Source organism: Pseudohaliea rubra DSM 19751, from assembly GCF_000764025.1.
GTDB classification, from domain to species: domain Bacteria; phylum Pseudomonadota; class Gammaproteobacteria; order Pseudomonadales; family Halieaceae; genus Pseudohaliea; species Pseudohaliea rubra.
Map to the genome: position 1 here is coordinate 57,672 of NZ_KN234752.1, position 44,169 is coordinate 101,840.

Sequence of the window (44,169 nt, forward strand, 5' to 3'; positions counted from 1 at the left end):
TCTGGCGTAAAAGACTGCGGCGCCACCTTTTAGCAGCCGATAGACACTCTGCGCTCACTGTGAATCAGCAGGTCGAGCGGCGCGGTCCCATCGTCCTCCGGGACGGCCATCCCATTGAGTTCGAGCAAGTCGGGGACGATTTCAAGAAGTTTCTGGGTAACCCCCTCAATCGTCTCTGCTTCCGTGACAAGGCCCGGAATATCGTCACTGGAGACCAACCATACGCCGGCCTCATCATCCCACTCTGCTTGGATTTGGAACGTGCGTCTTGACTCTGGCTGTGCGGCGAGAGATTTGCTGTCCATAAGGGAGGCTCCTTTGCGCCCGATCGGACACATCCCGGTATTTTGCTATATTTTACCGGTTTTTGAATCCAAAGTTTAAAGCAATCTTGTAGAAAAAGCCGCCCGGTCGCTTATGTAGCGCATGGCTACATATCCGGACGGACGAAACTTTGGCGCATGCGCCCAGGGTTAATGGGGTAGAGCCTTTTACTGAGTAGATGGCGGAGGGGGTGTCTGCTTGCATCTTGTGCCATCCAGTATCATCCGGTGTCACCGAGTCGATTTTATTCGTTATTTATCAAATCTTTACAATCATAACCCACTAACACCCGATGCCAATTAGTGCTATCCTCTCTCATCCAATGCCAACTTTAATGGCGGGATGGATGTGGGGAGCTTGTCATGCCAAAGGTGGCGAAGGAGTTGAAAGCTCTTGAGGTGTCGCGCCTCAACGAACCGGGTATGCACGCCGTCGGTGGCGTCGCTGGACTGCATTTGAACGTCGCTCCGTCAGGTGCGCGCAGCTGGATTCTGCGCGTGATGGTGGGCGCAAAGCGGCGCGAGGTGGGATTGGGAGGCTACCCCACGGTCACGCTAGCAACCGCCAGAGAAGCAGCCAGAGCAATGCGTCAGCAGATCGCCGAGGGTGAAGACCCAGTCCTTGTTAAGACGCTGGCGCGGCAACGACTCATAGACCAGCAGAACCGCAGCATCACCTTTGAAGAAGCCGCCAGGCGCTTCCTCGCCGCCAAACAGGGGGAATGGCGCAACGCCAAGCACGCCGCGCAGTGGGGCTCCACGCTGAAGACCTACGCCCACCCGATCCTCGGTAAAAAGCACGTATCTACCATTGAGCTAACGGATGTGCTGCAGGTACTTGAGCCGATCTGGCAGGAGAAAAACGAAACAGCCTCCCGCCTGCGTGGCCGCATAGAGTCCGTGCTCGACTGGGCGAAGGTGCACGGCTACGCCGAGGGTGAAAACGCCGCTCGCTGGAAAGGCAATCTGGACAAAGTGTTACCACGCCCCAGCAAGGTCAAGCGGGTGAAGCATCACGAAGCACTCCCCTACGCGCAGATCGGAGACTTCCTATCGAAGCTGGCGAAACGCAGTGGGTCGGCGGCAGCGGCACTGGAGTTCCTGATCCTCACAGCAGCGCGATCCGGCGAGGTTAGGCGCATGACCTGGGGGGAACTGGCGTCGGATGACAACTTGTGGATTGTGCCTTCAGAACGCATGAAGGCGGGTAAGGAGCACCGAGTACCGCTTTCGGAGGGAGTTCTTGCGGTTCTAGAGCGACAGCGCAAGCTGACCGACTCCGATGATCCGGCAGCGCTGGTATTCCCATCCCCCAATGCAAAGAAACACCTGAGCGATGTGGCATTCAAGCAATTGCTCAAGCGCCTCGGATACGGACATGTCACCGCGCACGGCTTCCGATCCACGTTCAGAGACTGGGCCGGCGAGCAAACACAACACCCGCGGGAAGTCATGGAGCACGCACTGGCGCACCAACTCAAGGATAAAGCTGAAGCTGCCTACGCGCGTGGCACGCTGCTGCAGAAGCGCCGCAAGCTGATGAACGACTGGGCGGCATACTGCAGCGGGACGACTGAGAGAGAGGAGCAGACAAATGACTCTACAGGAACGCCAGAACCGACTGCGCAAAATAGCGGAGGACCTTCGAGACTGCGTATTGTCTCAGGAGGATGAGCAGTTCCTTGCAGACGCGCTGGAGAAAATCGCCGACGGCGAAAGCGCCGAGGAAGTACTGGACGTTAAGGCCAGGCGAGGCGAACGGAAAAGCGCGGCCATCCAGAAGGCAAACAAGAAATCAAGCCTTCGAAGACAGCATGCACTTGCCTGGATGCAAGCGGCCAAAACTCCAGAGGATGAAGGTGGGTTGGGCATGGCTTTAGAAGAGGCTGCCCACGAGGTATCAAAGTACTTCCCATTTTCTGCGGAAACTTTGCTCCAGTACTTCAGAGTCAAGCATCGCGTAGAAGCGGTCAACCCGTACCGCCTGAACTGAAATCACGATTTGAGTTACTGGCGCGCTGAGACGTGGAGACTCATGCTGGACTCGCGTAAAGCAAATGAGGACTCCAGACATGGCCGTAACTCGCCTACTCGAACTGAAAGAAATTCTCGGTGATCCGAGATCAAACCCACCAGCGCCCCCAATCCTTCCTGTTTCGCGCTCCACCTTCTATCGAGAGATACGCGCGGGCCGGTTCCCGCGCGGTGTGGAGGTTTCACCGGGGCGCGTCGCCTGGCGTGAGGACGACATTCAGCGATTGATTGCAAGACTGTCGAACACTGGAAGAAAGTCGGAACACGAGGAAAACACGCGGAGGGCAGATTAATGAGCAGATACAACAGAAAACCCAATATACCAGCAGACATCGAGGCCATTATTGAAATACTGCCGCCGGGTGCAATCGAGGAAGCGCAATTCGAGTTTTTATTTGGTTTGGGCGACGAGATAGAACTTCTCACAAAAGACCACTCGCAGGATGCCATGCGCGGATATTTAGTGAGAAGCGCAGAAAAATTCGCAGAGATCATCTGCAGAAAAGAGCGAAAGTTGCGTGAAAGTGAGTAGCAATAAGTCAAATTATCAACAGTACCTGCGCCACGGTATACAACGAGAAAATATTCCGCTCATCCTGCAGCGTATCAATCGATGGGTCGTCTGGAAGGCACTCACATTCAAGCCCTGCGGCAAATTCGACAAGGTTCCGGTAAACACCTACAACGGTAGAAAAATTAACTCTCTAGACCCTGATAACTGGTTGAGTTTTGAGGAGGCGTACGAGGCATACGCTAAAAATTTATGCGATGGTATAGGGTTGGTGCTATCCGGCGATCCGGTAACGACTGATGAGCACGGTCGCCCCCTACACCTCGTCGGAGTAGATCTGGACCAAATAGATAGGAATATGTCGGAGGCCAAGGCTATCAGGGACTCGATCGGTTCCTATAGCGAACTCAGCCCCAGCTTAAAGGGCGCCCGAGTTTTTGCTCTAACTCGAGAGCATATCCGTGGCGGCAACGCAGGCGATGGACGTGAACTCTATGGCAGCAAGCGGTTTTTGACGGTAACTGGCATCAGAGGCAAGGGTAAAATCATAGATGCGACCGAAATTTTGGTTCAGCTTGAAAAAGAGTGGTTTCACGGTAAGCATCACGAGTCTAACGTTGTGAGCCTCAAACCCAGCTTGATGGATCGTTGTGCAGCCAAGCATGGTGGAACCGTCAATAACCGGCTGATGGGACGAGACTGGAGCGAGACAAAGGAGAACATCGCACGAATTAAGCAGGCGCTTGCGGTAGTGCCACCTGACCTGCCCTATGACGGTTGGCGAGATATCCTCTGGTCAGTCTCATCCTTAGACTGGGAATGTGGAAGGAAACTGCTTCTAGACTGGAGCAAGGGAAGCGACAAGCACTGGGAGAGTGAGGGGGGTGCCGAAGAAGCAGAGACAGCACTACAGCACGTCCTCTCCAGCTTCGACCCGAGCCGCGGAATCTCCATAGGCACACTGTTTCACCATGCCAGAGAGAACGGCTGGCAGCCACCTGGCTCAGCTGAATCACAACCCATGCTGGCAACCCAAACGCAGAGAGAAGAAAAACCGTCGGAGCGCTTCCAGCTCCTGACTCCGGAGCAGCTCAGGGCGCTGCCGCCCATGGACTGGCTCGTGAAGGGCCTGCTGCCCTCTCAGGGCGTTGCGGCGATTTACGGAGCCCCCGGGTCGGGTAAGACGTTTGTCGCGCTGGACCTAGCTCTCACGCTGTCTGAGGGGGTAGGTAACTGGTTTGAGCTGAAGTGCAAGCAGGCCTTTGTCACCTACATTGCTTTGGAAGGGCATGCCGGTATTGCCAAGCGCGTGGCTGCTTGGGCCTCGCATAATAACAATGCGCCAGTCGAGGCTCGGTTTGTGCTCTCCGCTCTTGATCTACGTCGCCCAGAGCATGTTTCCGCATTGGTTGACGCGATTCCTCAAAGCGAAGGCGTGCCCGCAGCCATCTTCATCGACACGCTGAATCAAGCGGCACCCGGCGCTGACGAAAACTCGTCATCAGATATGGGGCTTTTGATGGCAGCGGCTAACCGCATTAGCCGTGACATAGGTGCGCTGGTGATATTAGTACATCACACCGGCAAGGATGCGGATAGGGGGTTGAGGGGGCATTCGTCGATGAACGCCGCGGTAGATACGGCCATTCTTGTGGAGAAGAAGAATGCCGTTCGCAGGTGGCGTGTCACGAAATCGAAAGACGGCGATGGCGATATTGAGCACTGGTTCGACCTGAAAGTCTGTAGCGTAGGCTCCGATAGCGACGGCCTGCCCGAAACTAGCTGCGTCGTGCAGTCGATTTCGGCGGCGGAGACTGTCAAAAAGCCAAAGGGGACAAATCAGCTGAAAATATGGGAGGCGATCAAGGCCGAACTCGTGTTGGTTGACCGACTGCCCTGCGACCGGGCGCTTGAGATAGCTAAATGTTCGCTTCATAACATCGAGTCCCGGCAGCGAAGCGGTCGGGCGAAGCAGACACTCGACGGGCTTGTTGCTGGGGGGCACCTGAAGAGGAATGACGGGCGTGTCTATTTGCCATGAGCATTGAATCATCATTGAACATCGACCCCTATAGGGGGATCGATGTTTTCAATGCAGTGTGATTGGCCCCCTTACATTGATTAAATGCTTTTCAATGCTCTCGATACTGCGAGCCATTTGCATCGTTTCAATGCAGTTCGATGATTTCAATGCTGCCTACCCAACCCGTCAACCTGGCTGCTTGGAAAGGTGATTCCTGAAAATGCCGCTCCCCACCATCAAGAAACGCTGCACTGCCATCTCAAGGCGCACTGGCTACAGATGCCAAAATCCCGCCGCCTGGGGATGCAAAACCTGCCGCTATCATGGGGCGCGACGCCCGGAGAGCATCAAGTCCGGAGATGCCCATCCGAGGTACCGCTCCGGCAGATACACCAAAGCGGCGAAGCGCGAGTATCGAAAGGCCGCCAACCGTCTGCTAGAGTTGGAGCAACTGGCAGCTGACACAGGCATCCTGACAGGCCCACGCAGCAAGGGACGCAAGCCGCGGGCCGAAACCGAATAAGATCATGTGGACCCGCTTCATCAGAAAACTCAGGCAGTTTCGGGGATCGCAGGACGCACCGTCTCAGCGTAAGCCGCTAATCCTTGATGATCTGCCGGGTGTCGGTGACCTTATCTGCGAAGACTGCGAACACGTTCAGCGCATACATTGCTTCATGCATGGCATCGGCCCAACAAACGATTGCAGCATAGGCGCACAGTGCCAAGACTGCGGTGGCCTTCAAACCTTCGAGAGCCGAGGGACAGGACAACGCGGCATGCAGATCATTGCACAAAAGATCAATGAAGAAAGGTGCTCTTGTGGCGGCAAGCTATCAAATACAGAGCCTCTTTTCTGTAAGCGCTGCCGGTCACGCAACTGCAGCTACTATTGCGTTCTAATAACCTAGTCGAACCAAGGGGTAAGAGACTTGAAAAAAAACACCATATTACAAGCGCAGTATCCAACAACATGGGCAGGCATAACCGTTATTGCCGCTTGCCTTCTATTTCAAACACCCTCACATGCATCGAACGACGAAACACAGACTCAGCCCTACACCTATCAGCCTGACGGCTGCGCTTTTTCAATAACGTTCCCTTCGATGCCAGAGTTCCAAACAATAACGTCGCCCAACAAGAAATATGAACGAGAGCAAGCCGTGTACTTCGATACAGAAGTTGGAGCAATCGCACAAGCAGGATGCGCAAATTATGAAAGCCCAATTGAAGACACAGCAAAACACGCTAAGCGGAACTTTTGGCTCGGAGACGAATACCCTCCCAAACCGCATAAGCTTGCATGCTCCAATCTACCCCAGACAGTAGATATTTATGTGGCGAGTAAGAATAGAGTGATCGAGGACGGACTAACAGAGAGAACGTTGTATCGGTTTTATACCAACGAAAGCATGCTAGAGATTGCGGTAGGGGAATTCATAAAATGGGGCAGCTCGGAGAAAATTAAAGAGGCGCTTTGCACCATTGAATTAAGACAACAAGCATCTTAAAAACTGACCTGATGAATCCGATAATGACGACTCATTAAAAAAAAGCAAAGCATATACCGACCCCAGCGGCTCAGCTGCTCAAATTCCGATCAAGGACGCACTGCAACGAGGCCAAAAATGTGAGAATCCCTACCAGGTGAAATGACGACTCCGTCAACCCCAGCTGTATGCCAACAACCCAAACCTAAACCGAATCGAACGCGCCCAGAAGCCAAAAAACACCTATAGAAACGGAGGCTACAACAAAAGCTCGCTTGAAGTTCTCAAAAAAAGGCCGATCTGTAATCGTACTCAACTGAAAAATGCAGGAATACAAAAATGCCAATATAACCGGAGACGTAGCAACACGAAACACAGCGCCGACGTTATAGCCTGCAGGAAGTTCAGAATCCCAAACCACCAAAGCGAATCCGGCGACGCTAACGATTGCCAGAGCCGAGAAAAATTTATCGCTTCTTTCGCGTGGCGTGGCCACGGGCTCGATTTTGGCTCGCTCGCCCTGACTATAGTCTATCCCAAAGTCGCCGGGAGAAGCCGACTGCACTCTAAGCATCACATACTCGTATTTCGCTTTTTCCTTGTCACCATAATGAAGAGTTAAAGCCTTAGCCCAAGTCTCTTCATCTACCATGCCTGACTCGACCTCACTCAGCGAAGCCTGGTATAGGTCTTGTGCTCGGTCGCCCCCCTTTGGCGAATTATTCACAATATCCTCCCCAGCGAAGAAACGCCTCGCCCCTGTCTGAGGAGTCGAGCTTTTGTACGAGAGGTCCTTTTCATGCTTTTTGGTTCCGCTGGCAAAGTAGAAGACCGAAGCAACCCCAACGGCCACAAGCACCTCCAAAGCCAACAGCATTACATCGACGGTTCCGCGAAACGGTGCATCAAAAAGAAACGCGTACTCAGTGCTTTTGTAAATGTATTCACTCCCGCTTAAGTCAACCTCAAATGGGGGGTAAAGAAAAAGCCCAAAGACCAAAATCACAGAGAAAAGAAGAATCTTCTTTTGAACCGAGCTCATTTAGCTACTGTACCGAGAAAAACTAAAGCGCCATTAATGATAGCCACAATCGAAAATGCTCGCCTATAGAGTTCGGCGAAATTTTGACGAGATAGCTTCAGAAGGTACCATATACCTGCAAAAAAAAGTGCAAATACAGCCACCAAGAGTACTATGCCAAAAGAAGCCCCGAAGTTAAATCCTGTTGACGCGTCTCGATTCCAGACTGCATGAACAATTGCAATAACCCCGACAAGCGCAAAAGCGTGCAACACCCAGTCATTTGACGATTCCACGGTAAGAGGGGCAACCTCAACCCGATCAGAATCCCGCGAACTGATTGATTCCACGCGTAGCTTTACATACTCATACTTTGCCTTTTCTGTGTCACCGTAATGCAGAGTTAATGCCTTCACCCATAGGTCTTGATCAACATTTCCCGTTTCCGCTTCAGTCAGTGCTGATTGATAAGATTCGCCTTTCATTGCGCTCGACCTATTGATCTGAGAAACTCATAAACCCCAGGCTGAGGGAAAGTACTTGCAGTCCCCCCAACGTAGAAAATCGCTATTGATTGTTGCCCGTAATAGATGAAAAGCTGAAGAATTGACCTTATCCCGTCTACTACTTTGTATCCATGGATTTTCGCAACCGGGCCGTACTTTGAAACAGAGTATTCATATTCCGGTGCAACAAGACCATTCATAACGGCATACTGCTCCGCTACCGCCAGAACGGATTCTCGACTCGGCCCAACAAATTCTTTCACTGCTAATGGCGCGCACTCAAACCGAAAAAAGGCTGAATTTGTGTAAAAATTATACTGAAAAAGCTGGGCTCCGGCGCCAAAGCTTATCTGTTTTCTCTCGGGCTTTGCCGGGAATGTAGCAGTGAACTCACAGCCTGAATGAGCGACTACATATGCTCCCTCTGCGACTGCGCGTGACGCGCCTGTGGCTATTAGCGAAAATATTAAAAGTAGTTGAGGGAGCAATTTCATAGTATTGCCAAGCATGAAGAGAACCCCGGCACATGCTCATACATGGCCTCGACCGAGATTAGAAAGGGAGCCGATCCATTCGAGCCGATGACATCCCCCTTCTCGGCGTCGGTATCTAGCCAATGAGTGCGGCACGCTGGCGCAGCACGTGTTACCTCAACTGGGCAAAGCGTCTGGCCGAAGAAAAACAGCGACTGGGGCCGAGCCGCAATGCCATCGCTACGCTCGAGAGGCATAGGGAGCACGTGGTTCAACGCTGGACCTCAACGTACACCAACGCTCGCCTTGAGGGTTTCAATGGGCTGTTCCACGCGGCTCGGGCGAGAGCACGGGGGTACCGGAACGATGTCACGTATATGACCATGATCTACCTGATCGGTAGCCCCGCGGGCTCGGTCTTGAAATCCACTTGAAATGAGGAAGAGCCTTTTAATCTAAATCAGAAATAAATCGTTCAGAATATTCGGCCTGTTGAATATGAGCCTCAGCGTCACACCATCTCGCAATAAGATGTGTATTCCCTTGGGATCCCCAAGCGACACCCAGTAGATGCTCCCAATAGCATATGTCACCAGTTACACGTTCTTGGCTGCGTGCCTAACCAAACCACAAGAATCCCCTGTGTGCAACCCGTTTGAGCATAATAGAACTAACTAGTGAGACAGGAGTCCCAGCAAACAATCGGCCCCCTCCCTGGGGGGTACGACCCCCAGCCCCCCCCATCAGGCACTTGCCCCCTTCATTGTCTGGCGATTGGTAGGGTGCGAGCAGCTTTGGATTGGCAAGACGTTAGCCGAGACGACTAACTAGAGAAGAGCCAAGGGGCGGAGCTTTTGTGGGGTCTGATGGCGGGAAAGAGCGTTTATACACCCTAACCCATTGATTTTATTGGCCAGATGGCGGAGGGGGTGGGATTTGAACCCACGGTACGCTTGCGCGTACTCCTGATTTCGAGTCAGACCCGTTCGACCACTCCGGCACCCCTCCGTGAGATCCCGCGACGGGGCCACGATTCTATCAGCCCCTCGGGACCCTTGCCTACGCCTGGCGCAGCAATGCGCGGCAGATGATCACCACGGCAAAGGACAGCGCGAGCGACGCGAGCACCTGGCTCGGCCAGCGCCCACTCCGCCGCGGGGGTCAGAGCCTGGAGAGCCCCGGTAAGGGCGACATCGCCGGGTAGCGGGCCCTGAGCCCGCACGCTGGCGCCAGCGACGATTGTCGCCAGCACCAGGAGTGCCATCGTGCTGAGGCGCCAGCGGTTGATCATGGTACGAGTGGCGCCTCAACGTGCGGCACGGCCTGCGCCCGGGCCCATTCATTGACGGGCACCAGGTACTCGCTTTCGATCCGGGCGAGCTCCGCACGCAGCGCCGTCCACTGGGCTTCCAGATCGCCCAGCCGCTCCCTGGCCCCCACCGTAACCGGCGCACCGCCGGCCTCCACCACATCAAGAAGGTGGCGTAGCTGGCCGTCGAACTTCATGGCCCAGGCGTCTTCGTCCTCGAAGGTTTCATGGCGCAGCTCGACGATCTCCGGTTCCCAGGCGTCAAGGGCCGCGATGGCGGCTGCAGCGGGGCCGGCCAGGGCAGCATCGTCATGAGCGGCGAGCAGCGCCTGCAGCTGGCCTCGCACCTCGCGGGCGCCTTCAAGGGCGCCGAGGACACCCTCCAGCATCGCGGCAATGCGCGTCTGCAGCGCCACCCAGGCGGCGATTTCCTCATCGTCCGCGGCTGAACGGGGGTCCGGCAGCACCTCCACGGGCGCCGTTGCCACGGCATCACCGGCCGTCACCCGGACGGTGTAGCGCCCGGGGGCTACCGGCGGGCCGCCATAGCCTTCAAAAAGGATGTGGTCGTCAATACAGCGCACATCGTCGCGATGCAGGTCCCAGGTCCAGCGCTGCAGACCGGCGTCCGTCACCGGGTAGTCGAGGGTCAGCGGGCGGCGCGGGTCCTGGTTATCGAGGCGACAGCGATCCTGGGCCGTTTCCTCGCTGCGGTAGCTGCGCAGCACGACGCCGTCGGCATCCAGTACCTCGATGGCAAACGACTCATCCGCCGCGAGGTCCTCAGCGAGGTAATAGTAAATCGGCAGATCCGGCGACGGGTTGGCACCCTCAAAGTCGCCGGCGCTGCTGCCCGGCCGACCCATGGCGAGCGCCGGCGGCGCGTAGACGTGTACCGCTGCCTCCGCGTCAGCGGCGGCGGCCTGGCGCACCACGAAGAGGTCGTCGAGCACCCAGAAGGCGCGGCCCTGCGTGGCGACGGCCAGCGCATCCTCGCGCACGCGCAGGTCCGTGATCGGCACGGCCGGCAGGTTGAGGTCCAGCGACTGCCAGTCCTCGCCGTCATTGTAGGAGACAAACAGGCCCTTCTCGGTGCCGGCATACAAAAGGCCGGGCACCGTCGGGTCCTCGCGCACGACGCGGACGAAAGCGCCGTCGGGGATGTTGCTCTCAATGCGCTGCCAGCGCTTGCCGTAATTCGTGGTCTTGTAGATGTAGGGCGCGAAATCATCAAGCTTGTAGCCCGTGACGGCCACGTAGGCGGTGCCCTCCGCGTGCGGCGACAGTTCAATGGCGTTGATCATGGCCTCGCCCCGGTGCGGCGGAGAGCTATCCGTCCAGCTTTCGCCGCCATCGCGGGTCAGGTGAAGGAGACCATCATCGGCCCCTACCCAGATCGTGCCCTGCTCCTGCGCCGACTCCACGATGTAGAAAATATTATGGTAGAACTCAGCGCCCACATTCTCAGGCGTCAGCGGCCCGCCGTTGCGGCCGAGGTGCTCGGGGTTGTTGCGCGTCAGATCGGGGCTGACCTGCTCCCAGCTCATACCACGGTCGGTGCTCTTCAGCAGGTACTGGGTGCCGTAGTAGATCACCGAGCGATCGTGCGGCGACGTGATCACCGGCGCATTCCAGTTTGTGCGGTACTTGAGGTCTTTGGCATCCTGGCCATAGACCCGCTCCGGGTAAGGCACGATATAGCGCTTCTTCCGGTTCGCCTCGTTGAACTCGGTAAGCGTGCCGTTGATGGTCGTCGCGTAGATGAGCGACGGGTCGTCCGGGTCGAAGGCGATATGCGCGCTCTCGCCGCCGCCGACCGCGTGGTAGTCGTCGCGGCCGATGGCGCCGTCCCAGGCCCAGGCGGCGATGGACACAGTGGAATTGTCCTGCTGACCGCCGTAAAGGCGCCAGGGGGTCTGGTTATCGGTGATCAGCCGGTAGAACTGCGCCGTCGGCTGGTTGTCGATAGGCGACCAGGTCTCACCGCCATCGAAGGTGACCGTCGCGCCACCGTCGTTGCCGTTGATCATGTTGCGGCTGTCGTCAGGGTTGATCCAGTGGTCGTGGTGGTCGCCGTGCGGCGTGGACACGGTGCTGAAGGTCTCGCCGCCGTCGATAGACTTCATCAGCGGCACGTTCAGTACCCACACCGTGTCCGGATCATTCGGGTCCGCGGTGAGGTGAATGTAGTACCAGGCCCGGGTATGCAGCACCCGGTGCGGGTTGATGTGCTGCCAGCTCTCGCCATAGTTGTCGCTGCGCCAGAGGCCGCCCTCCCCCGGCTCTGCCTCTAGCACCGCGTAGATGCGCGAAGGCTGACTCGCGGACACATCGAGGCCTACCTTGCCGATCAGCCCCGGCAGACCGCCCTCGAGCTTCTCCCAGCTGTCGCCGCCGTCGGTGGACTTGTAGATGCCGCCGCCCTCACCGCCGGACTCGATGTACCAGGGCTTGCGGCCGTGGTGCCAGAGACCGGCGTAGAGGATCCGCGGATTGGTCGGGTCCAGGGAGAGATCCGTGGCGCCGGTGCTCGCATTGACCTTGAGCACCTGCTCCCAGCTCTCCCCACCGTCGCGGGTGCGGTAGACGCCCCGCTCGTCATTGGGCGCCCAGATCTGCCCCTGCACGGCCACCCAGGCCGTGTCCGGGTCTGTCGGGTGCACCTCGATCTTCGCGATCTGCCCGGCGTCTGGCAGCCCCATGAACGTGAAGCTCCGGCCAGCGTCTGTGGATTTCCAGAGTCCCTCTCCCTGGCTCGTGGTGACACCGCGGATCGGCGCTTCGCCAGTACCCACGTAGATCACGTTGGCATCTGAGGGGGCTACCGCGATGGCACCGATGGTACCCACAGGGATCTCACCGTCGGAGATATTCTCCCAGCTGACGCCGGCATTGTCCGTCTTCCAGACGCCACCGCCGGCAGCACCCATGTAATAGCGCTGAGGATTGCCGGGCACGCCGGTGACGGCCGTCACGCGGCCGCCGCGCCAGGGGCCGATGAGGCGATACTCGAGGCCGTCGAGCAGGGACGCCTCAACCGCAGACGCCTGCGCGACGGGGAAAGCCACACCGGCCAGAAGCAGGGCCAGGGCCCGCGCGCATGCACGACAAGCACGACAAAGAGAAGGCAACATAAAAAGGTCTCCAGCAGGCTGGCCCGGAAGCAGGCCGCAGGGCGCCAAAGCTACCGGCTGCCTCGTCGCGACTCAAGGCCCGGGTCGCCCGGCACGGCCGAGGTCACTACAATAGCGCCCTTTCCGTCGTCAACGGAGCGTGACCATGCCAAGCCGACCCATGTTCGCCCTGCTCGTGCTGGCTGCCCTGGCGCAGCCGGCCAGGGGGGAGGAACGCACCATCGCCCGCAACCCCATCGATGTCGATCCGGCCACCCGCCTCAGCGACATCCGGCTGCGCCCGGGCTTTGAGGTCAGCCGCATCCTGCGCTACGACGATATCACCGGACAGCTGGACGATCCGCCGGCGCCGGGCCTCCACTTCGGCTTTCCGCACCGCTACGGGGAGGAGCTCGTCGATGACGATTACCCCACAGACAAGCCGGCGGCCGCCTTCACGGCGTCGACAACGGCCTATCCGTAGGCCCCGCGCCCCGGCAAGGCCGGGGTGACATTGCTACCCACAACGGCAGCACAGACGACAAACCATGCCTTTCCGCTTCTTTGAACAGCTGGTCGACCCCTTCCCGCCCACCACGCCGGACCGGTCGCCGCGTTCCGTTTACCGCTTCTGCCGGCACTACGCCCGCGGGCTGGAGCCCTGGTTGCTTCTCCTGGCGGTCTTCAGCACCGCCATTGCCATCGTCGAAGTCTCGCTGTTCAGCGTCCTCGCCGACGTCATAGACCTGCTCGGGAACTCCAGCCCCGATGACGTACGCACCGGCGAAGGGCGGGAACTGCTCTGGCTTGCGCTCGGCATCCTCGCCGCCTACCCCACGCTCATCGGCCTGCAGTCGCTGCTGCTGCACCAGACGCTCATGGGCAACCTTCCCATGATCGTGCGCTGGCTCGCACACCGCTATCTGCTGCGCCAGAGCCTGTCGTTCTTCCACGACGAGTTCGCCGGCCGCATCGCCACCCGGGTCATGCAGACGGCGCTAGCGGTGCGCCAGACGGTGATCAAGCTGCTCGACATCATGGTCTACGTGGTGGTGTATTTCGTGTCGGTGCTGGTGCTTTTCGCGGGGATTGATCTGCGCCTGGCGCTGCCCATGGCCGTCTGGCTGGTGCTCTACGTGGCCATCCTGTCGGTGGTGCTGCCGCGACTGCAGCGCGTCTCGGAGCGCCAGGCCGACGCCCGGGCCCTGATGACCGGCCGGGTGGCGGATTCCTATACCAACATCGCCACGGTGAAGCTCTTCTCCCACGCCCGCCGCGAGTCCAGCTACGCCCGGGAGGGGATGGAGGAATTCCTCGGCACCGTGCACCCGCAGATGCGGCTGGTGACGATCATGGACACCGCGGTGATCCTCAATAACGCCCTCATGGTGCTCGCGGTGGGCGCCACGGCGCTGTATTTATGGCTGAATGGGGCGATCACACCGGGCGCCATTGCCGCGGCCATCGGCCTCTGCCTGCGGGTAACCGGCATCAGCGAGTGGATCATGTGGGAGGTCTCAGACCTGTTCGAAAACCTGGGTACCGTGCAGGACGGCATGGCCACCCTGTCCAGCCCCATCGCCGTACAGGATGCACCGGGGGCGACGCCCCTTGCCGTGCGCGCCGGACACCTTGCGTTCCGCAACGTCGACTTTTCCTACGGCGAAGGCAAAACCGTTTTCGAGGGGCTCGACCTCGACATCCCCGCCGGCAGCAAGCTCGGTCTCATCGGCCGCTCCGGCGCGGGCAAGTCCACGCTGGTGAACCTGCTGCTGCGCTTCTACGACGTAAACAGCGGCGCTATCGAGATCGACGGGCAGGACGTGCGCAGCGTCACCCAGGAGAGCCTGCGCGCCAGCATCGGCATGGTCACCCAGGATACCTCGCTCCTGCACCGTACCGTGCGCGAGAACATTCTCTACGGCCGTGAGGACGCCACGGAAGACGAGCTGATGAGCGCTATCCAGCGGGCGAAGGCCTGGGACTTCATCCAGTCGCTCGAAGACGCGAAGGGCAACCGCGGCCTCGACGCCATGGTGGGCGAACGCGGCGTGAAGCTCTCCGGCGGCCAGCGCCAGCGCATAGCCATCGCCCGGGTCATCTTGAAAGACGCGCCGATCCTCATCCTCGACGAGGCCACCTCGGCACTGGACTCAGAGGTGGAAGTGGCGATCCAGGAAAGCCTTTACGAGCTCATGGAAGGCAAGACGGTACTGGCCATCGCCCATCGCCTGTCGACCATCGCCGCCCTCGACAAGCTCGTAGTGCTGGAACAGGGACGCGTGGTCGAGACCGGCAGCCACGACGAGCTGCTGGCGCAGGAAGGCATCTACAAGCGGCTTTGGGATTATCAGTCGGGCGGGTTCCTGGCGCCGGATTGAAGGGCAGAGCCGATGCCGCCGGGCCCCCACAGGCTGGGCCGCGGCAGGTACGTCGACCCACCGCCTTGTTAAACTAAGCAGCCGACCGACGAGACATCCGACACACCTGGAGCTGTCATGAGCGATAACGGACTGGAAGTTTTCGATCGCGACGCCCTCAATCACGCGCGTCGTCAGGCACTGCTTCGTGAGGCAGGGCGCCAGTTTGCGGAAAAGGGCTTTCACGGCACATCGCTCAACAGTATCGCCAGCGGCGTGAAACTCACTAAATCAGGTCTTTTTCACTATGTGCGCAACAAGGAAGAACTGCTCTTCGCCTGTTACCGCGATGCGCTGCTTTCGGCAGAAGAGTGCCTGACGGCCGCCGAAGATGCCGGCGGTGACGCGCCGGCGAAGATCGGTCACTACCTGCGCAACCATCTCTCGCGTATTGGCAAGCCGGGTGGCTACTTCACAATACTGAGCGAACTTTATGTGCTTGATGCCGAGCAGCAGAAGGAACTGCGCGCCACGGCGCGCCGCATCGACGCTCGACTTCGTGCTCTGATCGAGGCGGGCATCAAAGAGGGCAGCATCGGCTACGACAACCCACGCATGGCGGTTTACGCGATCGATGGCGCCCTGAACTGGCTGCCCAAGTGGTATTCCACCGATGGCGCCGAGAGCATTGAGGAGATTGCGGAGGACTTTATTCGCTTCTTCCTCGACGGCCTGCGCAAACGCTGACGATCAGCAGATTTTCGGCCAGGAGGCCATCAGCCGCCGGCTCAGCCGGCCCACGCCATCGCTGCCGCGCGCCAGCGCGAAAGCTCGGAGCAGTTCAGCGCGCGTCTCGGCGGGATCGATGACCTTGTCGATGAGATTCAGGGCAGCCGGTTCCCAGCACTCGCTCCCCAAAGCCAGTTCCTCACGGTAGGCAGCCGCCATAGCCTCCGGATCTTCCGCTGCGTCCAGTTGCCTACCGTACATCACGTTTACCGCCACTTCCGGAGCCATAAAGGACACCTCCGCCGTCGGCCAGGCAAGCAACTGGTCGCTCAGCATGTTCCCTCCGGACATCGTAAAGTGCGCCATGCCGTAGGACTTGCGCAGGATCAAACTGACCCTGGGCACCGTGCAGTGATGAAGCGCCTCGATAAACCGCATGATCTGGATGGGCATCTTGTGCTCCTCCGCTTCGCGGCAGAGCATGAAGCCCGGCGTGTCGTGGAGGAACAAAAGCGGAATATGAAAGGAGTCGCAAAGCGTAAGAAAACTGGTCGCTTTCTCGCAGGCGCCATGGCCCATGGCGCCTGCCGTGACCTGTGGGTTGTTCGCGAGGATTCCGATCACATATCCGTCGAGTCTCGCCAGCGCAGTCACCAGGCTGCCGTCGTACTCGGGCTTGAGTTCGAGCACGCTGCCGGGATCGCAGAGCGCGTCGAGGAACACACGCATATCATAGCTCTGCCGGGTATCTGCAGGGACCAACCCGCACAGACGCTCGCCATCGTGCAGCTCACGCTCCGGCGCTGGCGCTACCGGTGGCAGAAGGCCCGCGTGGCTTGGAAGGTAACTCAGAGCGCGACGGATCAGCTCCAGGCACTCCTGATCATCGTCCGCGAAAAGGTCGACGGCTCCCGTGGTACGGGCATGAAGCTCCCAACCGCCGAGTTCCTCATCCGTGACCTTCTCACCGGTAGCAATCTCGATAATAGAAGCTCCGCCTACTGCGTAGACCGTGCCCCGCACCTGAATGACGAGATCGGACATTGCTGCGTTCCAAGACGGCAGACCGAAACATTCGCCCATGATCGCCGAGACGAGAGGCACGCGTCGGTCCCGCGGCGCATGGTCAATCGGCCAGGCAGTGCTCATCAAACCCCGGGAGCCCAGAATATCCGGCATGCGAGCCCCGCCGGCATCACCCAGATTGATAAGCGGCAGACCCCGTTCCACCGCATACGCCTTGGCTTTCCAGGTCTTACTCATACCGATGGAACCGCCCGCGCCTGCAAGTACCGTGACATCATCGGCGGTGACAAAGGCAGGACGGCCAAGGATAGATGCGAAGCCGGTGAGCTTGCCGTCGGCCGGCGTCCGTTCTCGCATCTCAGGGCGCTCACTCGCGGCAAGCAGTCCGAATTCATCGAAGGTTCCCGGATCGACAAGCGCGGCCACCCGCTCGCGGGCGGTGAGCCGGCCTTTCGCGTGCTGTCGCGCGACGCGTTCAGCGCCGCCCATCGCCAGGGCATGCTCTCGCCGGGCAGCGAGCTTGTTCCTTCCCTTTGGGTCGTTCGTCATTGTCATTAGTTGGCCGACTCCATCGTGACCAGCAGCTGACCCTTGCTCACACTGTCACCCACCGAGACGGCGACGCCCGTGACCCGTGCCGACTCCCTTGCGCAGACGGCATGTTCCATCTTCATGGACTCGAGGACGCACAGGCAGTCGCCCTCATTCATGACGCTTCCTCCTCGGGCCGCCACAGCAATGATCCGACCCGGCATGGGAGCCAAGTAAGTGCCGGGCTCGTTGTTTGGCGTGAGGTCCAGTCCGGCTGATGACTCCCGGGCCACCATTACGGGGCCGTTCGCTGCGCAGAAATAATGCTCGCCCGCGATGCTACAGAAATGCCATGGCCGGGCATGGCCATCTAGGTCGATGTGTAGCGCGCCATCGTCTGCGATGTGGAGCAGCGAGACGTCGAGGCTCCGTCCGTCCAGCTCCATCCGGGCGCTTCCCTCGCCACGGTCCGCCACGTGCACCTCAGCGCTCTGCACGGCATCAGACTGTTGGTAGCGATAGACGGCCTTTGTCCTGCCAAGCGCGCGATGGCGCGCGCGCTCTCGGGACCATTGCCAGAAGGCAAGCGGCGGCAGCGCTGCACGCCATGCTTCAGCGGATGGGCGACACGCCAGCTCCGGGCGCTCATCGAGAAAGGCCGTTGTGGCTCTGCCTGCAAGATAGTCTTCGTCATCGAGTACAGCACACAGCAGCTCCCGATTGGTGGGTAAACCGAGGGCGATCGAGCGGCCCAGGGACCAGCGCAAAAGGCGGCAGGCCTCGGCCCGGGTCGGTGCTGCGACAATGAACTTGGCGAGCATCGGATCGTAGCGGGAGGAAAGCTCCATGCCCTGAATAACGCTGCTCATAAGCTGACCACCGGGAGGCACAACAGGCACCCAGCGTGCCAGCTTACCAGCGGCGGGGAGAAAACCGTGGGCCGGGTCCTCGGCATAAAGACGCGCTTCCACGGCGTGCCCACGCAGGACGAGATCATCCAGGGCGCTGCCGATCGCCTCCCCCTCGGCCAACCGCAGCTGCCAGTCTACCAGGTCCAGCCCGGTGACCTGCTCAGTAACGGCGTGTTCGACCTGCAGCCTCGTGTTCATTTCGAGAAAATAGAAGGTCTCGTTACCCGGCTGGACGATGAACTCCACGGTACCCAGACCGCAGTAGTCCACCGCTGAGGCGATCTTCACTGCGGCCTCACACAGTCGGCTGCGCAGTGCGGGCGAGAGATTCGGAGACGGCGCCTCCTCGATAACTTTCTGCCGGCGCCGCTGCACGGAACATTCCCGGTCGAAGGCATGGGCAACGGTACCGTACCGGTCTGCCAGCAGCTGCACCTCGACGTGATGGACCCCCGCGACAAAACGCTCCAGCAATACCCGGTCATCGCCAAAGGCGGCGGCGGCCTCGCGGCGAACAGCGGCAAGCCCGGCAGCGAAAGCGTCTGGCTGCGGGACAACGCGCATACCCATACCACCGCCGCCCGCAACAGCCTTGATGAGCAGGGGAAAGCCAACGCGCCCGGCAGCTTCCCTGAGACAGTCGTCAGCCTGGGTAGCGGGATTCTCGCCGGGGATGACCGGCAGGCCCAGGCCATCGACCAGTGCGCGCGCGCGCTGCTTATCTGCCATGGTTTCGATGACGTCGGGGGCGGGGCCGATGAAGACGAGACCTGCAGCGCGCACGGCGCGCGCGAAAGCGGCACTTTCGGCCAGAAAACCATAGCCCGGGTGCACCGCATCGGCACCGGCCCTGGCGGCGACGGCAAGCAGCCGGTCGATGGCCAGATAAGTCTCCGTCGCCTCACTTCCCGGGAGCCGGAAGGCCTGCTCCGCCGCCAGACGGTGGGGACTGTTGGCGTCCGCATCAGAGTACACCGCCACGGTCTCGATACCGCGCCGGCGGCAGGCCTCGGCGACACGGAGCGCAACCTCCCCGCGGTTCGCGATGAGGACGCGGCGCAGGCGGCGCTCGTTCATGCGCGCGACATCGCTGCTATCGGCGGGCCCGAGGGCTCTCTCTCCGCTGGCCGGAGGGCCGGGTCGGCGGCAGCAACGAGGGCCTCGGGGCCGGCACCGATCATCTCGCGAAGCGCTACCACTCGCGGGAAGATACGCGCAAAGTAAAACGTTGCAGTCGCCAGCTTGCTTTCATGATGAACATCACCGCACCCGGCAGCTATCGCGCCGGCGGCGGCATCTGCCGCCCGCAGCCACCCATGCCCAAGCAGCAGGTAACCGGAATACATAAGGTAATCCGTCGCCGCCGCGGGGACCACCAACGGGTCATCGCCGGCGTCGCTTACAAGCGACTCGCTCATCGCGACCCAGCGAAAAAGCTCATCGCGCAGGGTCCGCGCCGCATCCGCCAGCTGCGGATGCCTCCCGGCCCGTTCACAACTCCCGGCTATGGTCTGCGCTTCCCGCTGCACAGCCTGGGCTCCGTCCCGAACAACCTTCCGACCCAGCAGGTCCAGGGCCTGGATCCCCGTAGTGCCCTCATAAATCGTCGCGATCCGCGCATCACGTAGGTTCTGTTCCAGTCCCCACTCACGAATATAGCCATGGCCACCGAGGCACTGCAGGGCAAGGTCTGCCGCCTCGATGCCCAGCTCGGTCAGGAAACCCTTGATGATCGGCGTCAGGAAGGCCAGTCGATCCCGGGCAGCCGTACCTCGGGCCTCGTCCCTGCCGAACGCAGCGGTATCAAGCAGACACGCCGCCTCGAGGACAAGCAACCGCCCGCCTTCGGCGATAGCGCGTTGCAGCAGCAGCATCCTCCGCACATCAGCATGGAGGATGATCGGCGCAGGGCCGCTATTGCCCCCGGGAGCCCGCATAGCCAAGCGCTCGTGGGTATAGGCAAGAGCATTCTGGTAGCCGAGTTCAGCGTGAACCACGCCCTGCTGCCCGGCCCCAATGCGCGCCGCATTCATGAAAACAAACATGCACTCGAGACCGCGGTGAGGCTCTCCAAGGAGTTCCGCTTCCGCGTCGTCAAAATGCAGGGTACAGGTGGCCGAGGCTTTCAGGCCCATCTTCTCTTCAAGGCCTCCGCAGCGCACGCCGTTTCGACGCCCAAGGCTGCCATCGACGTTCGGCAGATGCTTCGGTACGACAAACAACGAGAGCCCGCGCGTGCCGGCAGGCCCATCGGGCAGGCGCGCAAGCACGATATGCACGATGTTCTCAGCTAGGTCGTGGTCTCCCGCGGTGATGAAAATCTTGCTGCCGTTGAGCCGATAGTGCCCCGCCGGATCCGGCGTCGCCTGCATCCGCACCTGGGCAAGGTCTGAACCGCATTGTGGCTCAGTCAGGCACATGGTTGCTGTCCACTGTCCGCTGACCAGCGGCGGCAGGTAGCGCGCCTGCTGCGCGGCAGTACCGAAGGCTTCCAGCGTATCCATAGCCCCCGACGCTAGCCCTGGGTACATGCTCCAGGACCAGTTGGCCGTGGCGAACACTTCGGTGACGGCAACGCCCAGAGAAGCGGGCAAGCCGGAGCCTCCCCACTCCGGCGCTCGCGAGAGCCCCGTCCAGCCGCCGTCCCGATATTGCGCATAGGCTTCCCGGAAGCCCGCCGGCGTCTGCACGTGATCATCGAGGAGACGACAGCCTTCCGCATCACCGGATTGATTGATCGGCACCAGGCGCTTTTCTGCAAACGCCGCCGCCGCCTCGAGGATCGCGCGTGCGTCAGCGCGCTCAGGGGTGACCGGCCCCTGTAGCGTCGCCAGATGCTGCTCGTACCCGAGAACCTCGTAAAGCGCGAACTCGAAGTCGCGCAGCGGACAGCGATATTGAATCATGGCGGGTGCCCGGCAAAAGCTTCAGATGACTGGGAAAAGAGGACGCCGGAGCGCCCTCACGGGGTTCGTGCTCAGAAGCGATACTGCAGCTCGACCCCCACGGTCCGAGGCGGGCCGAGTACGCTGAAGTACTGGCTCACGAAGGGGTTCGAAAACAGGTCGAAGGTGTTGACCAGGTAGGTCTCGTCCGACAGGTTGTAGCCCCAAACCGCGGCGTACCAGTTTTCCGCATTGAGCGTTATCCGTGCGTTGTAGAGGCTGTAGCCCGGCTGCTCGTTGAACGGATCAATGGACGCGGGACGCGGATCGAGATACATATCTCCCTGGCGGCGCCACTCGCCGCGCAGCACCAGATCGAGGTTCGCCGGCAGCGGGATCGTATACTCAATGTCCGCCGAGGCAGTGTAGTCCGGTACCCGCGTGAAATGGTCTAGGGGGACGCCCTGGCCCACACCCGTGGGCAGCTCGCCCTCGTCGTAGCCGGCATCCATGTAATTGCCCATAAAACTTACCGTCAGCTGATCGGAAAGCAGAGCCTTGATCTCAAGCTCGACGCCATTGGAGTGTGCTTCGCCGGCATTATCAATGCGCGGATCGAAAGACTGAGGGGTCGCCGGATCGTCGGCCCTAATATGGATATCCTCCCACTCCATCGCATAAATCGAGGCATTGACGAGCAGGCGCTGGTTGAACCAGGTGGATTTTAGGCCAAGCTCATAGTTATCGAGGAACTCCGGATCGAAACCCTCAGCCTGCTGGGACGGTACGCCTGAGTCGACATTGTAGCCACCGCTCTTGAAGCCACGGCTGTAGGTCGCGTAGAGCATGACATCATCGCTGGGACGATAGCGCAGGGTGACCGTCGGCGTCGTTTCATCCCAGGAGTCATTGGCCTCCGCGGCCCCGGTGCCACCGAGGATCGGTGCGCCGAAGATCGACTCCAGATCATTCTGAACCCAGGAGAAATCCTTCTCCTCCCAGGTATGCCGTGCACCGATGGTAAGCTCGAACTGTTCATTGAAGCGATAATCGAAGCTGGCAAAAATGGCGTAGGTCTCCGCCCTGTGGTCACCCCGGGATCCGCCTTCGACTTCACCGAGAAAACCGGCGCCGAGAAGCGTGAGCAGATCATTCTGGATCAGGATCCCGCCATCGTTAACGGACTCGAGCTCTGAATAATACACACCGGCGAGCCACTGGAAGGGACTGTCCGTCTGTGAGGCGATGCGCAGTTCACCGGTAAAGAGATCAAGCTCCTCCGGATCGAAGTTGCGGCCAATGCCAAAGGGGAGCAGGTCGGACTCACCATCGACGAAGTACTTATAGGTCCGATAGCCTCCAACGCCCACCACCTCGTAGCCCTCACCGCTATAGACCCCTCGCAGCGATACGCCGTAAGCATCCTCCAGCGTCTCTTCGCCCGCAAAATCACCGAAGGTGACCCGATCCTCGGGATCCCGGTTGACGAGGAGCCCCAGGGAGCCGAGCAGAGAGTTATCGTCGTTCGCCAGCGTCTCAAAAGTCTGGGCCTTCTGGTCGACCTCCCGAACATCGGCGCTGAGCAGGAACTCGAGCCTGTCCGTCGGCGTGAACAGGAGAGAACCGCGCAAACCCCACTGGTTGCGGTCATTGGTGTCGGTATTGAGAAACTGATTGTCCAGATAGCCCTCACGCTCGTGATACAGCGCCGTGACAAGCCCGCTCAGCTTGCCGGGGACCAGCGGCCCCGAGACGGTGCCGAAATAGCGCTGCATGTTGTAGTTGCCGAGTTGCGCAGTGAACTTCCCGGAGAACTCATTGGTAGGGCGCTTCGAGGTGATGTTGATCACGCCGCCGATTGTATTGCGTCCGTAGAGTGTGCCCTGCGGCCCACGAAGTACCTCGATCCGTTGTGCATCATAGAGGTCGATCACGCTGCCCACGGTGTTGCCGAGATAGACGTCGTCGATGTAGTAGCCAACCGAAGGGTCAGCGCCGGCAGAGCCCGATACGGCGGCAATGCCTCGAATGGTCGTGGACGACGATTTCATCCGTTCGCCCTCCTGGAAGTAGAGGCCCGGCGTAACACGGGCGACGTTTTCCATGCTTATGGCGCCAAGCTTCTCCAGATCCTCCTCAGAAAAGGCAGATACGGCGATGGCCACATCCTGAATGCTTTCCTCGCGCCGCTGCGCGGTCACAATCACCTCTTCAAGCCGAAGGCGGGTTTCCTGTGCCTCGGCAACTGCACCATGACCCACCGAGACGGCGACCACCACCGCGCTGAGCGTTATCTGTCTGTTCATCTGCCCGACTCCCCTGGGTGGACGCCATGCGCCCATCTGTTAGGTCTTTTTACCAACCGTTTGGTCTTTTTTGGCAGAAGGCTGACTAACTGTCAAGTTTTATTCTAATAGTCAGCTTTTGTCGCTCGCCTATGCACCACCCAACCTGTGAAGAGAAAGCCAGCGGCAACGGCGGCCTTGTCGGGGCTCATGGCGGCCACAAGCCCTCCTGCCGCCACCGACACGCTCACCAGCAACCAGGCGAAGCACCGCAGCAGCACAGGGTGCAGGCGCAAGCCGGTGTGCTGGAGCCTTTCCGGTGCACTGCCTGCAAGGCGGACGAGCGCCAGGCCAAGAAGCACCTGCACGAAAAGGATGCCGAGGACCGCCTGCGTCGCAAGCGCAGCGATATCGGCGCTGCTCAAGACAGCCAGCAGCGCGAGCATCGTCATGGGAACAACTCCGGCTGCGCTTTCAGCCATCGAGGATGCGTGAAGGAGCAGCACCCGCGGCAGAAGCCGGCGCTCCACGAGCGCGCTCAAGTCCCGCGAGTAGCCGAGAAGGATGCCGTTGATGGAACTGGCGCCTGCGGCAACCGCCGTGAGCGCGAGCACCAGCACCAGCGTATCGGGCAGAACGGTGCGTGCAGCCGTCAGCACGGGCGCTGGGTCCGCCGCGAGTGTATCCCAGGGCGCGAGCCCTACCAGCGTCAGCGTCACTGCAAGATAGGTGACCAGGACGAGCGAGAAGCTTATGGTCATGGCCCGCGGGATGGTGCGGGCCGGGTCTTTCAACTCACCGGCAAGCTCGATAATCACAAAGAAGCCCGCATAGGAAAAGTATGCCGGCACCACCGCTGCAAGCACCGGGCCGGCACCACGAGGGAAAAAAGGCCTCAGCTTCGCCGTGTCAATCGCCGGCAGCCCTGCGCCCACGAACAACAGCAACGCCGCCAGGAAGACAAGCACCAGTACCATTTGCAGGCCGGCACCGGCGCGAGCGCCGAACAGATTAACGAGGCCCGATAGCAGCACAGCGCCCACAGCGATACTAGTCACATTTATAGTCACAACAGAGCCGAGATAGTTCGCCAGCCCATGGGCGAGCAACCCGACACCCACGGCGCTGGCGCCCACGATCATCCAGACCAGCAGGAAACCCCAGCGATCGCCCAGCAGGTCCGCTACTGCGACGAAACCTGCGGCGCTGCAAGGATAGGCACAACCAAGCTGAGCACCGACCACACAGGCCAGCAGCCCGAGCAACGATGCCAGTGCGTAGCTGACAAGGACGGCCGGCCCGGCACTGGCGGCCAGCGTTCCAGGCAGCACGAAGACCGAAACACCGATGACGAAGCCGACAATAATGGCCGTGGCACCGGGAACGCCAACGTTCCTCGGCCGGGGCTGCGTCACGGGTCTACCGGAACCGATGGCCACGACGGCCTAGCCGCCATCCTCGCAGATCGCGGCTACCAGCGCTTCCGCCTCCCGGTCCAGGGTGGCGTCCAGGGTCAGTGTCATAGCTTCGTGGGCCGCCCTCTTCCAACGCGCCACGGCGGAACCGGGCAGCATAAGCAAACGCTGAGCGATCGCCAGCGCTTCCTCGAAGACTCGCTCGTCAGACACCACGCGTCCCGCAAGGCCCAAGGCATGAAGGGTATCGGCGTCGTACTTTTCTCCCAGCAGAAACATCTCCCTCGCACGGGCCAGACCTACGGTTCGGGGCAGCAGAGAAAGCACGCCACCGGTCGGGAACAACCCAAGGGCGAGTTCAGGGAAAAAGGCCCGCGTACTCTGCCCCCAGACTGTCAAATCGCAGTTCAAGGCCCATTCAAAACCGGCACCAACCGCCCAGCCGTGAATCGCACCAACGACAGGTTTGTCGCCCAGCATGAGCCCGCGAGAAATCTCCTGCAGTGCAGCGGCATGCGCCTCCACAGCGCCACGATCGATACCGGGAGCAGCCTGCTCCTCACTCGCCTCCAGATCGTTGCCTGCGCAAAACGCGCGGCCTTCACCGCGCAGGAGAATTACTTTGTCGTCCGGGCACGCCAGCGCCGAAGCGAGTGCGGCCCCAAACTCCTGAACAAGCCGCGCATTAATAGCATTCAGCTTCTCCGGCCGGTTGAGGGTCAGGATACAGACCCCGCTGTGATTTTCCCGAGTGACTGCTTGCTTCAATGATCAGCTCCTTAGCTCTGCTGGCACTTGCAATAGCTCGACGGCACGCCGTCGAAGCATCGCTTTGTCAATTTTTCCCACCGGCAGCAGCGGCAGCTCAACGGCAAAGTAAAAATGCTTGGGCACCTTGTAGTTGGCGAGCCGTTGCCGGCAGGCATTCCGCAGCGCAGCTTCCGAAAGCTGGTGACCGGGCTCCGTCACGATCCATGCGCAGCCAACCTCCTGGTAGAGCAAGTCGGGTACGCCGACGACGGCGGCGGCGGAGACACCCGGGATCTCTTCGAGAGCCATCTCCAGCTCCCGCGGATAGACGTTATAACCGCCGGACTTGAACATTTCTGAGAGACGCCCTTTTAAACGGATCCTGCCGTCGGCATCCAGCGTGCCGATATCACCGCTGCGGAACCAGCCATCAGCCGTCCACGCGTTGCTGGTTGCCTCCTCCCGCTTCCAATAGCCTAGAAAGAAGAAATCCGCCCTGAACTGGAGCTCGCCGACCGCTCCGGGTGGACAGGGTCGGCCCTGGTCATCCACCACGCGGCAGCCGACGGCCGGGTCCGGCTTGCCAACACTTTCGCAGAGCGCCTCAAGACCGTCGCGGCTATCGCCGAAAGCAATATTCGCGGCAGTCTCCGTAAGCCCGTAGAGAGTCATGAGGCGTGGAGCAAGTCGTTGCAAGCGCCCGAGATACTCGAAAGGCATGGCTGCACCGCCCCATGCGATCAGCTCGAGTGCAGAAAGGTCGACCTCGGTCATGGCGGGGTCCTCGAGCAGCAGCTGCAGCATGGTCGGCACGCCACCGAGCATGTTGCATCGCTCTTCCGCCGTTACCCGCAGTAACGATGCCGCCTCAAAGCGCTCCTGAAACACTACTTTGCCTCCGCTCAGCAGCGTTGTCGCGCAAGTGTCCGCCAAGTAGGCAACATGATTGATGGGGAAACAGACAACCATGGACTGAGGTGAAACATCGAGCTGTGCCACCTGCATGGCCGCACCGCTCACAAGGCCGTGATGGCTCAGCAATGCGCCCTTTGGGCGCCCGCTGCTGCCCGAAGTGTAAACCAGCGCAGCCGGCGCCACCGGGGATCGGCCGGCCCGGTACCGATCTCGCTCGACTACTCCGACCGCAGACCTCTCCGCGGTCGACGGAGAAACCAGCTCCTCAAGCGCCAAAAGTTCGTACCCTCGCACCGATGAGGCCCTGAGCTGATCGAGCTCTGCGAGGTAGTCGCGCCCCTCGAAGGCCGAGATCGAAAGCACCAGCTTTGGGCGGCTGTCGTCAAGAAGATACTGCAGCTCAGCAAGCCGGTAGCGTGGATTCAGGCCCATCCAGATTGCCCCAAGACGCATAACGGCGAGGGCACTGCACCAGGCTTCGAGCCCCGGGCACGCCAGCACCGCAACCCGGTCCCCCGGTGCAAGACCGGCGGCTGCCAGGGCCGCCGCACACGCGTCGACGTGACGCTCCAGCTGCAAATAGCTCACGCGCCTGCCCCGACAGACCACGGCGGTCTCCTCCGGCTTCGAGGCTGCGTGATGACTTAGCCAGTCATCCAGGAAGGTGTTCGCAGACATGGCGCACACGCCCGGCTACACCGGACTTCCTTAGCAAGGGATATAGACTATAGTTTTATTTTTGACACGTCGTCAATTTTTAGCCATATTTGCTAAGCCGGCATCCACCGCCAGCAGGTAAACGCAGATGACGTAGATGGAGCCCCGAGATGGCAAAGGAAAAACCCGTCGCGAAAAGCAAGAGCCGCCGCGGCGGCAGTCCGACCTTTACAGAACAGGCGCGCAGGACACAGATCGTAACGGCGGCCGCGGCGCTTTTCATGGAACAGGGCTTTGCCAATACTTCGATGGACCAGATCGCCAGCCGGGTGGGGGTCAGCCGCGGTGTGCTTTTTTACTACTTTGATGGCAAAGCCGAAATCGGCGAGCACACCCTCAGATTGGCAGTTCGTGCCTACAGTGATTATGTCCGCGACAGGGTCGAGCGCCGGCGCACCGCCCGCGGCAAGCTACGAGAGTTTTCCGATGCCTGTCTCGATTACCAGGCGGAGCATCCGGACTTGTATATCGCCTTCGTCGAACTGATTGGCTGCCTGGGAGAAAACGAAGAAAAATTCCGCCTGACCCAGTCCCTCAACCAGCGAACACGCAGTCAGCTGGTAGCGATAATCCAGGGCGGCATCAACAGCGGCGAACTTGCCAACGTAGACGCCAGTGCCCTCGCTGACATTCTGCAGGGCTTCGTCGACGGCATGATGGAAATGATCGCCATGGAGCCCGGTGCCGTCTCGTTACCAACCACCAAGCGTCTCTGGCACCGCATGCTCGACAGCGTGCTCTAGAGCTGGACAGACGCCGATGATAAAGACCCCCGTAAAGGCCTGCCTTTCTGTATTGCTTGCGGTTCTCCTGGCCCCTGCCCAGGCAAGCGAGGCGCTGCGGGCACGGGATCTTGGCATCCCCTTCGACGGCGAGCCCGGCCCCCTTAACGCTATTACCGATGTGACGGGCGTGCTGGTCGGGCACAGCACGCTTATCAAAGGCACAGGGAAGCGCGTAGTCGGCGAGGGGCCTGTCCGCACCGGTGTGACTGCCGTTCTGCCGCGGGGCAGGGATTTGTCACGCATGGTGGCGGCGGGCCGTGCCGTCATCAACGGTACAGGAGAAATGACCGGAAGCTGGCTTATCGATGAAACCGGCTACTTCGGCGGACCAGTCATGCTGACAGGCACGACAAGCGTCGGCATGGTGCACCATGCCACGGCCCGATGGCTGCGCGACCGGCTGCCTCCATCCCAGTGGATCGCCGGGCTCATCCCCGTCGTGACTGAAACCCTCGACAGCCACCTCAACGATGTCTGGGGCTTCCACGTCCAGGCAGAACATGTGTTCCATGCCCTCGACAGCGCGCAGGGCGGCACTGTAGCGGAGGGCAATGTCGGTGGTGGCACCGGCATGATCGCCTTCGCCTTCAAGGGGGGCATCGGTACCGCGTCGCGGCGAGTGCCTATCGGCGAAAGCAGCTATACAGTCGGCGTGCTGCTCCAGGCCAACCACGGCAAACGCGAGGACTTGCTTATTGCCGGTGTGCCTGTGGGCCGCGAGATAGGCGACCTTATGCCCACGCGGGCGCAGGCCGCAGCCGACAAGAATTCGCTCGTGATCATCCTGGCCACAGACGCCCCCCTAACGGCCACCCAGCTTCGCCGCCTTGCACGTCGAGCGGCGCTGGGTGTCGGCCGCGGCGGCAGCATCGGCGGATACATGTCTGGCGAGCTGGCACTTGCCTTCTCCACGGGCAACACCGTCGCTATCGGCCAGCAGCAGCAAACGCTCACGTCCCCTACCGCCTGGCATGGCGAGGCTCTGAACGGGCTATTCAAGGCGGCCGTGCAGGCCACGGAGGAAGCGCTGGTCAACAGCCTCGTCGCCGCAGAAACCATGACCGGCGCCGATGGCCTAACCGTCTTCGAGCTTCCGGAGGCGCGACTGCAATCGGTATTGAAGCGCTACAACCGACTGAGCAGGGCCCCCGCGCGCACGCCAGGGAATTGAATAGAAAAGTCCGGCCACTCGACAGCCACTTCTGAGAGAGGGTACCACCATGTACAGGCAGCTCGGCATCGTCACCATGCTACTCCTCGCGCTAGTGACCCCCGGACGGGCCAGCGAGGCGCTCACGGCAACGCAGACGGCAGCCATCGACAAGCTACTCGAAGCTGTCTACGAGGGCGCAAAGCTGCCGTCGCTGGTAGCCATGATCGACCGGGGCGGCGCAACACTCTATGCCCGCGCCCTGGGTCACGCGAACCTGTCCCACGCAGTGCCCGCGACCGTACAGACCGCCTATGCAATCGGCTCCATCAGCAAGACTTTCACGGGCCTGGCGATCGCCCAGCTCGTGCATGCCGGCAGTATCGACCTCGAGGCAACGGTGGCCGACTACCTGCCTGACTACAGCGGCCCGGGACGGGTAGCGACCGTGGCTAACCTGCTTACCCACAGCTCGGGTATCCCCAGCTATAACACGGAAATCCCCGGTGTCCGCGAGGCTCTGAGCAGAAACGCCTATACACGCCAGGAACTCGTAGCGCTTTTCGAAGGTTTGCCGCTGAATTTCGCACCCGGAACCCGCTTCAGCTATAGCAACTCGGGCTATTACCTCCTTGGCCTAATTATTGAGGCCGTCGCAGGTAAAGACTATTACAGCCACATCGAGGCAGAAATCTTCGAACCGCTGGAGATGAATCGCAGCTCCGCCGGTGACCTGTCCGTGGTTGTGGAAGACATGGCCCGGGGTTATGACCTGCGCAAGGGAGCCTACGTTCACGCGCCCGTCTGGCACCAGCTGGTGCCTTTCTCCGCCGGCTCACTGGTATCCACTGCCGCGGACGTTATCGCCTACCGACGCGGCGTCTTTCATTCGCCGGCCATCCCTGATCCAGTACGCGAGCAGCTGCTCAGCACTACCAGTCTTGCGGGCGGTGAAGAAAACAACTATAGCCTTGGCGGGCTCGTTCTATCGGAGTTCCATGGCCATAACAAAGTCTCACACGCCGGTGACATCTGGGGTTACGCATCGAACCATGCCTACTACCCGGAAGAAGACCTCACCATTGTGCTGCTTGCGAACCGGTCGCTCAGCAGACCAGCCCCCGCGTCCCTGGAGGCCAAGCTGGCGCGTATTGTCCTGGGCATCCCACAGCCCGAAATCCGGAAGCTCGCCCTTACGCAGCCGGAGCTGGCGCGCTATGCAGGCGACTTTGACGTTAAACCATTTCTGATCGGCTTCGACAAGCTCGGCTTCCTGGCCGGTGAAAACGGGCAGCTGCTCCTGCGTTTCGGTGGCACGGAGGCTTCGGCGCCTGCCATACCCCTCCTGGCGCAGGGCGACGGGGTGTTTCGCGCACCCTTCGACGATGAATGGGTTTTCCGCTTCAGTGAAGAAGAGCCCCGGGCGGCTCGGGTCACGTCGAACTATCGCGACGGCACTATCGCCGCGGTGCGCGTCGACCGTACCCCCTGAGGGCCCAAAACCGCTCGCCTCCCATGAAGGCTTCCCATCCCCAATCAAGGCACAGCGGACGCCAGCCGGCTGGCTACTTCCTCAGCCGTGCGCAGGGCCCGGAGGATATTGCCATTAGCAAGAGCGGCAAGCTGTTCCTCAGTCCAGCCCCGGCGAAGCAGCTCTGCAAAGAGCTTAGGGTAATCATCCGCCGCGGCGAGCCCGGGCACCATCCACTCGGGCTCGCCGAAGAGGTCCGCCCCGATACCGACGTGACTGCGCCCGGCAAGCGTTGCGATGTGCTCAATGTGCTCGGCGACATCGGCGATCGTCGCATCAGGCACGGGGTGTGCTTCCGTGTAGGCCTCGAGCGCCTCATCGTACCCTGGCTCCCCCCACTCCACAGCCCCACGGACCGCCTTGAAACGAGCCTCCCACTCGGCGAAGCCCGGTGTATTGAAGCTGTTGACAAAGGACACCATGACCACCCCACCATTCAGACGAAGCCGCTCCAGCACCGCATCTGGCACATTGCGCCGATGTGGCGTCAGGGCGTAGGCATTGGAGTGCGAAAAAATTACCGGCGCCTCGCTCACGTCGAGCGCAGCATTCATGACCGCCGGCGAGACATGGGAGAGGTCCACGAGCATGCCAAGGCGATTCATCTCGCGGACAACCTCCCGGCCGAAGTCCGTCAGGCCCCCGTGCTCATCCTGTCCGGCAGCATCCGCCCAGTCCACACTCTGGGAGTGTGTAAGGGTCATGTAACGTACTCCGAGATCGTAGTAGGCGCGAAGCGCGCCAAGGGAATTCTCGATCGCCTGCCCCCCTTCGATCCCGTAAAGCGATGCGATCCTGCCCTCGGCCATCGCCGCCTCAACCTCGTCAGCGGTGCCAGTGTAGGCGAAGACTTCCGGGTACTTCGCAACGATACCCCGCGCGATGGCAAGCTGCTCGAGCTGGGTTTTCGCGTAGCCCTCCTCACCCATGGCCGCAGTACCGGGGATAAAAACGGACCAGAACTGCCCGCCGACACCACCGGCCCGCAGCCGCGGGATATCCGTATCGCCAGGGACGTCTCCGAAAAGATCCCAGCCCGCCACGTCCCCGCCATGTTCACGGATTACCCAGGGCAGATCATTGTGCCCGTCTATGATCGGGTGCGCCTCGAGCAGTGCGCGGGCGCGCTCCAGAGCGTCGTCGGCGCGAAGCAGGGGGGCTGCGCTGAGCACGAGCGTGCAGCTTGCGAGCTGCAACCATGTCGCTATGTTCATGGGCGGGATTTCCTCTGCCTTACTTTGTTCGGTTCAACACATGCCGAGCTTGCGACCCTAGTCTCCGCATCCCGGAAAGCCTTGGCAAGGCCCCTCGGCGCAGGCGGGGAAAGGCGCGTCAAACCACGGAGAACAAACCATGATCAAAGCCTTCTTTACCCGGCCGCTCGCCGCGACAACCCTGGCCCTTTGCGTCCTCGTCGTCCAGGCGCAGGCAGAGGAGATGGCGTTTGACGTGCTGATCCTCGGCGGCACGGTCGTCGATGGCAGCGGCGGTGCCGCACGACAGGCTGACCTGGGCATCAAGAACGGCCGCATCGCCGCAATCGGAGACCTTGGCGCTGCGCTCGCAGAGCATCGTATAGCAGCGGAAGGTCAGGTTGTGGCTCCCGGGTTCATCGATGTACACAGTCACGCAGACCGGGCCTTCGCCGATGCGGACGCGGCCGCGATGGAAGGCTTCCTTCGCCAGGGCGTCACCACAGCGGTGTTCGGAGTTGACGGCTTCATGGGACTCGATGAACTGAAGGAAAAAGCCACGCTCGCGGCCCAGGGTCGCTCCGGTCTCAATTTCCTTTCCTATATCGGCCATAACGCGGTTCGCAACGGCGTCATGGGAAAGGAACAACGAGCACCCACAGCAGAAGAGCTCGCGGCCATGGAAGCGGTCGTCCGTGAAGCCATGGAGTTCGGTGCCGTAGGCCTGTCGACAGGGCTTATGTATCTGCCGGGCCGCTACGCAGACAAGCATGAGTTGATCGCTCTGGCGAGCGTCACTGCGCCCTATGGCGGCCGCTACGATTCACACGTGCGCGATCCTGCCAATGCGCTGATCACCTCCCATCGCGAATGCCTGGAGGTGGGTGCCGCCGCAGGCATTCACGCGCACCCGGCGCATATGAAGGCGGTAGGCGGGAAGAATTTCGGAAAAGGGGATGCCCTCGTGGAGCTCGTAAACCATTATCTGGCACAGGGCCAGGAGGTTTCCGTAGACCTCTACCCCTACGACGGCGCCGCCACCTCGCCGGTCGTCAACCTGCTCTACCCCGGTGGTGACGCTGCCGGGGAAGCCCTGATGGCGCGGATCGAGCCTCTGCTCTCCGGAAAGAGCATCCCGGAAGAGAGCATCGAGGCGCTGCTGACCGACCTGCGCGCGTACTGGCGCAGGAGCGCCGGCATTACGGAGGTTCTTGCCTCGGCAAGAGCCAGAACCGAGGACCCGCCGGCAGGGATGTTCAGCTGGATCGATACCGTCGGCTATGAATCGTTGCGCATTGTTGTCAGCGCCAAACCGGCGTACGAGGGTCGGCTTGTCACCGAGGTCGCTGCAGAGCTCGACGTGTCGCCCTTCGAGTTCCTTCGCCGCATCATCGTAGCCGAAGGGAGCAGCGCCATGGTCACCCTGGGCGCGATCCAGGAGAGTGATGTCCGTCGCGTTCTTACCCAGCCCTGGGCCATGGTCGCTTCCGACGGAGAAGAGCTCAGTCCATCGCACCCGCGCGGTCGCGGAACCTTTGCCAGGCTTCTGGGGCGCTACGTACGAGAGTGGCAGGTGCTCTCTCTCGAGGAGGCGATACACAAGATAACGGGGCTGCCGGCAAGCTACCTCGGCCTGCCGGAGCGCGGCATCCTCCGCGAAGGGGCGGTCGCCGACGTCGTGGTCTTCGACCCGGATCAGATCATCGATCGGGCCACCTGGGCCGAGCCCTGGCACCACGCCGCCGGTGTGAGCCATGTCCTTATCGGTGGACGCGCGGCGCTGACCGACGGACGCCTGCAGCGTGACCGCCTGGGACGCTACCTGCGCTTTCGTGGCGCGGAAGGCTCTACAGAACCTACCGCGACAGTACTACGCAAGGCACCATGAACTGGCGCACCTACCTGCTGCCGGGGCTTGTCTTCCAATCCGTGATCATTGGTGGAGGCTACGCCACCGGGCGGGAAATCGTGGAATTCTTTCTGCCCGCAGGCCCGTGGGGCGGACTCCTGGGGCTGCTCACCGCCGGAGGGGCCTTCGCAGTGATCATGAGCACTGCCTATGAATTTGCACGCGCCACCGGCGCCCACGACTACCGCACCTTCACGCGGGCGCTCCTTGGTCGAGCCTGGCCTCTGTACGAGATAGCCTACCTAGCGCTGGTCATCCTCATTCTCGCCGTAATCGGATCGGCCGCCGGCGGGCTGGCGAGCAACGCTCTGGCCTTGCCCCCGTGGACCGGCACTCTGGGCATGATGGCCCTGGTCGGCGCGCTCACTTTTCTTGGCTCATCGGCGATCGGCAACGCCCTCGCGGGTTGGTCCGTGCTGCTGTATGTCGTCTACCTGCTGCTGTTCACCTTTACCTTTCTCCAGCACGCCGGGACGATAGAAGCCACATTGAATCACTCCCCGGTCCGCGAGGGCTGGGCCGTCGCCGGCGTACGCTACGCAGCCTACAACGCAAGCATCCCGGCCGTGCTGTTCTGCATGACCCTGATCAAGACGCGTCGCCAGGCCATTGGAGCGGGCCTGATGACAGGAGTCATTGCCGTGGTCCCCGCCCTTCTGTTCTACCTCGTCATGCTGGCGCATTACCCGGCAATCGCGGCAGAGCCCGTACCAGCCTTCTTTTTAATGGCTCAGCTGAACATCCCATGGCTGGAGACACTCTTCCAGCTCGTGGTCTTCGGCACTTTCGTTGAGACCGGAACCGGCGTGCTGCACGCGATCAACGAACGCATTGACGTGCAGGCGCGCGAGCGCGGTCATGCGCTGCCACGCTGGGCGAGACCCGCGGTCGCCGGTGGCCTTTTGCTTTTGTCCATTTACGGCGCGACGAGCTTCGGTATAGTTAGCCTGATCGCCCGCGGTTACGGCCTGTTGAGCTGGGTGTTCATCGCGGTGCTCATCTTTCCGCTCATGACGCTCGGCATCTTGCGCATCCTGCGCGAGCGTGACTAAGGAAGGTCAATGCAACGCATCGAATTGAAAGCTCCCTACCTGGTATTCGTCGGCGACGAGACCAGGCTTACCTATGCCAAGACGGGGCGCGGCATCGTCGACTGGCGGCGCGAGCTCTGCGCCGGACAGCTCCGGCTCACGGCCGGGGCCTGTGACCTGGGCCTGCCGGAGATGTCCGTCTCCGAGGCAGCCGCCGCCGGCATCGGCTCCCTGGTCATCGGCACCGCGCTGGTGGGCGGCAGTATCCCCCCGGCGTGGGTTGCCACCCTGGCCGAAGCTGCGCGGGCTGGCATCGATATCGTTGCAGGGCTTCACACACGGCTGGCATCCATCCCCGAACTAGTCGCGGCCGCCGGGGAAAGCGGCGCCCGGCTCGTGGACGTGCGCATCCCACCGGCCAACCTGCCCGTGGGCACGGGAAAGAAGCGGTCCGGCAAGCGCCTGCTCACCGTCGGCACGGACTGCGCCCTCGGCAAGAAGTACACGGCGCTGCAGCTGGAAAAGGACCTGCGGGCGGCCGGCGTGGCAGCGGATTTTCGTGCCTCGGGCCAGACCGGCATCATGATCGCCGGCGAGGGCATACCCATCGACTGCGTGGTCGCCGACTTCATCTCCGGCGCCGCAGAAATCCTGTCGCCGGATAACGACCCGGACCACTGGGACGTGATCGAGGGTCAGGGCAGCATCTTTCACCCGGGTTACGCGGCCGTCAGCCACGGCCTGCTCATCGGCTCCCAACCGGACGCCTTCGTGGTCTGCCATGCGGCGGGACGAACGCATATCGAGGGCTGGCCCCATATGCCCTTGCCGAGTATCGGTGAAGTGCTTGAGCGCACGGTACAGATCGGCGCGCTCACCAACCCGGCGCTACGCTGTGCAGGCATCAGCGTGAACACCGCCGCTGTGCCCGAGACCGAGCGCCGCGACTATCTCACGCGTCTCGGGGAACGCTACGGTCTGCCGGCGGTCGACCCGCTGCTGACCGGCACCGCAGCCATTCTCGACAACCTCTGACACCGCCCGGAACCCGCATGGACCTCCACGTCGACATCGTTTCCTTTCCGCTGGAAAAACCCTTCGCGATTACCGGCCACGTCTTCGAGGCCACGGACACCGTGCGGGTCACCCTCAGCCACCGGGGTGTGGCAGGCCGCGGCGAAGCGGTCGGCGCGTATTACCTCGGGGAGACGGCCGAGAGCATGGCCGGACAGCTCGAGGCCGTGGCCGGGGACCTGCAGGAGCTCGACGGGGCGGCCATCCAGGCCCTGCTGCCGCCGGGCGGCGCCCGCAACGCGCTGGATTGCGCCTGGTGGGACTACCGCGCTAAGACCGCGGGCCGGTCCATCTGGGAACTGCTCGAACTGACCCCCGGGGAACTCACCACGGTCTACACCATTGGCATCGCGGAGCCTGCCGTCATGGCCGAGCGCGCCGCGGCCGCCGGTCGCTTTCCCCACCTGAAGCTCAAGCTGGACGCCGACCGGCCCCTTGAGCGGCTGGAAGCGGTGCGCAAGGCACGCCCTGATGCTGCCCTGGTCATCGACGTGAACCAGGGCTGGACCTTCGATGAGCTGCAGGGGTACCTGCCGCACTGCGAGCGCCTGGGCATCGCCATGATCGAGCAGCCGCTGGCCCGGGGCGCGGACGAGGCCCTCGAAGGCTTTCGATCGCCCGTACCCCTCGGCGCCGACGAGTCCTGCCTGCACCTCGGGGAATTCGCCGCCGCAGCGAGCCGCTACGACGTGCTCAACATCAAGCTCGACAAGTGTGGCGGGCTGACGGAAGGGCTGGCGCTGGTGGCGGCTGCGCAGCGCGCTGGCATGGACCTGATGGTCGGCAACATGACCGGCACATCGCTCTCCATGGCGCCCAGTTATGTCATCGGCCAGTACTGTCGCTTCGTGGATATTGACGGGCCGTTGCTCCTGGCCGGCGACGTCGAGCACGCCCTCGCTTACCGGGATGGCGGGCTGGTCGGCCTGCCGACGCCGGCGCTCTGGGGCTGACGAGCTAGAAGTTCCGCCCGTCGCGCTCGAGGGGCGGTACCCAGCCCGGCGCCAGCGCCGTGCGCGGATGGTACGCCGTCACCTGGCCCATGAAGGGCGGATGGATCGAATAGCCGAGCAGCGACTGCACTCGCGGTGCCATGGCCCGCACCCGCTCCGGCGGAATCGCGAGAAAGAAATTCTCCTGGGGCCGCGCCCAGGGCTGGCAATACTGGTTCGAGAACGCCCGACGCGTACGCGAACTGCCGTTGGCGCCGCCGCGGTGCAGCAACGTGCCGGCAAAAACCAGACAGCTGCCGGCCGGCATGACCACCGGCTGCGCCAGAGCCGCGAGCCGGTCTGCGAGCGCCGGGGCCTGCTTGCCCTCTTCCTGTCCGTAAGCGCCAGCGATCTCGGCATCGCTCCAGCGATGGCTGCCGGGGATCACCTCCGTACCGCCATTCTCTGCGCTGAAGTCCTCCATTGCCACGATCGTCGACAGGCTGACCATAGGCCGGGGACGGGGGATCGTATAAAAGGAATCATCCGTGTGCCAGGGCTGCGGCGTCTCGCCCGGGCCGATGACAATCGCCTGGCTGGCGGTGAGGAGATAATTCGGTTCGAACACAGCGTCGCAGAGCCCGAGCATGCGCGGGTCTTCGACGATGTCCTGAAATATCCGGTCACGGGCGACAAGCGTGTAGATACGCTCCGTATGCGTGCCCTCGAAGTTATTGCGGCCCTGATGGCCGCCAAGCCAGGCGTCATAGCAGGCGTTCACGCGCGCCAGCCGCGCCGGGTCGAGAAAATTCTCGATGATCGTGAAGCCCTGGTCGTGGAGCTCCGCGAGCTGGCGGGCACCGGCCGTCTGCCCTGCCGCGATCACCGGGCGCTCTCTCTTTGCCACCTGCCCACTCTTTCTACTCTTTCCATGCTTTTTGCCGCCCTACTCACCGCAGTCCTCTCGATTCTTCATCTATTAAACGGCACAGCAACAACACGCACCGCGCCTGCACCAACCGGCAGACCTGTTTCGCGCAGAGCCTAACCCCGATCAGCGCCGCAAGGCGAGCCTTTGGTCCGCAGCACTGGTCTTGGCAACGGTAAGCGGGTAGCGTAACCCGCTGCCGAGCGAGCTGGAGACCCCATGGATCCCGCCAAGGAAACGACCGACGCCGCTCTCGTGGGCTGGCTCAACGCCGCCATCGAGGAAGCCGAAAAGTCCTGGGCCGAGGGGGGCATTCCCATTGGCGCCGTGATCGGCGCGCCGGACGGCAGCATCGTCGCTCGCGGACACAACGAGCGGGTGCAGAGCGGCGACCCGACGGCCCACGCCGAGATCGCCTGTATCCGCCACGCCGGCCGCCGCCGGGACTGGTCCCGGCTCACGCTCGTCTCTACCCTCAGCCCCTGCATCATGTGCACCGGCGCCGTCGTGCTCTACCGCTTCGGGCGGGTGGTCGTCGGCGAGCACCAGACCTTCCTCGGTGCGGAAGACCTCCTCTGCGACAGCGGCATCGCCGTCGACGTGCTGGAGGACCCGCGCTGCATCGCTCTCATGGAGCGGCTGCAGCGCGAGAAACCGGATCTCTGGGCGGAGGATATCGGTAGCTAGCCGATCTCCGCGCGCCCTTCCCTGCTGTCTACCCTACGGAACGCCGACTATGAAAACACACGTCCTAGCCCTTGCTCTCGCCCTCACCCCGGCCGTTACCACTGCGGGCCCCGAGGCCTTCTCTACCGGCCCGCTCATCAAGAACTACGGCATGATCGCCGAGGTACCCGAGGCCGCTGCGCTGCCGGCCGATACCGATTTCAAGGTGGCTATCGACGTGGTCGAGGGCGGCGTCGAGGGCGAGCTCAACGGCAAGTTCAAGACCGCGGCAAGCCTGATCAATCTGCTCAGCGCCTCCGGCGTTCCGGCGGACCGCATCGAGGTCGGCCTGGTCATCCACGGCCCGGCCTACCGGGACCTGCTCGTCGACAGCGCCTACGGTGGGGACAACCCGAACGCCGAGCTCATTGCCGCACTCCAGGCCCATGGCGCGACCTTTTATTACTGCGGTCAGTCAGCGGTGTACCACGATGTGCGCACCGAAGACCTGCTTCCCGGTGTGGCGGTCACGCTGTCGGCAACCATCACCCATGCCACGCTCCAGCAACAGGGCTATGCACTGCGCCCCTGAGCTGGCTGAGTGGGCCGGTCCGCAATAGACTCCCGGTATTGACCTGCCGCAAGGAGTGCTCCGGTAACCGGCGCGGGACCTCATCACACGCGTAGGCCTGTGGCACACTGTCTTCCAAGGAAATGGAGGAAATCATGCGCAAGAATAACCCTACGGCCATGCTGGTCGCCCTCGTCATCGCTCTGCTCGCGCCCCTGGCCGGCGCTCAGGGCCTCTTCGGCCCCGGCGTGCCGACCATCACCCACGAAGAGATCCGCGAGGCCGGGGAGACCGGCGAGACCCTGCTGTTCGTCGACGTGCGCTCCGAGGAAGAAATGTCCGTGTCCATGCTCCCGGGTGCCATTACGCGCCGCGAGTATGAGCGTAACCCGGAAGCCTACAAGGGTATGCGGATCGTGCCCTACTGCACCGTGGGTGCCCGCAGCGGCAAGTACACGCGGGAGCTCCGCGACCGCGGCGTGTCCGCGGTGAACTACCGCGGCAGCATCCTCGACTGGGTGGAGAACGGCGAGCCGCTGGTCACACCGGACGGGGAACCGACAAAGCGGGTGCATACCTACAGCGAGCGCTTCTCTGTGCCCGAGCCCTACACCCCGGTCAGCCAGTGATGAACGGTGCCATGACGCCCTGGCGCCGCCTGCCGGGCGGCATCACCTGCATCGACGCGGCCTATGTGGCACCCGGTATCGCCTGCTTCTACCTGCTCGAGGGGGATGGACACTACGCGCTCATCGAAACGGGCACGGCCAAAAGCCTGCCCAACCTGCGGGCGACGCTTGCGGCCCTCGGCATCGCGCGCGAGCAGCTGCGCTACGTGGTGCCGACCCATGTGCACCTGGACCACGCCGGTGCCGCCGGGCTCTACCTGCGGGAGTTCCCGCAGGCGGAGCTTCTGGTGCATCCGCGCGGCGCACGCCACCTCATCGACCCGGGCAAGCTCACCGCCAGCGCCATCGGCGTGTACGGCGAGGAAAGCTTCCGCGAACTCTACGGTGAGATCGTCCCGGCGCCACCGGAACGGGTGCGCACCCTGGCTGACGGTGAAAGCTTTACGGTGGGCGGTCGACGCCTGGAGGCTATCCACCTGCGCGGCCACGCGGAGCATCACTTCTGCCTCTGGGACGAAGCGACCCGCGGCTGGTTTACCGGCGACATGTTCGGTATTTCCTACGACTACCTCCGCCTGCCGGCGGGCGCGTTCCTGCTGCCGGCAACCACACCAACGCAGTTCGACCCGGCGGCCTACCGCGAGAGCATCCACACCCTCGCCAGCCGCGACCCCGCCTGGCTTTATCTGACCCATTACTCGGCGCTGGCCTTCGACCCGGCGCAGGTGGCGCTGCTCTGCGATCAGCTCAGCGCCTACGAGGCCCTGGGCGACAGACACGGCGACGCCCTCGAGGCCGCTCTTCGCCAGTGCACGGAAAGCGCACTGGCGACGCTCACGGACGCCGGCACCGGCGCCTCCCTCGCAGCTAAACTGCACATGGACCTGGCCTTGAACGCCCAGGGTATCGCCTGGCGAGCGCAACAGCTCGCCGCCGCAGAACAATAACAGCCCGGGACACACAGCTCATGACGCACTACCTTGGTACGGCCTTGCTCACCCTGGCACTCGCCCTGCCCGCCGCCGCCCATGACCTGGTGCTTCGTGGCGGGCGGGTCATGGACCCGGAAACGGGCCTTGATGCCGTGCGCGATGTCGGCATCGATGGTGACCGGATCACCGTCATCAGCGATATCCCGCTCCGCGGTGATCGGGTGATCAACGCGACTGGCAAGGTGGTAGCGCCGGGCTTTATCGATGCTCACCTCCACGGCGTGACGCCCATCGCCCACAAGCTGGCGCTGCGCGACGGGCTCACCAGCGCCATGGACCTGGAGTTCGGCACCCTGGGCACCCGCGTCAACGACTGGTACGCGGAGCGTGCCGGCAGCACGCAGGTGAACTACGGCACCGCCTCAAGCCACGAGCTGGCCCGCTCCCTCATCCTCGACGGCATCGAGGCCAAGGATGTGACTGAAGCGCAGCGCAGCCGCGGCCAGGGTACCCGCTGGGCAGACGGCGTCCCCACGGACAAGGAATTCGCGGCGATCATGGCGACCATCGACGCGGGCCTCGCCGCCGGTGCGCTCGGCCTGGGCTCCACCGTGGGCTACCTGCCCGGCGCCAGCGCGCGGGAACTCTACGAGGCGCAGAAAGTTGCCGCTGCCTATGGCCGCCTGAGCGCCGTGCACACGCGGCACACACCGGGCACCGCCACCACCACGCCCAACGGCATCCAGGAGATGCTGGCCAACGCCGTGTCGCTCGGCGCCCCGGCCATCGTCATGCACTTCAACAACCCGGGTTGGGAGCTGGTGCAGGATCTCCTCGTCGGCCTGCGCCGCGAGGGCCACAATATCTGGGGCGAGATCTATCCCTACGCCGCCGGTTCGACAACCCTGAATGCGGCCTTCTTCCGTCCCGAGATTTACGAGGATCAGCTCGGCAAGCGCTACGAGGACACCCTCTTCGACCCGGCCACGCAGACCTTCTACACAAAGGAGCGCTACCTGGAGCTGGTTGCGAAGGAGCCGGCGCGGCCGGTCATCTCTTACAAGATGCCCCCGGAGCAGATACCGGACTGGCTGCGCATGGACGGCATCACCATGGGCTCCGACGGCATGCCCATCGACGGCCGCCATGGCTGGGGCACACCTTTCGAGGCACTGCCCGCCATGCACCCGCGCGGCGCCGGAGCTCGCGGGCGCACGCTGCGCCTGGCCCGGGAGCACGATATCCCGCTCATGCACGTGCTCGCCGCCCTGAGCTACCGCACGGCAAAACATCTCGGTGACACGGGGCTTGCGGCCATGCGCGAACGGGGCCGACTGCAGGAAGGCATGGTGGCAGACATCGTGGTCTTTGATCCGGAGACCGTCACCGACAACGCAACCTATGCCGCGAGCACACGACCGACCACGGGCATCGAAACCGTGCTGGTGGGCGGCCGGGTCACCGTCGATGGTGGCCGAGTGCGCGAGGACGTGTTCGCAGGCAAGCCGCTGCGCTTTACCCCCCAGGTGCCGGACTAGCCCCTGGCCTCAACATCGCGCAGCGCCGTGAGGACGTAGATCGCCGCGAAGGGCGTGAAGAAAATAGCACTCAACCCGTCGGTAAGCGTCGACAACACGGCCCCCAGGAGCACCAGCACCAGCGTCAGCGTGAACTGCTGCGCCAGTCCCACCCGGTCCGCCAGGGCCTTGCTCTCGCGCATGGCCTCCCCCAGCCCCAGGTCACGCTCGACCATGAGCGGCAGCACATAGAGCCAGATCGTCGCCAGGAAAAGCCCGGGCAGGATGAACAGGGCGAAACCGATGGCCATGAGGATCACCAGTGCGTAGAAGGCGAGCACGAACTGCAGGAACCGCTCGAAGTAGAACACGTCGGCAAACTGCGGCTCCCGCCCCTCGCGCAGGCGCAGCGAGACCATACGGTAGAGGCCGGCCAGCAGCGGTCCCCCGAGGATGCCAAGGGTCAGGCCCGTGAGCAGAGAGACAAAAAAGCCCGCAACGATCAACGGCAGGATGTCGCGCAGGAAGGCGTCGAAAGAGCGCTTTAGAATGCTCAGGATCGCGGCACTGTCCATGGCTTGACCTCTGTCATCGGCTGGCCTTCCATAAACGCATCGACCGGCGATCGCTGTCAAGCGCATCACCCGCCCCGGAGCACAACTGCCCATGTCCGAGACCGTGCTAGCCATCAGCCAGCCCCGCCTCGCCCTTGCCTTTCTGCCGGTGGCGGCGACGCTCGCGATTTTCCTCGCCTGGTCCCTGCACCTGCGCCACCCGCTCTATGCGCTGCTGCGCATGCTCGTGCAACTGCTGCTCGTGGGCTACGTCCTCGCCTATAGCTTCGGAGCCGACGCCTGGGGGCTGATCCTCCTGGTGCTGCTGTTCATGGCCTCCGCCGCCGAAGCGAGGCGGCACCGCTTCGGGCCAGGGGTGCGCGTTATACTGCCGCAACGGGCAAAGCAGAGGAAAAACGCATGGAGTATCTTCGGGCGCGGAAGCAGGCGCACAGCCGCGGCAGACGCGCCGCCGGGGCATTGCTCGCAGGAGCAGCGCTCTTCTGCATTGCCATCCCGGTGCGGACAGAACCAGTGTTCACCCCGGACACAACGGCGCAGTGTGTTGCCGAGGTAACGGCCCGGGCACCTGCCCTTTCCAGACACGAGGTGCTCCACTGCGTCGGCCGTGCCGCCCAGGCCTGCATGATGACGCGGGACGGGGGCACGACGGTGGGCATGATCGACTGCCTGCAGGGCGAGGAGCGCTATTGGCAGAAGCGGCTGACTGCGGCCTACGCCGAGCGCCTGCAGGCCGCCCGGAAACAGGACGAGGAAATGACCCGCCTCGGCTCGGCAGCGGCCTCTTCTGAGGATAGACTGGTCGCCATGCAGGCGGCGTGGGAGAGCTACCGCCACGCCGCCTGCCTTTACGAGCAGGCGCAGTGGATGGGCGGCACTGGTGGCGGGCCCGCGACCATGGCCTGCCATATGCACGAGAGCGCGCGACAGGCGCTCAAGCTCGAGGGCTGGTGGGCGCAGTGATAACGCCAGTGGTGCAACCGCCCGCCACACCGCGCCAGGCTGCGCTCTCGAGCGCTTTCGCCCTGAGCGGTTCCGGTGCCTGGAAGGGCCCACGGCGGCGCGCGGTCCGCTAGCGCCGAAACTCCAGCATATCGAAGTCCGAGTCCACCGCCGGCGCCGGAAACTGAAGCAGCAGGCGGCCGTCACTGAAACGGGCATCATGAGCATCGAACTTCGCGTCCTGCTCGGCGAAGCGCAACGTCATCTTTTGAACGATCCGCTGCTCGAGCTCGGCACCGTGCTGCGTCAGGCGCGCATCAAGGACCTCGAGGTGTTCGAGACCCACGATGGTGGGGTCACCCAGGCCAAGCTCACGCGCACGCACGGCATCAGCGCGGCGACCACGGAGCGCTGTACCACAATGTAGTACCTGAGACATAGCTTACAGAAAAACTCGGAGACATCGTTTACACATTT

40 protein-coding genes and 1 tRNA gene (1 of these 41 cut by a window edge) are annotated in these 44,169 nt (G+C 62.1%); 25 read left to right on the forward strand and 16 right to left on the reverse strand.

The window, feature by feature from the left end:
- Nucleotides 1–26: the 5' end (the start) of a type II toxin-antitoxin system HicA family toxin gene (locus tag HRUBRA_RS15760; protein WP_084592455.1), read on the reverse strand. 175 nt of this gene lie to the left of the window's left edge; the window shows 26 of its 201 coding nt (coding positions 1–26); the start codon lies at nucleotides 24–26; its stop codon lies off the left edge, out of view.
- Nucleotides 27–29: 3 nt separating this feature from the next.
- Entirely contained in the window at nucleotides 30–305 is a 276-nt protein-coding gene (locus HRUBRA_RS04825; protein WP_035515005.1) for a DUF1902 domain-containing protein, read from the reverse strand.
- Between the two features lie 381 nt (nucleotides 306–686).
- Between HRUBRA_RS04825 and HRUBRA_RS04830 the strand changes: the two genes are divergently transcribed.
- The 6 genes from HRUBRA_RS04830 (at nucleotide 687) to HRUBRA_RS15130 (ending at nucleotide 6,402) form a co-directional block, all read left to right on the forward strand.
- On the forward strand, nucleotides 687–1,997 hold the full coding sequence (locus HRUBRA_RS04830; protein ID WP_084592457.1) for a tyrosine-type recombinase/integrase: 1,311 nt from the start codon (nucleotides 687–689) through the stop codon (nucleotides 1,995–1,997).
- The gene (locus HRUBRA_RS04835) at nucleotides 1,981–2,316 is read left to right on the forward strand and encodes a hypothetical protein (RefSeq protein WP_035515007.1); all 336 of its coding nucleotides are present in this window, start codon (nucleotides 1,981–1,983) and stop codon (nucleotides 2,314–2,316) included. Before HRUBRA_RS04830 ends, HRUBRA_RS04835 begins: the two co-directional genes overlap by 17 nt.
- 79 nt (nucleotides 2,317–2,395) lie before the next feature.
- Entirely contained in the window at nucleotides 2,396–2,650 is a 255-nt protein-coding gene (locus HRUBRA_RS15765; RefSeq protein ID WP_161787598.1) for a helix-turn-helix transcriptional regulator, read from the forward strand.
- Nucleotides 2,650–2,889: a hypothetical protein gene (locus HRUBRA_RS14880; protein ID WP_035515008.1), complete on the forward strand. Its 240-nt coding sequence runs from the start codon at nucleotides 2,650–2,652 to the stop codon at nucleotides 2,887–2,889. The genes HRUBRA_RS15765 and HRUBRA_RS14880 overlap by 1 nt, the downstream gene beginning before the upstream one ends.
- Nucleotides 2,876–4,909: an AAA family ATPase gene (locus HRUBRA_RS14885; RefSeq protein ID WP_144244384.1), complete on the forward strand. Its 2,034-nt coding sequence runs from the start codon at nucleotides 2,876–2,878 to the stop codon at nucleotides 4,907–4,909. The genes HRUBRA_RS14880 and HRUBRA_RS14885 overlap by 14 nt, the downstream gene beginning before the upstream one ends.
- Before the next feature lie 914 nt (nucleotides 4,910–5,823).
- Nucleotides 5,824–6,402 (forward strand): hypothetical protein, encoded by a 579-nt coding sequence (locus tag HRUBRA_RS15130; protein WP_144244385.1) that lies wholly within the window; start codon nucleotides 5,824–5,826, stop codon nucleotides 6,400–6,402.
- A 184-nt stretch (nucleotides 6,403–6,586) separates the two neighbouring features.
- On the opposite strand, the gene HRUBRA_RS04855 is transcribed toward HRUBRA_RS15130, so the two are convergent.
- Both HRUBRA_RS04855 and HRUBRA_RS15135 read right to left on the reverse strand, forming a co-directional pair.
- The gene (locus HRUBRA_RS04855) at nucleotides 6,587–7,423 is read right to left on the reverse strand and encodes a hypothetical protein (protein WP_035515010.1); all 837 of its coding nucleotides are present in this window, start codon (nucleotides 7,421–7,423) and stop codon (nucleotides 6,587–6,589) included.
- On the reverse strand, nucleotides 7,420–7,887 hold the full coding sequence (locus HRUBRA_RS15135) for a hypothetical protein (RefSeq protein ID WP_144244386.1): 468 nt from the start codon (nucleotides 7,885–7,887) through the stop codon (nucleotides 7,420–7,422). Before HRUBRA_RS15135 ends, HRUBRA_RS04855 begins: the two co-directional genes overlap by 4 nt.
- Before the next feature lie 637 nt (nucleotides 7,888–8,524).
- Here HRUBRA_RS15135 and HRUBRA_RS15770 point away from each other — a divergent pair.
- Nucleotides 8,525–8,815, forward strand: coding sequence for a transposase (locus HRUBRA_RS15770; protein WP_084592460.1), 291 nt, complete (start codon nucleotides 8,525–8,527; stop codon nucleotides 8,813–8,815).
- Nucleotides 8,816–9,299: 484 nt separating this feature from the next.
- Here HRUBRA_RS15770 and HRUBRA_RS04860 read toward each other — a convergent pair.
- Nucleotides 9,300–9,389: transfer RNA gene (locus tag HRUBRA_RS04860), tRNA-Ser, on the reverse strand.
- Nucleotides 9,390–9,668: 279 nt separating this feature from the next.
- Nucleotides 9,669–12,758: a WD40/YVTN/BNR-like repeat-containing protein gene (locus HRUBRA_RS04865; RefSeq protein ID WP_201771536.1), complete on the reverse strand. Its 3,090-nt coding sequence runs from the start codon at nucleotides 12,756–12,758 to the stop codon at nucleotides 9,669–9,671.
- 211 nt (nucleotides 12,759–12,969) lie between these two features.
- Between HRUBRA_RS04865 and HRUBRA_RS04870 the strand changes: the two genes are divergently transcribed.
- The 3 genes from HRUBRA_RS04870 (at nucleotide 12,970) to HRUBRA_RS04880 (ending at nucleotide 15,910) form a co-directional block, all read left to right on the forward strand.
- Complete coding sequence (locus HRUBRA_RS04870; RefSeq protein WP_144244387.1) at nucleotides 12,970–13,287, forward strand: hypothetical protein; 318 nt, start codon at nucleotides 12,970–12,972, stop codon at nucleotides 13,285–13,287.
- A gap of 64 nt (nucleotides 13,288–13,351) precedes the next feature.
- A complete protein-coding gene (locus HRUBRA_RS04875) occupies nucleotides 13,352–15,184 on the forward strand; it encodes an ABC transporter ATP-binding protein (RefSeq protein ID WP_035515016.1) in 1,833 nt (610 codons plus the stop codon).
- A 117-nt stretch (nucleotides 15,185–15,301) separates the two neighbouring features.
- Nucleotides 15,302–15,910 (forward strand): TetR/AcrR family transcriptional regulator, encoded by a 609-nt coding sequence (locus HRUBRA_RS04880; protein WP_035515018.1) that lies wholly within the window; start codon nucleotides 15,302–15,304, stop codon nucleotides 15,908–15,910.
- 3 nt (nucleotides 15,911–15,913) lie between these two features.
- On the opposite strand, the gene HRUBRA_RS04885 is transcribed toward HRUBRA_RS04880, so the two are convergent.
- The 7 genes from HRUBRA_RS04885 to HRUBRA_RS04915 all read right to left on the reverse strand — a co-directional run bounded on the left by HRUBRA_RS04885 (nucleotide 15,914) and on the right by HRUBRA_RS04915 (nucleotide 27,288).
- On the reverse strand, nucleotides 15,914–17,473 hold the full coding sequence (locus HRUBRA_RS04885) for an acyl-CoA carboxylase subunit beta (RefSeq protein WP_084592461.1): 1,560 nt from the start codon (nucleotides 17,471–17,473) through the stop codon (nucleotides 15,914–15,916).
- On the reverse strand, nucleotides 17,473–19,437 hold the full coding sequence (locus tag HRUBRA_RS04890) for an ATP-binding protein (protein WP_035515020.1): 1,965 nt from the start codon (nucleotides 19,435–19,437) through the stop codon (nucleotides 17,473–17,475). The genes HRUBRA_RS04885 and HRUBRA_RS04890 overlap by 1 nt, the downstream gene beginning before the upstream one ends.
- Complete coding sequence (locus HRUBRA_RS04895) at nucleotides 19,434–21,266, reverse strand: acyl-CoA dehydrogenase C-terminal domain-containing protein (RefSeq protein ID WP_084592462.1); 1,833 nt, start codon at nucleotides 21,264–21,266, stop codon at nucleotides 19,434–19,436. The genes HRUBRA_RS04890 and HRUBRA_RS04895 overlap by 4 nt, the downstream gene beginning before the upstream one ends.
- Nucleotides 21,267–21,337: 71 nt before the next feature.
- Nucleotides 21,338–23,551 carry a TonB-dependent receptor gene (locus tag HRUBRA_RS04900; protein ID WP_035515021.1) on the reverse strand — a complete coding sequence of 738 codons (2,214 nt, stop codon included), beginning with the start codon at nucleotides 23,549–23,551 and terminating at the stop codon, nucleotides 21,338–21,340.
- A gap of 104 nt (nucleotides 23,552–23,655) precedes the next feature.
- Entirely contained in the window at nucleotides 23,656–24,945 is a 1,290-nt protein-coding gene (locus HRUBRA_RS04905) for an APC family permease (protein ID WP_035515022.1), read from the reverse strand.
- A 30-nt stretch (nucleotides 24,946–24,975) separates the two neighbouring features.
- The gene (locus HRUBRA_RS04910) at nucleotides 24,976–25,713 is read right to left on the reverse strand and encodes an enoyl-CoA hydratase/isomerase family protein (protein WP_035515023.1); all 738 of its coding nucleotides are present in this window, start codon (nucleotides 25,711–25,713) and stop codon (nucleotides 24,976–24,978) included.
- A 3-nt stretch (nucleotides 25,714–25,716) separates the two neighbouring features.
- The gene (locus HRUBRA_RS04915; RefSeq protein ID WP_035515024.1) at nucleotides 25,717–27,288 is read right to left on the reverse strand and encodes a class I adenylate-forming enzyme family protein; all 1,572 of its coding nucleotides are present in this window, start codon (nucleotides 27,286–27,288) and stop codon (nucleotides 25,717–25,719) included.
- Between the two features lie 149 nt (nucleotides 27,289–27,437).
- Here HRUBRA_RS04915 and HRUBRA_RS04920 point away from each other — a divergent pair, with 149 nt between their 5' ends.
- The 3 genes from HRUBRA_RS04920 to HRUBRA_RS04930 are packed head-to-tail and all read left to right on the forward strand — an operon-like array spanning nucleotide 27,438 to nucleotide 30,754.
- On the forward strand, nucleotides 27,438–28,070 hold the full coding sequence (locus HRUBRA_RS04920; RefSeq protein WP_035515025.1) for a TetR/AcrR family transcriptional regulator: 633 nt from the start codon (nucleotides 27,438–27,440) through the stop codon (nucleotides 28,068–28,070).
- Nucleotides 28,071–28,086: 16 nt separating this feature from the next.
- Nucleotides 28,087–29,283: a DmpA family aminopeptidase gene (locus HRUBRA_RS04925; RefSeq protein WP_035515027.1), complete on the forward strand. Its 1,197-nt coding sequence runs from the start codon at nucleotides 28,087–28,089 to the stop codon at nucleotides 29,281–29,283.
- Between the two features lie 49 nt (nucleotides 29,284–29,332).
- A complete protein-coding gene (locus HRUBRA_RS04930) occupies nucleotides 29,333–30,754 on the forward strand; it encodes a serine hydrolase domain-containing protein (RefSeq protein ID WP_035515028.1) in 1,422 nt (473 codons plus the stop codon).
- Nucleotides 30,755–30,798: 44 nt separating this feature from the next.
- On the opposite strand, the gene HRUBRA_RS04935 is transcribed toward HRUBRA_RS04930, so the two are convergent.
- The gene (locus tag HRUBRA_RS04935) at nucleotides 30,799–32,007 is read right to left on the reverse strand and encodes a dipeptidase (protein ID WP_084592465.1); all 1,209 of its coding nucleotides are present in this window, start codon (nucleotides 32,005–32,007) and stop codon (nucleotides 30,799–30,801) included.
- A 139-nt stretch (nucleotides 32,008–32,146) separates the two neighbouring features.
- Here HRUBRA_RS04935 and HRUBRA_RS04940 point away from each other — a divergent pair, with 139 nt between their 5' ends.
- The 4 genes from HRUBRA_RS04940 to HRUBRA_RS04955 are packed head-to-tail and all read left to right on the forward strand — an operon-like array spanning nucleotide 32,147 to nucleotide 36,953.
- On the forward strand, nucleotides 32,147–33,874 hold the full coding sequence (locus HRUBRA_RS04940) for an N-acyl-D-amino-acid deacylase family protein (RefSeq protein ID WP_035515030.1): 1,728 nt from the start codon (nucleotides 32,147–32,149) through the stop codon (nucleotides 33,872–33,874).
- The gene (locus HRUBRA_RS04945; protein ID WP_035515032.1) at nucleotides 33,871–34,947 is read left to right on the forward strand and encodes a hypothetical protein; all 1,077 of its coding nucleotides are present in this window, start codon (nucleotides 33,871–33,873) and stop codon (nucleotides 34,945–34,947) included. Before HRUBRA_RS04940 ends, HRUBRA_RS04945 begins: the two co-directional genes overlap by 4 nt.
- Nucleotides 34,948–34,956: 9 nt before the next feature.
- On the forward strand, nucleotides 34,957–35,961 hold the full coding sequence (locus HRUBRA_RS04950; protein ID WP_035515033.1) for a DUF1611 domain-containing protein: 1,005 nt from the start codon (nucleotides 34,957–34,959) through the stop codon (nucleotides 35,959–35,961).
- A 17-nt stretch (nucleotides 35,962–35,978) separates the two neighbouring features.
- Nucleotides 35,979–36,953 (forward strand): dipeptide epimerase, encoded by a 975-nt coding sequence (locus tag HRUBRA_RS04955; RefSeq protein ID WP_035515035.1) that lies wholly within the window; start codon nucleotides 35,979–35,981, stop codon nucleotides 36,951–36,953.
- A gap of 4 nt (nucleotides 36,954–36,957) precedes the next feature.
- On the opposite strand, the gene HRUBRA_RS04960 is transcribed toward HRUBRA_RS04955, so the two are convergent.
- Nucleotides 36,958–37,839, reverse strand: a complete 882-nt coding sequence (locus HRUBRA_RS04960; RefSeq protein ID WP_084592466.1) for a phytanoyl-CoA dioxygenase family protein — start codon at nucleotides 37,837–37,839, stop codon at nucleotides 36,958–36,960.
- Between the two features lie 240 nt (nucleotides 37,840–38,079).
- Between HRUBRA_RS04960 and HRUBRA_RS04965 the strand changes: the two genes are divergently transcribed.
- The 5 genes from HRUBRA_RS04965 (at nucleotide 38,080) to HRUBRA_RS04985 (ending at nucleotide 42,196) form a co-directional block, all read left to right on the forward strand.
- Nucleotides 38,080–38,547, forward strand: a complete 468-nt coding sequence (locus HRUBRA_RS04965; protein WP_035515037.1) for a nucleoside deaminase — start codon at nucleotides 38,080–38,082, stop codon at nucleotides 38,545–38,547.
- A 49-nt stretch (nucleotides 38,548–38,596) separates the two neighbouring features.
- The gene (locus tag HRUBRA_RS04970; RefSeq protein WP_035515038.1) at nucleotides 38,597–39,118 is read left to right on the forward strand and encodes a DsrE family protein; all 522 of its coding nucleotides are present in this window, start codon (nucleotides 38,597–38,599) and stop codon (nucleotides 39,116–39,118) included.
- 134 nt (nucleotides 39,119–39,252) lie between these two features.
- On the forward strand, nucleotides 39,253–39,726 hold the full coding sequence (locus HRUBRA_RS04975) for a rhodanese-like domain-containing protein (RefSeq protein WP_201771537.1): 474 nt from the start codon (nucleotides 39,253–39,255) through the stop codon (nucleotides 39,724–39,726).
- 11 nt (nucleotides 39,727–39,737) lie between these two features.
- Nucleotides 39,738–40,673 carry an MBL fold metallo-hydrolase gene (locus HRUBRA_RS04980; RefSeq protein ID WP_052094402.1) on the forward strand — a complete coding sequence of 312 codons (936 nt, stop codon included), beginning with the start codon at nucleotides 39,738–39,740 and terminating at the stop codon, nucleotides 40,671–40,673.
- 20 nt (nucleotides 40,674–40,693) lie between these two features.
- Entirely contained in the window at nucleotides 40,694–42,196 is a 1,503-nt protein-coding gene (locus tag HRUBRA_RS04985) for an amidohydrolase family protein (protein ID WP_052094403.1), read from the forward strand.
- Here HRUBRA_RS04985 and HRUBRA_RS04990 read toward each other — a convergent pair.
- Entirely contained in the window at nucleotides 42,193–42,750 is a 558-nt protein-coding gene (locus HRUBRA_RS04990) for a hypothetical protein (protein WP_035515041.1), read from the reverse strand. The genes HRUBRA_RS04985 and HRUBRA_RS04990 overlap by 4 nt on opposite strands.
- Before the next feature lie 91 nt (nucleotides 42,751–42,841).
- On the opposite strand from HRUBRA_RS04990, the gene HRUBRA_RS04995 reads away from it, so the two are divergent.
- The 3 genes from HRUBRA_RS04995 to HRUBRA_RS15500 all read left to right on the forward strand — a co-directional run bounded on the left by HRUBRA_RS04995 (nucleotide 42,842) and on the right by HRUBRA_RS15500 (nucleotide 44,119).
- Entirely contained in the window at nucleotides 42,842–43,306 is a 465-nt protein-coding gene (locus tag HRUBRA_RS04995; RefSeq protein WP_035515043.1) for an ABC transporter permease, read from the forward strand.
- Nucleotides 43,307–43,338: 32 nt separating this feature from the next.
- Nucleotides 43,339–43,713 carry a lysozyme inhibitor LprI family protein gene (locus tag HRUBRA_RS05000; protein WP_052094404.1) on the forward strand — a complete coding sequence of 125 codons (375 nt, stop codon included), beginning with the start codon at nucleotides 43,339–43,341 and terminating at the stop codon, nucleotides 43,711–43,713.
- 199 nt (nucleotides 43,714–43,912) lie between these two features.
- Nucleotides 43,913–44,119 (forward strand): hypothetical protein, encoded by a 207-nt coding sequence (locus HRUBRA_RS15500; RefSeq protein WP_144244388.1) that lies wholly within the window; start codon nucleotides 43,913–43,915, stop codon nucleotides 44,117–44,119.
- Nucleotides 44,120–44,169 lie beyond the last annotated feature (50 nt).

Excerpts from the sequence above, each read along its gene's own strand:
- HRUBRA_RS04935 (WP_084592465.1), bottom strand. The coding sequence starts at position 32,007 with ATGAACATAGCGACATGGTTGCAGCTCGCAAGCTGCACGCTCGTGCTC.
- HRUBRA_RS04825 (WP_035515005.1), bottom strand. The coding sequence starts at position 305 with ATGGACAGCAAATCTCTCGCCGCACAGCCAGAGTCAAGACGCACGTTC.
- HRUBRA_RS04900 (WP_035515021.1), bottom strand. The coding sequence starts at position 23,551 with ATGAACAGACAGATAACGCTCAGCGCGGTGGTGGTCGCCGTCTCGGTG.
- HRUBRA_RS04940 (WP_035515030.1), top strand. The coding sequence starts at position 32,147 with ATGATCAAAGCCTTCTTTACCCGGCCGCTCGCCGCGACAACCCTGGCC.
- HRUBRA_RS04855 (WP_035515010.1), bottom strand. The coding sequence starts at position 7,423 with ATGAGCTCGGTTCAAAAGAAGATTCTTCTTTTCTCTGTGATTTTGGTC.
- HRUBRA_RS04945 (WP_035515032.1), top strand. The coding sequence starts at position 33,871 with ATGAACTGGCGCACCTACCTGCTGCCGGGGCTTGTCTTCCAATCCGTG.
- HRUBRA_RS04925 (WP_035515027.1), top strand. The coding sequence starts at position 28,087 with ATGATAAAGACCCCCGTAAAGGCCTGCCTTTCTGTATTGCTTGCGGTT.
- HRUBRA_RS15765 (WP_161787598.1), top strand. The coding sequence starts at position 2,396 with ATGGCCGTAACTCGCCTACTCGAACTGAAAGAAATTCTCGGTGATCCG.
- HRUBRA_RS04980 (WP_052094402.1), top strand. The coding sequence starts at position 39,738 with ATGACGCCCTGGCGCCGCCTGCCGGGCGGCATCACCTGCATCGACGCG.
- HRUBRA_RS04930 (WP_035515028.1), top strand. The coding sequence starts at position 29,333 with ATGTACAGGCAGCTCGGCATCGTCACCATGCTACTCCTCGCGCTAGTG.
- HRUBRA_RS04920 (WP_035515025.1), top strand. The coding sequence starts at position 27,438 with ATGGCAAAGGAAAAACCCGTCGCGAAAAGCAAGAGCCGCCGCGGCGGC.
- HRUBRA_RS04990 (WP_035515041.1), bottom strand. The coding sequence starts at position 42,750 with ATGGACAGTGCCGCGATCCTGAGCATTCTAAAGCGCTCTTTCGACGCC.
- HRUBRA_RS14880 (WP_035515008.1), top strand. The coding sequence starts at position 2,650 with ATGAGCAGATACAACAGAAAACCCAATATACCAGCAGACATCGAGGCC.
- HRUBRA_RS04995 (WP_035515043.1), top strand. The coding sequence starts at position 42,842 with ATGTCCGAGACCGTGCTAGCCATCAGCCAGCCCCGCCTCGCCCTTGCC.
- HRUBRA_RS04870 (WP_144244387.1), top strand. The coding sequence starts at position 12,970 with ATGCCAAGCCGACCCATGTTCGCCCTGCTCGTGCTGGCTGCCCTGGCG.
- HRUBRA_RS04950 (WP_035515033.1), top strand. The coding sequence starts at position 34,957 with ATGCAACGCATCGAATTGAAAGCTCCCTACCTGGTATTCGTCGGCGAC.
- HRUBRA_RS15770 (WP_084592460.1), top strand. The coding sequence starts at position 8,525 with ATGAGTGCGGCACGCTGGCGCAGCACGTGTTACCTCAACTGGGCAAAG.
- HRUBRA_RS04880 (WP_035515018.1), top strand. The coding sequence starts at position 15,302 with ATGAGCGATAACGGACTGGAAGTTTTCGATCGCGACGCCCTCAATCAC.
- HRUBRA_RS04970 (WP_035515038.1), top strand. The coding sequence starts at position 38,597 with ATGAAAACACACGTCCTAGCCCTTGCTCTCGCCCTCACCCCGGCCGTT.
- HRUBRA_RS04965 (WP_035515037.1), top strand. The coding sequence starts at position 38,080 with ATGGATCCCGCCAAGGAAACGACCGACGCCGCTCTCGTGGGCTGGCTC.
- HRUBRA_RS15135 (WP_144244386.1), bottom strand. The coding sequence starts at position 7,887 with ATGAAAGGCGAATCTTATCAATCAGCACTGACTGAAGCGGAAACGGGA.
- HRUBRA_RS04885 (WP_084592461.1), bottom strand. The coding sequence starts at position 17,473 with ATGACAATGACGAACGACCCAAAGGGAAGGAACAAGCTCGCTGCCCGG.
- HRUBRA_RS04895 (WP_084592462.1), bottom strand. The coding sequence starts at position 21,266 with ATGATTCAATATCGCTGTCCGCTGCGCGACTTCGAGTTCGCGCTTTAC.
- HRUBRA_RS04830 (WP_084592457.1), top strand. The coding sequence starts at position 687 with ATGCCAAAGGTGGCGAAGGAGTTGAAAGCTCTTGAGGTGTCGCGCCTC.
- HRUBRA_RS04915 (WP_035515024.1), bottom strand. The coding sequence starts at position 27,288 with ATGTCTGCGAACACCTTCCTGGATGACTGGCTAAGTCATCACGCAGCC.
- HRUBRA_RS04955 (WP_035515035.1), top strand. The coding sequence starts at position 35,979 with ATGGACCTCCACGTCGACATCGTTTCCTTTCCGCTGGAAAAACCCTTC.
- HRUBRA_RS04975 (WP_201771537.1), top strand. The coding sequence starts at position 39,253 with ATGCGCAAGAATAACCCTACGGCCATGCTGGTCGCCCTCGTCATCGCT.
- HRUBRA_RS04985 (WP_052094403.1), top strand. The coding sequence starts at position 40,694 with ATGACGCACTACCTTGGTACGGCCTTGCTCACCCTGGCACTCGCCCTG.
- HRUBRA_RS04875 (WP_035515016.1), top strand. The coding sequence starts at position 13,352 with ATGCCTTTCCGCTTCTTTGAACAGCTGGTCGACCCCTTCCCGCCCACC.
- HRUBRA_RS04890 (WP_035515020.1), bottom strand. The coding sequence starts at position 19,437 with ATGAACGAGCGCCGCCTGCGCCGCGTCCTCATCGCGAACCGCGGGGAG.
- HRUBRA_RS15500 (WP_144244388.1), top strand. The coding sequence starts at position 43,913 with ATGAGCATCGAACTTCGCGTCCTGCTCGGCGAAGCGCAACGTCATCTT.